This is a genomic window from Streptomyces sp. NPDC040622 (genome assembly GCF_055593965.1).
In genome coordinates this window covers 428,670-470,386 of the sequence record NZ_JBVIXD010000010.1, presented here as the reverse complement: position 1 = coordinate 470,386, position 41,717 = coordinate 428,670, and the positions used below count along the sequence as shown (strand labels likewise).

General features: G+C 72.8%; 35 protein-coding genes. 17 read left to right on the top strand and 18 right to left on the bottom strand.

What is annotated here, in order from left to right; genetic code table 11:
* Positions 1-153 precede the first annotated feature (153 nt).
* The 4 genes from ACZ592_RS30020 to ACZ592_RS30005 all read right to left on the bottom strand — a co-directional run bounded on the left by ACZ592_RS30020 (position 154) and on the right by ACZ592_RS30005 (position 3,334).
* Positions 154-555, bottom strand: coding sequence for a Fur family transcriptional regulator (locus tag ACZ592_RS30020; RefSeq protein WP_471584785.1), 402 nt, complete (start codon positions 553-555; stop codon positions 154-156).
* A 71-nt stretch (positions 556-626) separates the two neighbouring features.
* Entirely contained in the window at positions 627-1,517 is an 891-nt protein-coding gene (locus tag ACZ592_RS30015) for a metal ABC transporter permease (RefSeq protein ID WP_471584784.1), read from the bottom strand.
* 18 nt (positions 1,518-1,535) lie between these two features.
* The gene (locus ACZ592_RS30010) at positions 1,536-2,318 is read right to left on the bottom strand and encodes a metal ABC transporter ATP-binding protein (protein WP_471584783.1); all 783 of its coding nucleotides are present in this window, start codon (positions 2,316-2,318) and stop codon (positions 1,536-1,538) included.
* A 32-nt stretch (positions 2,319-2,350) separates the two neighbouring features.
* Positions 2,351-3,334 carry a metal ABC transporter substrate-binding protein gene (locus ACZ592_RS30005; RefSeq protein ID WP_471584782.1) on the bottom strand — a complete coding sequence of 328 codons (984 nt, stop codon included), beginning with the start codon at positions 3,332-3,334 and terminating at the stop codon, positions 2,351-2,353.
* A 211-nt stretch (positions 3,335-3,545) separates the two neighbouring features.
* Here ACZ592_RS30005 and ACZ592_RS30000 point away from each other — a divergent pair, with 211 nt between their 5' ends.
* Positions 3,546-4,928 (top strand): glycine--tRNA ligase, encoded by a 1,383-nt coding sequence (locus ACZ592_RS30000; protein ID WP_471584781.1) that lies wholly within the window; start codon positions 3,546-3,548, stop codon positions 4,926-4,928.
* 76 nt (positions 4,929-5,004) lie between these two features.
* On the opposite strand, the gene ACZ592_RS29995 is transcribed toward ACZ592_RS30000, so the two are convergent.
* A complete protein-coding gene (locus ACZ592_RS29995) occupies positions 5,005-5,511 on the bottom strand; it encodes a nuclear transport factor 2 family protein (protein ID WP_471584780.1) in 507 nt (168 codons plus the stop codon).
* Positions 5,512-5,702: 191 nt separating this feature from the next.
* Between ACZ592_RS29995 and ACZ592_RS29990 the strand changes: the two genes are divergently transcribed.
* The 5 genes from ACZ592_RS29990 (at position 5,703) to ACZ592_RS29970 (ending at position 12,751) form a co-directional block, all read left to right on the top strand.
* Entirely contained in the window at positions 5,703-6,914 is a 1,212-nt protein-coding gene (locus ACZ592_RS29990; protein WP_471584779.1) for an aspartate aminotransferase family protein, read from the top strand.
* 82 nt (positions 6,915-6,996) lie between these two features.
* Positions 6,997-10,125, top strand: coding sequence for a non-ribosomal peptide synthetase (locus tag ACZ592_RS29985; protein WP_471584778.1), 3,129 nt, complete (start codon positions 6,997-6,999; stop codon positions 10,123-10,125).
* Positions 10,122-10,868 (top strand): thioesterase II family protein, encoded by a 747-nt coding sequence (locus ACZ592_RS29980; protein WP_471584777.1) that lies wholly within the window; start codon positions 10,122-10,124, stop codon positions 10,866-10,868. The genes ACZ592_RS29985 and ACZ592_RS29980 overlap by 4 nt, the downstream gene beginning before the upstream one ends.
* Before the next feature lie 140 nt (positions 10,869-11,008).
* Positions 11,009-12,331 carry a hypothetical protein gene (locus ACZ592_RS29975; RefSeq protein ID WP_471584776.1) on the top strand — a complete coding sequence of 441 codons (1,323 nt, stop codon included), beginning with the start codon at positions 11,009-11,011 and terminating at the stop codon, positions 12,329-12,331.
* 213 nt (positions 12,332-12,544) lie between these two features.
* Complete coding sequence (locus ACZ592_RS29970) at positions 12,545-12,751, top strand: hypothetical protein (RefSeq protein ID WP_471584775.1); 207 nt, start codon at positions 12,545-12,547, stop codon at positions 12,749-12,751.
* Here ACZ592_RS29970 and ACZ592_RS29965 read toward each other — a convergent pair.
* Positions 12,690-13,604 (bottom strand): helix-turn-helix transcriptional regulator, encoded by a 915-nt coding sequence (locus ACZ592_RS29965; protein ID WP_471584774.1) that lies wholly within the window; start codon positions 13,602-13,604, stop codon positions 12,690-12,692. The genes ACZ592_RS29970 and ACZ592_RS29965 overlap by 62 nt on opposite strands.
* A gap of 78 nt (positions 13,605-13,682) precedes the next feature.
* On the opposite strand from ACZ592_RS29965, the gene ACZ592_RS29960 reads away from it, so the two are divergent.
* Together ACZ592_RS29960 and ACZ592_RS29955 are read left to right on the top strand one after the other, a co-directional pair.
* The gene (locus ACZ592_RS29960; RefSeq protein ID WP_471584773.1) at positions 13,683-14,150 is read left to right on the top strand and encodes a VOC family protein; all 468 of its coding nucleotides are present in this window, start codon (positions 13,683-13,685) and stop codon (positions 14,148-14,150) included.
* A gap of 84 nt (positions 14,151-14,234) precedes the next feature.
* Complete coding sequence (locus ACZ592_RS29955; protein ID WP_471584772.1) at positions 14,235-14,873, top strand: class I SAM-dependent DNA methyltransferase; 639 nt, start codon at positions 14,235-14,237, stop codon at positions 14,871-14,873.
* Positions 14,874-14,983: 110 nt separating this feature from the next.
* Here the strand turns inward: ACZ592_RS29955 and ACZ592_RS29950 are convergent, their stop codons facing one another.
* The 5 genes from ACZ592_RS29950 to ACZ592_RS29930 form a co-directional block, all read right to left on the bottom strand.
* Positions 14,984-15,175: a hypothetical protein gene (locus ACZ592_RS29950; RefSeq protein ID WP_471584771.1), complete on the bottom strand. Its 192-nt coding sequence runs from the start codon at positions 15,173-15,175 to the stop codon at positions 14,984-14,986.
* A gap of 170 nt (positions 15,176-15,345) precedes the next feature.
* Positions 15,346-15,930, bottom strand: a complete 585-nt coding sequence (locus ACZ592_RS29945) for a TetR/AcrR family transcriptional regulator (RefSeq protein WP_471584770.1) — start codon at positions 15,928-15,930, stop codon at positions 15,346-15,348.
* Positions 15,931-15,954: 24 nt separating this feature from the next.
* The gene (locus tag ACZ592_RS29940) at positions 15,955-16,971 is read right to left on the bottom strand and encodes an aldo/keto reductase (protein ID WP_471584769.1); all 1,017 of its coding nucleotides are present in this window, start codon (positions 16,969-16,971) and stop codon (positions 15,955-15,957) included.
* Positions 16,972-17,111: 140 nt separating this feature from the next.
* Positions 17,112-18,587 carry an MFS transporter gene (locus ACZ592_RS29935; protein WP_471584768.1) on the bottom strand — a complete coding sequence of 492 codons (1,476 nt, stop codon included), beginning with the start codon at positions 18,585-18,587 and terminating at the stop codon, positions 17,112-17,114.
* Between the two features lie 164 nt (positions 18,588-18,751).
* Entirely contained in the window at positions 18,752-20,245 is a 1,494-nt protein-coding gene (locus ACZ592_RS29930) for an MFS transporter (RefSeq protein WP_471584767.1), read from the bottom strand.
* Positions 20,246-21,237: 992 nt separating this feature from the next.
* Here ACZ592_RS29930 and ACZ592_RS29925 point away from each other — a divergent pair.
* Positions 21,238-22,062: a helix-turn-helix transcriptional regulator gene (locus ACZ592_RS29925; protein ID WP_471584831.1), complete on the top strand. Its 825-nt coding sequence runs from the start codon at positions 21,238-21,240 to the stop codon at positions 22,060-22,062.
* A 165-nt stretch (positions 22,063-22,227) separates the two neighbouring features.
* Complete coding sequence (gene dusB / locus ACZ592_RS29920) at positions 22,228-23,364, top strand: tRNA dihydrouridine synthase DusB (protein WP_471584766.1); 1,137 nt, start codon at positions 22,228-22,230, stop codon at positions 23,362-23,364.
* A 32-nt stretch (positions 23,365-23,396) separates the two neighbouring features.
* Here dusB and ACZ592_RS29915 read toward each other — a convergent pair whose 3' ends face one another.
* A complete protein-coding gene (locus ACZ592_RS29915) occupies positions 23,397-24,665 on the bottom strand; it encodes a cytochrome P450 (RefSeq protein WP_471584765.1) in 1,269 nt (422 codons plus the stop codon).
* Between the two features lie 75 nt (positions 24,666-24,740).
* Positions 24,741-26,072: a glutamine synthetase family protein gene (locus tag ACZ592_RS29910; RefSeq protein WP_471584764.1), complete on the bottom strand. Its 1,332-nt coding sequence runs from the start codon at positions 26,070-26,072 to the stop codon at positions 24,741-24,743.
* A gap of 353 nt (positions 26,073-26,425) precedes the next feature.
* Here ACZ592_RS29910 and ACZ592_RS29905 point away from each other — a divergent pair, with 353 nt between their 5' ends.
* Entirely contained in the window at positions 26,426-27,217 is a 792-nt protein-coding gene (locus tag ACZ592_RS29905) for an acetoacetate decarboxylase family protein (protein ID WP_471584763.1), read from the top strand.
* A gap of 88 nt (positions 27,218-27,305) precedes the next feature.
* On the opposite strand, the gene ACZ592_RS29900 is transcribed toward ACZ592_RS29905, so the two are convergent.
* Positions 27,306-28,775 (bottom strand): APC family permease, encoded by a 1,470-nt coding sequence (locus tag ACZ592_RS29900; protein ID WP_471584762.1) that lies wholly within the window; start codon positions 28,773-28,775, stop codon positions 27,306-27,308.
* Positions 28,776-28,956: 181 nt separating this feature from the next.
* Here ACZ592_RS29900 and ACZ592_RS29895 point away from each other — a divergent pair, with 181 nt between their 5' ends.
* Complete coding sequence (locus tag ACZ592_RS29895) at positions 28,957-29,535, top strand: MarR family winged helix-turn-helix transcriptional regulator (protein WP_471584761.1); 579 nt, start codon at positions 28,957-28,959, stop codon at positions 29,533-29,535.
* A 56-nt stretch (positions 29,536-29,591) separates the two neighbouring features.
* Here ACZ592_RS29895 and ACZ592_RS29890 read toward each other — a convergent pair whose 3' ends face one another.
* Positions 29,592-30,344, bottom strand: coding sequence for a gamma-glutamyl-gamma-aminobutyrate hydrolase family protein (locus tag ACZ592_RS29890; protein ID WP_471584760.1), 753 nt, complete (start codon positions 30,342-30,344; stop codon positions 29,592-29,594).
* On the bottom strand, positions 30,341-31,855 hold the full coding sequence (locus ACZ592_RS29885; protein WP_471584759.1) for an aldehyde dehydrogenase: 1,515 nt from the start codon (positions 31,853-31,855) through the stop codon (positions 30,341-30,343). Before ACZ592_RS29885 ends, ACZ592_RS29890 begins: the two co-directional genes overlap by 4 nt.
* 168 nt (positions 31,856-32,023) lie before the next feature.
* On the opposite strand from ACZ592_RS29885, the gene ACZ592_RS29880 reads away from it, so the two are divergent.
* From ACZ592_RS29880 to ACZ592_RS29860, 5 genes are read left to right on the top strand one after another with little or no spacing between them, the layout of a single operon-like run.
* Complete coding sequence (locus ACZ592_RS29880) at positions 32,024-33,655, top strand: aldehyde dehydrogenase family protein (RefSeq protein ID WP_471584758.1); 1,632 nt, start codon at positions 32,024-32,026, stop codon at positions 33,653-33,655.
* On the top strand, positions 33,648-34,586 hold the full coding sequence (locus ACZ592_RS29875; RefSeq protein WP_471584757.1) for a 3,4-dihydroxyphenylacetate 2,3-dioxygenase: 939 nt from the start codon (positions 33,648-33,650) through the stop codon (positions 34,584-34,586). Before ACZ592_RS29880 ends, ACZ592_RS29875 begins: the two co-directional genes overlap by 8 nt.
* Positions 34,587-34,597: 11 nt before the next feature.
* The gene (locus ACZ592_RS29870) at positions 34,598-35,440 is read left to right on the top strand and encodes a fumarylacetoacetate hydrolase family protein (protein ID WP_471584756.1); all 843 of its coding nucleotides are present in this window, start codon (positions 34,598-34,600) and stop codon (positions 35,438-35,440) included.
* Positions 35,441-35,478: 38 nt separating this feature from the next.
* The gene (locus tag ACZ592_RS29865; protein ID WP_471584755.1) at positions 35,479-35,670 is read left to right on the top strand and encodes a ferredoxin; all 192 of its coding nucleotides are present in this window, start codon (positions 35,479-35,481) and stop codon (positions 35,668-35,670) included.
* Between the two features lie 3 nt (positions 35,671-35,673).
* Positions 35,674-36,876: an NAD(P)/FAD-dependent oxidoreductase gene (locus ACZ592_RS29860; RefSeq protein WP_471584754.1), complete on the top strand. Its 1,203-nt coding sequence runs from the start codon at positions 35,674-35,676 to the stop codon at positions 36,874-36,876.
* Between the two features lie 148 nt (positions 36,877-37,024).
* Here the strand turns inward: ACZ592_RS29860 and ppdK are convergent, their stop codons facing one another.
* Entirely contained in the window at positions 37,025-39,760 is a 2,736-nt protein-coding gene (gene ppdK / locus ACZ592_RS29855) for a pyruvate, phosphate dikinase (RefSeq protein WP_471584753.1), read from the bottom strand.
* Between the two features lie 469 nt (positions 39,761-40,229).
* A complete protein-coding gene (locus tag ACZ592_RS29850) occupies positions 40,230-41,573 on the bottom strand; it encodes an ROK family protein (protein WP_471584830.1) in 1,344 nt (447 codons plus the stop codon).
* Between the last annotated feature and the right edge of the window lie 144 nt (positions 41,574-41,717).

Here is a 41,717-nt window from a genome sequence, read left to right as displayed (position 1 = left end):
TGGGGGGGAAAAACACGAGAAGAGAAGCGCGAAAAAACAGAGGGAGTGGGGGGGAGCAGGCGGGGGGGAACCCCCCCCTTCCTTCCCGGGTTTTCCCCCCCCCTCCGCCGTGCGCAGGGAGTTCCCGCGCGTGGGAAAGACTGTCGCCCGCGGCTACTTGCCGGCGCAGTCCACACACGTGCCGAAGATCTCCACCGTGTGCGCCACGTTCACGAAGCCGTGCTCCGCGGCGATCGCCTCGGCCCACTTCTCCACGGCGGGGCCCTCGACCTCGACCGCCTTGCCGCAGACGCGGCAGACCAGGTGGTGGTGGTGATCACCGGTCGAGCAGCGGCGGTAGACCGTCTCGCCCTCGTTGGTGCGCAGGGCGTCGACCTCGCCGGCGTCGGCGAGGGACTGGAGGGTGCGGTAGACCGTGGTCAGACCCACCGAGTCGCCCTTGTGCTTGAGCATGTCGTGCAGCTCCTGGGCACTGCGGAACTCGTCCACGTCGTCGAGTGCCGCGGCGACCGCCGCGCGCTGGCGGGTCGACCTCCCTCGAACCGGGGCTCCCACGGTTACCTCCTCGCGTCTGCGCTCTGCTCTGGACCTGCCGGGCCATTGTGCCAGGTCGGCCCGTGCGCGGGTCAGGTCTTGGCCACCGGCTGGGCCGGGACCGAGCACTCCGCGGGATCGCCGGCCGCCCCGGCGGCGGCCGCGGCCCGTGCTCTGCGCCTGGCCAGCGGCGTCGCGAGGACCGTGAGGGCGATGAAGACGCCGATGGTGAGCAGCACGATCGTCGCGCCGGGCGGGACGTCCTGGTAGTAGGACGTGACGGTGCCGCCGAGCGTCACGGCGACGCCGATCGCCACCGAGACGGCGAAGGTCACGGCGAAGCTCCGGGTGAGCTGCTGGGCGGCGGCGACCGGCACCACCATCAGCGCGGAGACCAGGAGCAGGCCGACGACGCGCATGGCGACGGTGACCGTGACCGCCGCGGTGACGGCGGTGAGCAGGTTCAGGGCGCGCACCGGAAGGCCCGTCACGCGCGCGAACTCCTCGTCCTGGCTGACCGCGAAGAGCTGGCGGCGCAGCCCGACGGTGACCAGGACCACGAACGCGGCGAGCAGGCAGATCGCGGTGACGTCCTCCTCGGAGACCGTCGAGAGCGAGCCGAAGAGGTACGACTGGAGGTTCGCGTTCGAGCCGCCGGGGGCGAGGTTGATGAACATGACGCCGCCCGCCATGCCGCCGTAGAACAGCATCGCCAGGGCGATGTCGCCGCGGGTCTTGCCGTACCAGCGGATCAGTTCCATGACGACGGCGCCGACGATCGCGACGGCCGTGGCCATCCACACGGCGGACGTGGAGAGCAGGAAGCCGAGGCCCACGCCGGTCATCGCGACGTGCCCGATGCCGTCGCCCATGAGGGCCTGGCGGCGCTGGACGAGGTAGATGCCGACGGCGGGCGCGGTGATGCCGACCAGCACGGCGGCGAGCAGGGCCCGCTGCATGAAGGCGTAGTTGAGGAGTTCCATGGTGCGTCTCGCCCTCGGTCAGGTCAGCAGGCCGGTGCGGACCGGCTCCGCGTCGGCGGTGTGCGGGTGGACGTGGTCGTGGCCGGGCAGCGCGTGCTGGCCGACCGCGTGCGGAGGCGGACCGTCGTGCAGGACGCAGCCGTCGCGCAGGACCACGGCGCGGTCGATCAGCGGCTCCAGGGGCCCGAGTTCGTGCAGGACGAGCAGGACGGAGGCGCCGCCCGCGACCTGTTGGCGCAGGGTGGCCGCGAGGACCTCCTGGCTCGCCAGGTCGACGCCGGCCATCGGCTCGTCCATGATCAGCAGTTCCGGCTCGGAGGCCAGCGCGCGGGCGATGAGGACGCGCTGGTGCTGGCCGCCGGAGAGGGCGTTCACGGAGTCCTTGGCGCGGTCGGTGAGGCCCACCAGGTCGATGGCGCGGGCGACGGCCTCGCGGTCGGCCCTGCGCAGCACGCCGAAGCGGGCCCGGGAGAGCCGCCCGGAGGCGACGACCTCGCTGATCGTGGCGGGCACGCCGCCCGCGGCGGTGGTGCGCTGCGGGACGTACCCGACGCGGGCCCAGTCGCGGAAGCGGCGGCGCGGGGTGCCGAAGATCTCGACCTCGCCGCCGGTGACGGGGACCTGCCCGATGACCGTGCGGACGGCCGTGGACTTGCCCGAGCCGTTGGCGCCGAGCAGGGCGACGACCTCACCGCGGCGCACGGTGAGGTCGATGCCGCGCAGCACGGGGCGCGAGCCGAGCTCCGCCGTCACCTTGCGCAGGGATATGACGGCTTCGCCGGGATCGGCTGAGTTGCTCATGGCGCGTGCCTCCGTAGCCGCGGGGGAGGGGGTCACTTGCTGCCCAGGGCCTTCTGCAGGGCCTTGAGGTTGGCCTCCATGACCTGGACGTAGTCGTCGCCCTTGGAGTGGTCGGTGATGCCCTCGACCGGGTCGAGCACGTCGGTCTTCAGGCCCGCGTCCTTGGCGAGGGTCTTCGCCGTCTTGTCGCTGACGAGCGTCTCGTAGAAGACGGTGGTGACGCCGTCGGCCTTCGCCATCCGCTGGAGGTCCTTGACGCGCTTGGCGCTGGGCTCGGCCTCGGGGTCGAGGCCGCTGATGGCCTCCTCGGTGAGGCCGTAGCGCTCGGCGAGGTAGCCGAAGGCGGCGTGGGTGGTGATGAAGGTCTTCGACGTGGTGTTCTTCAGGCCGTTCTCGAAGGACGTGTCCAGGCCGCCGAGCTTCTTCACGAGCTTCGCGGTGTTCTTCTCGTACGTCGCCGCGTTGTCGGGGTCGGCCTTTTCCAGGGCCTTGCCGACGCCCTCGGCGACCTCGGCGTACTTCACCGGGTCGAGCCAGATGTGCGGATCGGCGCCCTCGTGGGAGTGGCCGTGGTCGTCGTGGCCCTCTTCCTCGTGTTCCTCGTGTTCCTCGTGCTCCTTCGCGTGCCCGCCGACCTCGTTGCCGTGCTTCTCCGTGCTCGTCAGGGAGGCGGCGTCGACCTTCGTCTTGATGCCGGACTGGTCGATCGCGTCGTCGACGGCGGGCTGCAGGCCCTTGAGGTACAGGGCGACGTCGGACTCCTCGAGCTGTCCGCGCTGCTGGGCGGACACGTCGAGGTCGTGCGGCTCCTGGCCGGGCTCGGTGAGGTTGGTGACGGAGACGTGGCCGCCGCCGATCTGCTCCGCGAGGTACTGCATGGGGTAGAACGACGCCACCACGTCGAGCTTGCCGTCCTTGTCGCTCGCGGCCGAGGAGGAGCAGGCGGTCAGCGCCGTGAGGCCGAGGACCGTGGCGGAGGCGAGGGCGGCGGTGGGTATGAGGCGTCGTACGTTCATGACACTCATTTTCAACAAATGTGGAAACGATTGTCAACAAGGCCTCCTCGGGGTCCGCGCGGGCCGTCCTCCGAGGCCGTCGCAGGGGCCCCCTCGTGAGCGCTCACGAGGAACCGATTTGATTAGGGGGGTAAGGCCGCCGGTAACCTGAAGCATTCGCTCCCGAAGCGCCTTACCCTGCTTCGCCCGCCGTCGTCATGAAGAGAGCACCGTGGCCGCCGACAAGATCGACACCATCGTCAGCCTGAGCAAGCGCCGTGGCTTTGTTTTCCCCTGCAGTGAGATCTACGGCGGCCAGCGCGCCGCCTGGGACTACGGTCCGCTCGGCGTCGAGCTGAAGGAGAACCTGAAGCGCCAGTGGTGGCGCTACATGGTCACCTCGCGCGAGGACGTCGTCGGCATCGACTCCTCGGTGATCCTCGCGAGCGAGGTCTGGCAGGCCTCCGGCCACGTCGCGACCTTCTCCGACCCGCTCACCGAGTGCCTCTCCTGTCACAAGCGCCACCGCGCCGACCACCTGGAAGAGGCGTACGAGGCCAAGCACAACCGCCCGCCGGCCAACGGCCTCGCGGACATCAACTGCCCCAACTGCGGTACCAAGGGCCAGTTCACGGAGCCCAAGCAGTTCTCCGGCATGCTCTCCACGCACCTCGGCCCCACGCAGGACAGCGGCGCCGTCGCCTACCTGCGCCCCGAGACCGCGCAGGGCATCTTCACCAACTTCGCCCAGGTCCAGCAGACCTCGCGCCGCAAGCCGCCGTTCGGCATCGCGCAGATGGGCAAGTCCTTCCGCAACGAGATCACGCCCGGCAACTTCATCTTCCGCACCCGCGAGTTCGAGCAGATGGAGATGGAGTTCTTCGTCAAGCCGGGCGAGGACGAGCAGTGGCAGGAATACTGGATGGAGCAGCGCTGGAACTGGTACACCGGCCTGGGCCTGCGCGAGGAGAACATGCGGTGGTACGAGCACCCGAAGGAGAAGCTCTCCCACTACTCCAAGCGCACCGCTGACATCGAGTACCGCTTCCAGTTCGGCGGCAGCGAGTGGGGCGAGCTGGAAGGCGTCGCCAACCGCACGGACTACGACCTGTCGGCGCACTCCAAGGCGTCCGGCCAGGACCTGTCCTACTTCGACCAGGAGGCCGGCGAGCGCTGGACCCCCTACGTCATCGAGCCCGCGGCCGGCCTCGGCCGCACGATGCTGGCGTTCCTCCTCGACTCCTACATCGAGGACGAGGCCCCGAACGCCAAGGGCAAGCTGGAGAAGCGCACGGTCATGCGCTTCGACCACCGCATCGCGCCGGTGAAGGTCGCGGTGCTCCCGCTCTCCCGCAACCCGGAGCTGTCCCCGAAGGCCAAGGGCCTCGCGACCGCCCTGCGGCAGAACTGGAACATCGAGTTCGACGACGCGGGCGCCATCGGCCGCCGCTACCGCCGCCAGGACGAGATCGGCACGCCGTACTGCGTCACCGTCGACTTCGACACCCTCGACGACAACGCGGTCACCGTGCGCGAGCGCGACTCGATGAAGCAGGAGCGCGTCTCCCTCGACCAGATCGAGGGCTACCTCGCGACGCGTCTCGTGGGCTGCTGACCCGGGGGACACTCCCTGGGCGAAGGCCTGCCGAAGCCCCCGGTTCCGGATGACGGAACCGGGGGCTTCCGCGTGCTCACGCCGTGGCGGAACCGACCGGGCCCGGCACCGGCGTGCGCCGCTCCTCCGCCCGCTGGGCGGCGGTGGCCGAGGTCGCCTCCTCGCGCGCGGAGGGCACGCGGCGGATCAGGTCGGTCACGACGTAGGAGTCGACGTACGCCTGTACCTCGACGATCGTGTCCCCCTCGAAACGGCAGACCCATACGTAGAACGGGTCGTAGGCGCGGTCGTCGTGGGCCGTCGCGACTCCCTCCATGACGGCGACGGTCTGCTCGGCGGTCCCGTACAGGGCCTTGAGGTCGAAGCTGAGGCCACCGGAGCGGGCCCGCACCTGTTCCAGCGTGCCGGCGAGGAAGTCGCGCTTGTTCTCGTAGGGGCCCGCCAAGGGGTGGCGCCCGACCATCGTCCACGCGACGTCGTCGGACACGTACTCGCCGAAGAACTCGTCGACCGTGGACAAGTCCCCGAGCAGTTCGAAGATCTCCCGGCGGTCCTCGCAGGTTCCGTCCTTCTGCCCGTGCATGAGGCTCCTTCGCGGTCGGCGGAACAGGAACCTCCAGCCTGCGGTCCCGCACGGCCGACGGGACGCGGCGCTGGGGTCCCGGCCGTGAACGCGTTGAACGCCCGGCGGACTCGGGGCGGTGTTCAACGCGTTCACGACCGCGGGGCCCCGCGCCGCTGTCGGCCGGCGCGCGGCTGTGGCCGCATGGATCCATGGCACGAGGCACCGCTGCGGAACTGTACGGACGCCATCGGCGCGTGATGGCGAGCTGGGCGCCCCTCTTCTACGCGGAGCCGCTGGAGATCGTCTCCGGCCGGGGGCGCGAACTGGTCGGCTCCGACGGCCGCACGTATCTGGACTTCTACGGGGGCGTGGCCGTCAACCTCCTCGGCTACGGGGACGCCGAGCTGGCGCGGGCGGTGGAGGCCCAGACGGCCACCGGGATCGTCCACTGCTCCACCTTCTACCTCCACCGCAGGCAGGTGGAGCTCGCCGAGGAGATCGCCGCCCGCTCAGGGATCCCCGATGCCGCGGTGTTCTTCACCTGCTCGGGCTCGGAGGCCGTCGAGGCGGCGCTGCTCGCGGCCCGTGAGTACCGCGGGGCCGGGCGGGTCATCGCGCTGCAGCACTCCTACCACGGAAGGACGTTGGGAGCGCTGTCCGCGACCGGGCAGCCGACGTGGCGCGGCCGAGTGCCCGACCCGCTGCCGGTCGACTTCCTCGGCGAGGAGGACGACGTACGGGCGCTCGCGGGCGACGACACCGCCGCGCTGATCGCCGAACCGGTGCAGGGCGTCGCCGGGGCCGTGCCCCTGGACAGGGGCCGGCTGAGCGCCTGTCAGGAACCGCTCGCCGCCGCCGGGATCCCCCTGGTCGTCGACGAGGTGCAGACCGGGTGGGGGCGCACGGGCCGCTGGTGGGGGTACCAGTGGCACGACGTACGCCCCGATCTGATCACCTTCGCCAAGGGGCTCGGCGGCGGATTCACGCTCGGTGGCGTCGTCGGCCGCCGCGCGATCCTGGACGCCCTGCCGATGGCGTCGATCTCGACCTTCGGCGGCGGCCCGCTGAGCGCGGCGGCCGGACTGAGCGTGGTGCGGGCGATCGAGTCCCGCGGCCTCGTGGCGCGCGCGGGTCGCCTCGGGTGGTGGATCACCGGTGAACTGCTGCGCCGGCTTGCCGGGCGCGTACGGGTGCAGGGGCAGGGGCTGCTGCTCGGCGTCACGTTCCACGAAGGCGACGGGGCGCCCGACCCGCCGCGCGCCCGAGCGGTGCAGGAGGAGTGCCGCGAGCGCGGGCTCCTGGTGGGTCTGGGCGGGACGCACGGGAACTGCCTGCGCCTGATGCCGCCCCTGACCCTCACCGACGACGAGGCGCGACGCGGCGTCGACCTGCTCGTCTCGGCCGTCGACGCGCACCCGTGAGGATCCGGCGCGCCGCGCACGACCCGACCGACCCGACCGAGCGCCGAGGAGAAGCATGCCGCAGGACAGGACACACACATCCGTGCGAGAGGAGCGCGGCTTCGCGCTCACCCCCGTACAACAGGCCTACCGGCTGGGCCAGGAGGACGCTCCGCTGGGCGGCGTGGCCTGCCACATGTACTTCGAGTTCGACGGCGGGAAACTCGACGCCGAACGCCTGGCCGCGGCCGTCCTGGAGGTCCAGCGGCGCCACCCGCTGCTCCGCACCGTCTTCACCGACCCGGACCGGGCCCGCATCATGCAGGAACCGCTCTCCGAACTGTGCGAGGAACAAAGGCCGTTGGCGGAGGTCCGGGCGGAGATGGCCGTGTGGCACCCCGTGGTGGACGAGCGCGGGGGACTGGACGTACGCCTCTCCTCGCTGCCGGACGGCGGCTCGCGCCTGCATGTCGGCGTGGCGCTGATCGCCGCCGATCCGCCGAGCATCCGTACCGTGCTCGCCGACCTGGCGGCCATGTACCGGGGGGAGGAAGGGGCCGGTGTCCCCGCCCAGTTCGACTTCGCGGCCCACGCCGCCGGGCCGCGTCCCGTGGACACGGCGGGACCGGCTCCGCGGGACCTGCCCCAGCCGCCCGGACTGCCCTGGTCCACGCCCCCGGAGGAGATCACCGGCGCCCGCTTCACCCGCCACCAAGTCCCCCTGGAACCCGAGGTGATGCGCCGTCTGGCGGCCCGCGCCGAGCGGGCGGACGTGGCGGTGGGGGACCTGCTGTTCGCCGCCTTCGCCCACACGGTGGACCGGTGGAGCGAGAGCGACGACTGTGTCATCTGCGTCCCCCGGTTCACGCGGCCCGACGGCGCCGCGGGCGCCGTCGGCGACTTCAGCGTCCTCTCCGCCGTGTCGGCCCCCCTGTCCCGCGCGCGGACCCTCGGCGACCTGGTGGCCGCCGCCTCGCGCTCGCTGCACGAGAAGGCGCCCACGGTCCAGGACCTGCCGGCGCGGGCACGGGAGCGGGGCCTGACCATGCCGCCGCCCGGCACCGTCTACACCGAGGTCGACCGGCCCTGGGCCCCCGATTCCTGTACCGGCACGTTCGGTCCCCTCACATGGATGATCTCGCAGACGCCCCAGGCGTACCTGGACTGCCTCGTCCACCCGTCCGCCGACAGCGGGCACCTGGAGATGGTGTGGGACGCGGTCGAGGACGTACTGGACGCCTCCGTCCTGACGGCGATGGCCGGCCACTGCGCCGCCACGGTCGCCGCACTGGCGGACGGGGACTGGTCGCGGCCCGCCGCGCTGCCCCTGCCCGACGACCAGCGCCGGGCCAGGGACGAGGTCAACGCCACGGCGGCGGAGGTGCCCGACCGGCTGCTGCACGAGGCGGTGTTCGCCCACGCCCGGCAGGACGGCGCCCCGGCGGCCCTGCTCGGCGACGGGGTGGACTGGGACCGCGCCCGGCTGGCCGACGCGGCGCTGCGCACCGCCTCCCTCCTCGCCCGGCGCGGGCTGACGACGGGCGATCCGGTGGGGGTGTGCCTGACCGACGGGGTCGACCAGGTCCAGGCGGTGCTCGGGGTGCTCGCCGCCGGCGGCTGCTACGTGCCGATCAGCCCCGAACACCCGGCGGAACGGCGCCGGGCCGTCCTCCGGCAGGCCGGGGCGCGGTTCATGCTCTGCGACGAGGAACTGCTGGAGGAGAGCGACGGGGAGGACTTCGCCCAGGACGTCAAGGAGGACTCCCCGGCGCCGGACGTGCCCATGGACACTCCGCTGTTCTCCCTCCCGCTGTCGCTCGCCGATGACGCCGAGCCGCTGGAGTGTCCCGTGGACGTCTCCCCGGACTGTCCGGCGTACATCATCTTCACCTCGGGCTCCACCGGCCGCCCCAAGGGAGTGGAGGTCTCCCACCGCTCGGCGCTGAACAGCGTCCTCGACCTCAACCGCCGCTGGGACGTCGGGCCGCGCGACCGCTGCCTTCCGGTCTCCTCGCTCGACTTCGACCTGTCCGTGTACGAGATCTTCGGCCCGCTCGTCGCCGGGGGCGCCATCGTCATCGCGGGCCCGGACGACCGCAGGGACCCGCAGGCCTGGCTCCGCCTGATGAACGAACACGAGGTCACCGTCTGGGACTCGGTGCCCGTCCTGCTCGACGTACTCCTGACCCAGGCGGAGGAGGAGGGGCCGCCCGCGGCGCTGCGCGTGGTGACGACCGGTGGTGACTGGGTGCCCCTGGACCTGCCCGGCCGCCTGCGGGCCCTGCTGCCGGACGCGCGGTTCGTGGCGTGCGGCGGGGCCACGGAGGGCTCCATCTACTCGAACTGTTTCGAGGTCGAGGCCGACGCCGTCGACGAGGACTGGACGTCGATCCCGTACGGCTTCCCGCTGGCCAACCAGCAGTACCGCGTGGTGGATGCGGCCGGCCGGGACTGCCCGGACCTGGTGCCCGGCGAACTCTGGATCGGCGGTACGGGCGTGGCGACCGGCTACCGCAACGACGAGGAACGCACCCGGGAACGCTTCGTGATCGCCGACGGCCGCCGCTGGTACCGCACGGGGGACCTGGGCCGGTACCTCCCCGGCGCGGTCATGGAGTTCCTGGGCCGCATCGACCACCAGGTCAAGGTCAACGGCTACCGCATCGAACTCGGCGAGATCGAGTCCGTCCTCGGTGGCCACGACGACGTCTCCCGTGCCGTCGCCCTGGTGACCGGCGAGGGCGCGGGGCGCCGCATCCTCGCCTACCTCCAGCCGACGGCCGACCGGATCGACACGGAGGCCGTGCGGGAGCACGCCGCCCGGTGGCTGCCCGAGTACGCGGTGCCGGAGAGCTATCTCCTGCTGCCCGAACTGCCCCTGAACCAGAACGGGAAGATCGACCGTAGGAAACTCGCCTCCTGGGCCGCGCCGGAGAGGTCGAGCGAGGCGGAGGAGCCCCTCCGGAACGAAGCGGAGCGTGAAGTGGCCCGCATCTGGTCGGAACTCCTGGGACGCGATGTCACCGCCCGCAACATCGACTTCTACAGCCTGGGCGGCAACAGCCTGCTCTCGATGCGGGTCACCCAGCGCCTCGCCAGGAAGTCGGGAAGGAAAATCACGCTCCGGCAGGTACAGAAAGCGACGACGGTCGCCGAACTCGCCCGGCTCGTCGAAAACCTGGACGAGAAACCGGTCGAAAACGTGGACGAGGAAAAGGAGTGCACGGTATGAGTGTGCTGCCCGAACCCGCGCAGAAATGGCTGCGCTCCCTCAAGGACGGTACCGGCACCACCGTGGTGTGCTTCCCGCACGCGGGTGGCAGCGCCGGGGTGTTCAGCGCCTGGTCGGACCACTGGCCCGCCGGGGTCGCGGTGCTCGGCGTGCAGTACCCCGGCCGGGCCGACCGCGGCGGCGAGCCGTTCCCCGGCAGCCTGCGCGACATGGCGACACAGATCGCCTTCGCCCTCCAGTGGCTGCCGGGCTCCTACGTCATGGTCGGGCACAGCATGGGCGCCGTCGTCGCCTACGAGACCTGTCTCAAGGTCGCCGATCTGGACCTCCCCGGCCCCTCCCGGCTCTTCGTGTCGGCCAGCCCGCCGCCCGACCGGGCCGCCGAGCGCAGCCGCGACGACGTGAGCGGCGACGCGATCGAGCTGCCGGACGCGCTTGCGGGCGGGGCGGCGGGGGAGGCGGAGTCCCGGGAGCTGTTCGACCGGATCGTGACCGAGGACCTGCGGCTCATCCGGTCCTACGAGGCTTCCACCGGGGCCGTCGCGGTGCCGATCACCTGCCTCCACAACAGCGAGGACCCCGACATGGACGAGGCGTCCGCCGAGGGCTGGCAGAAATTCACGGCCGCCGCGTTCCGTCCCGTCCGGCTGCCCGGTGGTCACTTCGCGTGTTTCGACGATCCGGCGGCGACATGGAATGAACTCATCGGGGAGATGGGAAGTTCGGAAAAGGGGAGGGAATAGGGCGGTCCGCCTTCCCCGGCATGACCGTGAACGGTGGGGGCACTCGGAGTGCAGATACCCCCGTCATCGTTGGCTAAGGAAATTACTCTCGGTGCACATATTCCGGGAGGGCCGGCGAGGCAGGCTCACACGGAGCGAAAATGCCGAAGAAAGACCCCAACATTTCCCTGGCCGCCCTGATCCACGAAGCCGGGCTGTCCAACGGCGACCTCGCCCGGGCCGTCAACGCCCTCGGCACCAGGCAGGGACACCGTTTCCGATACGACCGCACCGCCGTGGCCCACTGGCTCACCGGCTCCCGCCCCCGACGCCCCGTACCGGACTTCGTGGCCCAGATCCTCTCGTCCCGCCTCGGCCGGCTCGTCGCCCCCGCCCACACCGGACTCGTACCGGAGACGGCGGGGGACGAAGCGGCCTCGCACACCGCGGACCGGGCCCTGTTCGATCTGGGGGCGGCCGAGAACGACCCGCGGACGCGCGCCTCCCTCCTCCGGCTGCCCTGGGTGTGCTGGAGCTCCCCGGCCACCGCGCACGAGGCTCCCGTGGGGGTCGGGCCCCGCCTCGGCCGCCCCGGGGACACCGACGTCCTTGCCTTCTACCGGCAGCGGTTCGGCCTGCTCTTCGAACAGCACGGCAGTGGCCCCGCCCGCAACGCGCTGCGCGCCTTCGTCACCATGGACGCCGTCCCCTACCTGACCTCGCGGGCTCCGGAGCGTACCCGCCGCGGCGTGCAGAGCGCCACCGCGCAACTCGTCCACCTGCTGGCCGTGGTCACCTTCGACGCGGGCCACCTCGGACTGGCACAGCGCTACCACCGCACGGCCCTGTCCCTGGCACGCGAGGCGCAGGACGCCACGCTGCGGGCCATCATCCTGCGCACCATGTCCCAGCAGGCGCGGACCCTCGGATTCGTCGCGGACGCCCTGCACTTGGCCCAGGCCGCGAGCGAATCGGCGGACCGGCTCGCCCCCGCCACCCGGGCCTTCCTGCTGGCCGGGCAGGCGGGCGCCCTGGCCGCGGGCGCGGCCGAGCGGGACGCCCTGGACTGCCTGGACCGCGCCCACCGGCTCGTGGAGCGCGGTGACGTCGCCCCGGACCCCTACGTCGCCTACGGCCGCGCCGCGTTCGACCACCAGCGCGGCGAGGTCCACGCGCTGCTCGCCCGCGAGCCCCACGCGGTCGAGGCGTTCACGGCCTCCCTCGACCGGCGGCCGCCCGGCCACCACCGGGCCCGCGCCATCAGCCACTGCCTGCTCGCCGCGGCCCAACTGCGCATCGGCCACGTGGAGGCGGCCTGTGCCGGCTGGCGCCGCGCGCTGGACGAGCAGGACCACGTCGACTCGCCCCGCCTGCGCGGTCTGCTGACGTCCCTGCACCAACAGTCCCAGCCGTACCGCCGCCAGCCTCGCGTCGCGGCACTCCAGCGGCACCACCGCGGCCGGAACACCCTGCGGGCGGCGTGACGCGTACCAAGGGCCGTGCGCCGTGCGCCGTCACCCGCCCGGCCCCACCCGGTGGTGCGCCGTCCGTCCCCGCACAACACTCGAACGGCACCCTGTCATCGCGAGAACGAGGTCGCCGTGCAAGACCCCTTCACCACAGCGGACCTGCTCGATCCCCGCACCCGGACGCCCCGCCCCTTCGGCGCGGAGGGTTTTCCGTGCACACTGAGGCCCATGCTTCCCATGACCACGAGCAAGGTCAGCAGATGGGACCAGCACGGGCGTGAGCACGTCGTGCGGGTCCAGAAGGCGGGCATGCAGCGGCAGTTGAGCTGCGTGACCTGCGGATGGCAGCGGAAGGCGCAGTTCCTTCCGTGGCTCAAGGCCGAGGAACACCTGACGGAGGCGCATCAGGCGACGGTCGACCCGTCGGCTCCGTAGCGGGACGGCGCGGCGTCTGGACGAGGACCGCCGTGTCCTGCGGCTGCGGGGTGAGCAGGAGCGTCATGTCGTACGGGAGGGACGGACGGCCGCCGTCCGGTGTACCGCCGCCGTCCGACGTACCGCCGCCGTCGGGCGTGATCTCGACGGTCCGCGAGGCGAAGTCGCCCACCGAACGGCAGGCCCACCAGGCCGCGAGGTCCGGCCGCGCCGCTTCGAGGCGGTCGGTGAGCCGCCGGATGTCCGCCGCTCCGGGGAAGCGGTCCGCGCGCGTGCGAAAGTGCCGGTGCAGATCCATGGCGACCGGCTCCCAGCCGGGCAGCAGCCGCTGGTGCGGCTCGTCGTCCACGAGCAGGAGCAGCAGATTGCGCCGGTCCTCCGGGAGGCCCGCGGGGTCGGGCCACAGGGCGGTGTACGCGCGGTTCCAGGCGAGGATGTCCAGGGCGGGGCCGAGCAGCAGCGCCGGACTGTCCGGCCAACTGTCCAGCATGGCGCGGAGATCGGGGTCGTAGGGGGTGCCCGGCGCCTCGGCGGAGGTGGCAGCAGGGTCTTGGCCTGCGTCCGGGGCCGGGGCGAAGCCGGCCAGGGCCAGTGCGTGCCGGTGGGCGGCGGGGTCCAGGAGCAGGGCGCGGGCGACGGCGTCGAGGACCTGCCGGGAGGTGTCGACGCGGCCCTGCTCCAGCCACGTGTACCAGGCCACGGAGACCCCGGACAGCACCGCCACCTCCTCGCGGCGCAGCCCCGAGGTCCTTCTGCGGGCGGTGTGCGGCAGTCCGACGTCACCCGGGGCGATCTGCTCGCGGTGGGCGCGCAGGAAGCCGCCGAGTTCGTGTCGCAGCGTCGTGGTCGCCATGAGCCCAGCCTATGACCTGGACTCACCCCCACGGACGGCTGTCTGGCAGGGGCGGCCGAGGCGGCGAAAGCTGAGCCCATGACCGACACGACAAGTTCCGCCGCCGTTCCCGCCCCCGCCCCCGTCCCCGCCCCCGCGATGTGGCGCCTGCGCAACGACTCCTCCGACCAGCACGAACCCCGCACGTTCACCCGGGTGTTCACGGGGCCCGGCACGCTCGACTCCGTGACCGCCTTCTACGAGCGGCTGCTCGGCAGGGAACGCGACATGTGGTTCAGCTACCCGGAGAAGAACCTCGCCCTCGCGGCCGTCGGCGGCTTCCTCCTGGTCGAGGGATCGGAGGACAGCCTCGCCCCGTTCCGCACGACGCACGGCACACTGCTGGTCGACTCGGCGCAGGACTATCTGGACCGCCTCGTCGCCGAGGGCGCGGAGATCGTCTACCCCTTGGTCAAGGTCCCCACGGGCTCGGGGTTCACGGCACGGCATCCGGACGGAACGCTGATCGAGTACGTGGAGCACCGCCCGACGGAGGAGGGACTCTAGGGCTAGGGCTAGGGCTAGGGCTAGGGCTGGGGCTGGGGCTGGGGGCTTGGGGGGATGTCAGAGGCAGGCCCTAGGGTCCCGCCTGTGACTGAACTCTCCACCCACCTCACCGAGACCGCGGACGCCTACGACTCGATCGCCACCGTGTACGCGGGGCTGGCCCGCGACGACCTCGAAAGCCCCTCCCTGGACCGTTGGATCATCGCCGCGTTCGCCGACCGGGTACGGGCCGGCGGCGCGGGGACCGTCGCGGAGCTGGGCTGCGGCCCCGGCCCCGTGACGGCCCTGCTGCGGGACCTGGGCCTGGACGTCTTCGGCGTCGACCTGTCTCCCGCGATGATCGACCTCGCCCGCGAGGCCCACCCGGACCTGCGGTTCGAGGTCGGCTCCATGGACGCCCTCGACCTGCCCGACGGCGACCTGGCCGGCGTCGTCTCCTGGTACTCGGTCATCCACGCACCGCCGCGTGACGTGGCCGCGTACGTCGCCGAGTTCCACCGGGTCCTGGCCCCCGGCGGCCACCTCCTGCTCGCCTTCTTCGAATCGGAGGACGCCCCGCTGACCCCCTTCGACCACAAGGTCACCACGGCCTACCGCTGGCCCACCGACACCCTCGCCCACCTGACCCGAGAAGCGGGCTTCACCGAAGTGGGCCGGATGCTGCGGGAGCCGGGGGAGGGGGAGCGGTTCCGCAGGGGGCATTTGCTGCTGCGGAAGGGGTGACGGGCCGCGGGAAGGGGTGACGGGCCGCGGGTGCGGGCAGGCAGCCTTGTGGCGAGCCGCCCCTCGCGGGCCGCGGGGCAGGCACTCCAGCCATCCGCGAGGCCGTTGCGTTACGCGACCATCACGTGCAGGGCACCCGCCACCATGATGAACGCCCCGATGGCGCCGGCCGGTCCGCCCACCGCGGCCGCGGGCACCGACGCGGCGACCGCGACCGCGATGATCACTGCCCAGCGCAGGGGCAGGCGCTCCGGCTGACGCTCCTCTTCGTTCGATCCGCTACGACTGCGTACGCTCGACAAAGGCGTATCTCGTTTCAAGGAGGGGCAGCGGCCCAAGCTCCACCGGTTCCAGCTGATGCCCGCGGGGTTCGACCAGCCGGCGACGGACACGGTGCGCGAAGTGATCGAGCGCAAGCTGACCCACGGTCGGCCGTCACCCGGGTGAGGCGGCGGGCCCGGCGCGGAAGCGGCTAGGCCCGCAGCCCCCGCACCGTCAGGTCCAGCACCGCGGTGAACGCGGGAGCGATCTCGGGGCGGGACCAGTGGGGGGCGTACGACGGGTCGTGGAAGCGGCTCGTCGCGTCGAAGACCGCGCGGGCCGAGACCGCGGGGTCGGGGGCGCTGAAGTCGCCGCTGGACACGCCCTCTTGGATGATCGCGGTCAGCTGGCCCGTGAGCTCGGCGATGTGGGCGTCGACCACGCCGCCGTTCTCCTCGGTCAACACCGTGTACGTGGCGAAGAGTTCGGGATCGTCGCCGGCCTTGTGCTGCTTGGCTTCGAAGAGGCCCGCCAGCCAGTGGCGCAGCTTCGCCTCGGGCGGCTCGGTGCCGGTGACGATCTCGGAGAGCGCGTCGGAGGTACGGTCCAGCCAGCGCCGCGTCACCGCGCCGCGCAGCTCCGCCTTGGTGCGGAAATGGCGGTACACCGTGCCGTGGCTCACCCCGAGGGCGCGCGCCACGTCGACGACCGTGGCCTTGGCCGCGCCGTGCCTGCGCAGCACCTCCTCGGTCGCTTCGAGGATGCGCTCGGGGGTCAGGGGAGCCGCGGTTGCCATGGCTAGACCGTACCGGGGCGCCGGTCAGCGCTCGCTGTCGAGGTGTGCCATCTGGGCCTCGGGGTAACGGGCGCCGGCCGCGGCGTCCGCGGGCACGGCCGCCTCGATCGCCGCGAGGTCCGCGTCGTCGAGCGTCACGTCGAGCGCGCCGAGCGCCTCGTCGAGCCGGGCCCGGGTACGGGCGCCGACCAGCGGCACGATCGCCGCGCCGTGCCGGGGCCCCTGCGCGAGCACCCAGGCGATGGCGGTCTGCGCGACGCTGACGCCCTTCTGGTCGGCGATCTTGCGCAGGGCGTCGACCAGGTCGAGGTTGCGGTCGAGGTTCTCGCCCTGGAAGCGCGGACTCATCGACCGGAAGTCGGTCGCCGCCAGCTTGCGGTCGCGGGTGAAGTGGCCGGAGATCAGGCCGCGGGAGAGCACCCCGTACGCCGTGACGCCGATGCCGAGCTCGGCGACCGTCGGCAGGATCTCCGCCTCGATGCCGCGCGAGATGAGGGAGTACTCGATCTGCAGGTCGGAGATCGGTGCGGTGGCCGCCGCACGGCGGATCGTCTCCGCGCCGACCTCGGAGAGGCCGATGTGCCGGACGTGGCCCTTCTCGACCAGTTCGGCGATGGCGCCGACCGTCTCCTCGATGGGGACGTCGGGGTCGATGCGGGCGATGCGGTAGACGTCGATGTGGTCGACGCCCAGACGCTGGAGCGAGTACGCGGCGAAGTTCCTGACGGCCGCCGGGCGTCCGTCGTACCCCGACCAGCCGCCGTCCGGGTCGCGAAGGGCGCCGAACTTGACGCTGGTCAGCGCCTGTTCGCGGCGCGCGGCCGGGGCGGTGCGCAGGGCCTCGCCGATCAGCATCTCGTTGTGCCCCATGGCGTAGAAGTCGCCGGTGTCCAGGAGGGTGACGCCCGCTTCGAGGGCGGCGTGGACCGTCGCGATGGACTCCGAGCGGTCCGCCTCCCCGTAGAGCGCGGACATGCCCATGCAGCCGAGGCCGAGGGCGGAGGTGTGGGGGCCGGTGGTCCCGAGGGTGAGAGTACGCATGCGTCCACCATGACATGACAGATGACAGATTTCAATATCTGTCATCTGTCACCCGTCATCTGTCACCCGTCATCTGTCACTCGTCATCGGTCGGCCGTCATCGGTCGGCCGACGTTCGCCGTACCGGCCGCGCCGCCCCCTCACCTCTCGCTCGCCGGCCGCCGCGCCTCCGGCACCGGCTCCTCCGCCAGCCGCTCCTCCGCCAGCCGCTCCGCCGCCCCGCGCGCCGACTCCCGCGCCCTGCGCCCCGTGGTCAGCGCCCCGAGCACCAGCACCGCGAGACCGCAGCCCGCGATGATCCACCAGGCGGGGCGGCTCGCCGCCACGAAGTCGTCCGCGTACGAGGACGAGGCGACGCCCGAGGCGAGGACCGCGCCGATCACCGCGACGCCGAGGGTCGTGCCGATCTGCCGGCTCGTCGAGGCGACCGCCGCGGCCACGCCCGCCTGGGCGCGCGGCATCCCGGAGACCGCCGTGTTGGTGATCGGCGCGTTCACGAAGCCGAAGCCGAGGCCGAAGAGCAGGTAGCCCGCCAGGCGCGGCCCGGCCGTCGCCTCCGCCTCGAACGCCCCGAACAGCACGCCGGACGCCGTCATCGCCACCCCCGCGATCAGCAGCGGGATGCGCGGACCCCGGCTGCCCACCAGGCGGCCCGACAGCGGCCCGCAGAGCATCGCCATGGCCGCGATGGGCAGCATCCACAGCCCGGCGTGCAGCGCGTCGAGACCCAGCACGTCCTGGAGGAAGAGCGTCGAGAGGAAGAGGAATCCGCTGAGGGACGCGAAGCCGCAGACCGCGATCGCCGTCGCGCCGCTGAACGGCACCGAACGGAAGAAGCGCAGGTCGATGAGGGGCTCGGCGCGGCGCGGTTCGTAGCGGAGCAGACCGAGGAGGCCGAGTACGGCGGCGCCCGCGAAGGCGAGGATCAGCGGCGACGTCCAGCCGGCCCGCGGCGCCTCGATGATCGCGTACGTCAGCGCGCCGAGCAGCACGATCACGAGCAGCTGCCCCACCGGGTCCGGGCGGCGCGGCTTCGGTGCGCGCGACTCGGGGACGTACCGCAGGGTGAGGAGGAGCGCCGCGAGGCCCACCGGCACGTTGACCAGGAAGATCGAGCGCCAGCCGACCGTGTCCACGAGCACCCCGCCGACCAGCGGGCCCGCCGCCAGGGAGATGCCCGAGACGCCGCCCCAGACGCCGATGGCGCGGGCCCGCTCGCGCGGGCCGGTGAAGGTGTTGGTGATGATCGACATCGCGACCGGGTTGAGCATCGAACCGCCGACGGCCTGCACCGTGCGGAAGGCCACGAGGCATTCGAGGCTGGGCGCGAGCGAGCAGAGCGCCGAGCCGAGGGTGAAGATCACCAGGCCCGCCAGGAAGATCTTGCGGCGGCCGATCCGGTCGGCGGTGGAGCCCGCCAGCATCAGGAGCGAGGCGAGGACGAGCGTGTACGCGTCGACCGCCCACTGCATGCCCGAGACGCTCGCGTCGAACTCCCTCCGCAGGGTGGGCAGCGCCACGTTCAGGACGGTGGTGTCGAGGGTCACGATCAGCAGGCTCATGCAGCAGATCGCGAGGACGAGCATGCGCCGTCGGTGGGTGAGTTCATCGGCCATCGTCCGACGGTAGTTCGCCGGACGGGCCCGGGCCCGGAGGGGGATCTTCCGGGGCCGGGAGACGTGCCGGTCACGGACCGGCCACGTACTCGTCGTACTCGTCGTACTCGTCATGCTCGTCGTGCTCGTCGCCCTGCCCGGCACCAGGTGTCCGTCGCCGGGACTCAGCTCATCGCGCGCGGCAGCCGCAGACTCAGCAGCGCGAGACCCAGGAGCCCGGCCGCCTGCACCCCGAGCGCGCTCACGAACGCGTCCCGCACGCCGATGCCCGGCACCAGCGCCAGGAAGAGCGAGCCGATCGTCGCCACGCCCAGCGCCAGGCACGACTGCTGCACCGTGGCGGCGAGCCCGCTGCCCGCCCCGGCCCGCGCCGCGGGCACGGCCGCGAGGGCGACGCGGTAGTAGAGGGCGAGCTGGACGCCCTGGCCGAGGCCGCACAGGAGAAGGCCGGGGGCCAGGACGAAGGGGTTCAGGGCGGACCACGGCGTCCACAGCACCGTCAGGCCGAGGACGGCGAGGCCCGCCGCGTGCACCAGGGCGGCACGCGTCATCGCGCGGGTGCCCCAGCGGCGCACCAGGCGCGGCACGAGCATCGACGCCGGGATCTGCGTCAGGCCCATCGGGATCACGGTCAGGCCCGCCTTCAACGCCCCGTAGCGCAGCCCCTGTTGGAGGACGATCGCGAACCCGAACATGAAGCCGCTGAACCCGAGGAAGATCGGCAGGCCGAGCGCCAGGCTCTTGCGTACGGCGGGCTCGCGCAGCAGCGACGGCGGCAGCAGGGGACTGCCGCCGGTGCGTTCGGCGCGCAGCTCCACCGCGCCGAACGCCCAGGCCAGCAGCGGCGCCGCGACCAGCAGGAGCACGGACCACAGTGGCCAGTCCGTCGCACGGCCCTCCGTCAGGGGCAGCAGCAGCGCGGTCAGCGCCCCCGCGAACAGGACGGTGCCGAGCACGTCACCCCGCACCGGCCGCTCCGCCCGGCTGTCCGGCACCGCGCGCACGCCGACGAGCAGGGCCGCCGCCGCGATCGGCACGTTGACGAGGAAGACCGCGCGCCAGCCGGTGCCGCCCGGGTCGGCGGCGACCAGGGCGCCGCCGAGCGCCTGCCCGAGCAGGCCCGCGACGCCGCTCACGGCGCCGTACAGGGCGACGGACCGCGCCCGGCGCTCGCCGCGCGTCGTGGCGTGCAGGGTGCCGAGGACCTGCGGCAGCATCAGCGCGGACGCGGCGCCCTGCGCCACGCGCGCGCCGACCAGCCACCACGCGCCGGGCGCCAGCCCGCAGGCCAGCGAGGTCAGGCCGAAGGCGGCCACGCCCCACAGGAAGAGCTTCCTGCGGCCGTAGGTGTCGCCGAGCCGGCCGCCGAGGACGAGCAGCACGGCGTACGCCACGGCGTAGCCCGCGACGACCATCTCCAGCGTGGCGGGGGCGGCGTGCAGGTCACGCCCGATGCTGGGCAGGGCGACGTTGACGATGAAGAAGTCGATGCTGGAGAGGGAGGCGCCGAGCAGGAGGGTGAGCAGGCCGGGGGAGGTCAGGGCGGCGGACGCGGACGGCCCGGCCGCCGGGTGTGCGAGGGACTTGTCGGGGGCGTCAGGGCCAGTGCGGGAGCCCTCGGGGAGGGTGCCGGCGCCGGCGTCGTTTGCAGAGGTCACAGCCACGACGATGTTCCGGCCCTCAAGGGGGTACCAGAGTGTCTTTATCCTGGTACCAGGCGAACCTGGAAACAGGCTGCGGGATGGCGCAGCCTGGAGGCGTGACCTCGACCGCCACCACCCCAGGCCCCTCGTCCGCGAGCCCTCCGCCCACGGCCCCGCTCCCCGCAGACACGTCGCCCGCGGTCACGTCCGCGGAGGACTCCGGCCCGCCTGCCGAGGGCTCCCGCGCGCCTGCGGAGGGTTCTGGCACGCCTGCCGAGGGCCCCCGGCCGGCCGCCGCGAGCTCCGGCGTCCCTGCCGAGGGCTCCCGCCCGTCTGCCCGGGGATCCGGCACGCCCGTCGAGGGCCCCCGCCCGCCTGCCGGGGGCTCTGGCCCTCTTGCCGAGGGCTCTGGTGCGTCCGTCGAGGGCTCCCGCCCGCCCGCCGCGAGCTCCGGTGCCCCTGCCGAGGGCTCCCGCCCGCCTGCCGAGGGTTCTGGCCCGCCCGTCGAGGGCTCTCGGCTGCCTGCCGGGGGCTTCGGTGTCCCTGCGGAGGGCTCTGGCCCGCCCGCCGAGGGCCCCCGCCCGCCCGTCGCGAGCTCCGGTGCCCCTGCCGAGAGCTCCCGCCCGCCTGCCGAGGGCTCCCGGCCGCCTGCCGGGGGCTCTGGCCCTCTTGCCGAGGGCTCTGGTGCGTCCGTCGAGGGCTCCCGCCCGCCCGCCGCGAGCTCCGGCGTCCCTGCCGAGGGCTCCCGCCCGTCTGCCGGGGGTTCTGGCGTCCCTGCCGAGGGCTCCCGCGCGCCTGCCGAGGGTTCTGGCCCGCCCGTCGAGGGCTCTCGGCTGCCTGCCGGGGGCTTCGGCGTTCCTGCGGAGGGCTCTGGCCCGCCCGCCGAAGGCCCCCGCCCGCCCGCCGAGGCCCCCCACCCGCCCGCGGAGGGCTTCGGCACCCCCGCCGAGAGCCCCCGCACCCCCGCCAAGGGCCCCCGAACCCGCCCCGAGGGAGCCGGCGTCGACATCCGGAGGCGGGAACTCGCCGGCTTCCTGCGCAGTCGTCGCGAGCGCGTCTCGCCCGAGCAGGCCGGCCTGCCCCGCGGTGCCCGACGCCGTACGCCGGGGCTGCGCCGCGAGGAGGTCGCGCAGCTCGCCTGCGTGGGGGTCACCTGGTACACGTGGCTGGAGCAGGCGCGGCCCATCAAGGTGTCCGCGCAGGTCGTCGACGCCATCGCGCGGGCGCTGCTGATGGACCCCAGCGAGCGCGCCCACCTCTTCGCGCTGGCCGGAGCCGTCGACCCGCGCCCGGAGGCGGAGTGCACGGCGCTCTCCGCGCCGGTCCGCCGGCTCCTGCACCGCATCGCCCCCTACCCGGCCACCGTGCAGAACGGGCGCTACGACGTCCTCGCGTACAACCGCCCCTGGAGGCACGTCTTCGGCGACTTCGACGTGATGGAGCCGCGCGACCGCAACTGCCTGTGGCTCCTGGCCACCAGCGAGAGCTGGCGCGAGACGTTCCTCGACCGGGACGAGATGCTGCGCGACCTGGTGGCCAAGTTCCGCGGCTCCATGGCCGAGCACGGCGCCGAGCCCGCCTGGAAGGAGCTGCGCGACCGGCTGGTCGGGGCGTCCGCCGAGTTCCGCGCGCTGTGGGAGCGGCACGAGGTGGCGACGATGTCGCCGCACGTCAAGCGCTACCAGCACCCCCGGGTCGGCCTGCTCCGCCTGGAGCACCGCATGCTGTGGATGGCCCCGCTGACGCAGGCGCACCGCCTGATCGCGTACGTCCCCGCCGACGACGAGACGGAGGAACGCCTGGAGCGCCTGGCTGAGCTTTCCGAGGAGTGACGGGGGAGTGAGGGGGGGAGTGAGGGGGAGTGCGGAGGGGAGTGAGGGGCGCCGTCCGGCGGGGGGCGGGGCGCCGGTCGCCGGGGCGGTCCGGGCAGGGCCGGCGAGGCCCGCCGGGAAGTGAGGGAGAATGGAGGGTCCCGTCGTCCGTTCCGGAGATCATCGATGTCTCAGCCGCAGCCCCTGTCGATCGGCCCGCACACCGTGCGGCCGCCCGTCGTGCTCGCCCCCATGGCGGGCATCACGAACGCTCCGTTCCGGACGCTGTGCCGGGAGTTCAGCGGCGGCAAGGGTCTCTTCGTCAGCGAGATGATCACCACGCGTGCCCTGGTCGAGCGCAACGAGAAGACCATGCAGCTGATCCACTTCGACGAGACCGAGAAGCCCCGGTCCATCCAGCTGTACGGCGTCGACCCGGCCACCGTCGGCAAGGCCGTCCGCATGATCGCGGAAGAGGACCTGGCCGACCACATCGACCTGAACTTCGGCTGCCCCGTCCCCAAGGTCACCCGCAAGGGCGGCGGCTCCGCGCTCCCGTACAAGCGGCCCCTGCTGCGGGCGATCCTGCGTGAGGCCGTCAGCGGCGCCGGGGACCTGCCCGTCACGATGAAGATGCGCAAGGGCATCAACGACGAGCACATCACCTTCCTGGACGCGGGCCGCATCGCCGTCGAGGAGGGCGTCACGGCCATCGCCCTGCACGGCCGCACCGCCGCCCAGCACTACGGCGGCACCGCCGACTGGGACGCCATCGCCCGCCTCAAGGAGCACGTCCCCGAGATCCCCGTCCTCGGCAACGGCGACATCTGGTCGGCGGACGACGCGGTCCGCATGATGAACGAGACCGGCTGCGACGGCGTCGTCGTGGGCCGCGGCTGCCTCGGCAGGCCTTGGCTCTTCGGCGACCTGGTCGCCGCCTTCGAGGGCACGGGCGCGCCCAAGGCCCCTGACCTGCGCGAGGTCTCGAAGGTCATGCTCCGCCACGCGACCCTGCTCGGCGAGTGGATCGGCGACGAGGCGCGCGGTGTCATCGACTTCCGCAAGCACGTCGCCTGGTACCTGAAGGGTTTCGCGGTCGGCTCGGAGATGCGCAAGCGCCTGGCGATCACCTCGTCCCTCGCCGAACTGGAGGACGGGCTCGGAGAGCTGGACCTCGACCAGTCGTGGCCGGCCGGCGCGGACGGCCCGCGCGGCCGCACGTCGGGCAACAACCGCGTCGTCCTGCCGGACGGCTGGCTGAAGGACCCCTACGACTGCGCGGGCGTGAGCGAAGAGGCGGAGCTGGACACCTCCGGCGGCTGATCCTGCCCTCGGCGGACGACGCGAGGCAGGCCCTAGGCGAGCGTCACCGTCACGGGCAGCTCCTTGATCCCGTTGACGAAGTTGGACCGCACGCGCCGGATCTCCCCGGCGACCCGGATGTCCGCGAGCCGGGGGAGCAGCTCCTCGAACATGACCCGCATCTCCAGGCGGGCCAGGGAGTTGCCGAGGCAGAAGTGCGGGCTGCCCTTGCCGAAGGTGACGTGGTCGTTGTTCTCGCGGGTGACGTCGAAGCGGTACGGATCGGGGAAGACGTCCTCGTCGCGGTTGCCGGAGGCGAACCAGAGGACGACCTTGTCGCCGGCCCTGACGAGCTTCCCGCCGAGCTCGACGTCCCGGGTCGCCGTCCGCCGGAAGTGGTAGACGGGTGAGGCCCACCGCAGGCACTCCTCGACCGCGCCGGGGATGAGTGAGGGGTCGGCGACCAGCTTGGCGCGCTCCTCGGGGTGCTCGATCAGGGCGAGCGTGGAGTGCGAGATGGCGTGCCGTGTCGTCTCGTTGCCCGCGACGACGAGCAGCAGGAAGTAGTTGTCGAAGTCGGTGGGGGAGAGCGGGACGCCGTCCCTGGGCGAGCTGTTGACCAGCGTACTGACGAGGTCGTCGCCGTCGCCGCCGCGCCGGGCCGCCGCCAGCTTCCTCCCGTAGTCGAAGACTTCGAGCGCGGCGGGTGAGCGGAAGGGAAGATTCCTGTACCGCTCGCTCTCCGTGCTCTCCAGCAGGACGTCCGCGTAGTCGGGGTCGGTGTTGCCGATGATGCGGTTGCCCCAGTCGATGAGCTGCCGCGTGTCCTCCTGCGGCACGTCGAGCATGCGCGCGAGCACGTTGATCGGGAAGTCGGCGGAGACCTCCCGCACGAAGTCGAACGTGCCCTTGGGCAGGGCGGTGTCCAGGGTGCGGGCGGTCAGGCCGCGCAAGAACGTCTCGTACGTCGCCACGGCACGCGGTGTGAACCGTTTCTGCAGGATCAGCCGCATCGCGCGGTGCCGCATGCCGTCGGTCTCCAGGAGGGAGCGGCGCAGCGCGATGTGGTCCTCGTCGACCTCTTCGAGGTTGGTGAACCGCTCCGAGGTGAAGGTGTCCGGGTCGCGGTCCACGCGCACGATGTCCGCGTGCCGGGTGACCGCCCAGAAGCCGGAGTTGGGCGCGGGCTCGGGCTGCCAGTGGACGGGGTCCTCGCGGCGCAGCACGTCGAACATCCGCCAGGGCAGCGACCGGTCGGTGAACCGGTCGTTGTCGGCGAGGTCGACGTCGGCGAGGGGGAGGGGCGAAGCGGCCGTACGCATGGACGCACTCCTTCTCGGACTCTTGTCACTCGTGATCGGGCGGATGAGGAGGCGGACACGGCGCCGGACCGGACGTCAGATGAGGAAGGCGTACTCCGTGAACTCCCAGTCCGTGACGCTCTGCTGACAGCGCTCGACCTCGTTGCGCTTGTACGTGAGGAAGGCGCGGGTGAAGTCCTCGCCGAGGAGTCCGGTGAGCGCCGCGTCGGCCTCCAGGGCGTCGAGCGCGGCGGTGAGCGTGCCGGGCAGGCGGGGTGCGGCGGACTCGTCGTAGCCGTAGCCCTCCAGCGGGGCGGGCGGCTCCGGCTTGTCCCGGAGGCCGAGGAGGAGGGCCGCGACGGTCCCGGCGATCATGAGGTAGGGGTTGGCCGACGCGTCACCCAGGCGCAGTTCGAGGCGGGTGCCCGCGCCCCGCTCGGGCGGTATCCGGATCATCGCGCTGCGGTTGTCCAGGCCCCAGTCGATCAGCCAGGGGGCGAGGGTGTCGGGGCCGAAGCGCTTGTAGGAGTTGACGGTCGGGTTGAGCAGGGCGGTGAGCGCGGGGGCGTGCGCGAGGACGCCGGCGATGGCGTGCCGGGCGGTGGGGGAGAGGCCGTCGGGGGACCCGGGGTCGTCGAAGGCGTTGTGCCCGGCGCCGTCGACCAGCGAGACGTGCAGGTGGAATCCGGAACCCCCGGAACCGTTGAACGGCTTGGCCATGAACGTCGCGAGCCGTCCCTCGCGGCGGGCCGTCTCCTTGACGGCGGCCTTGAAGCGGAAGGCGCGGTCGGCGGCGTCCAGGGCCTCGGAGTGGTCGAGGTTGATCTCGAACTGCCCGCCGTCGAATTCGTGGTTGCCCGCGATGACCCCGATGCCGAGCTCCGCCAACTGGCGCAGGGTGCGCAGCAGATGGCCGTCCGGGTCGCCGCGGCGGCCCGCGCTGTAGACGTTGCCGGTGGCGCCGCCGTACGGCACCCAGCCGGACGGCGCGGCGGCGTCCGCGTCGCACAGGAAGTACTCCAGCTCGGGCCCGACGACCGGCGTGAGCCCGCCGTCCCCGGCGCACTCCGCGGTCCGCCCGAGCACCCGGCGCAGCAGGTCGCGCGGCGACTCGGGGGCGGGTTCGCCGGTGCGGGGGTCGACGGTGTCGCCCAGGCACCAGGAGACGCCTGGCTCCCAGGGCAGCGGCTGGAGGGTCGCCAGGTCCGGGCGTACGCAGATGTCCGGGAGCCCCGCGTCGAGTCCGCCCGCGACGGGGACGACGTCGCCCCGGGGGGTGGTGTGGTAGACGGCGCGGCAGAAGCTCAGACCGTGCTCGCAGGCGCCCGGCAGCTGTCCGAGGAGGATGTCGCGGCCCCGGTCGGCGCCGAGGAGGTCGGGGTAGACGACGCGGACGACGTCGGTTCCCCGCTCCCGCAGGGCCCGCACGACCTCCCGGACCCCCTGCCCTCGTGGTGCACTCGCTTCACTCACCCGTGTCCCGGCCTTTCTGGCGCTCTGAGGGGTGGATCGGGATGGCGTGGGGGCACTGTGTGCGTGCCTGATTTATCGTTTGACTTCAAACGATATGAAGGGGTGGGGGCGGGCGCAAGAGGGCGGGGGCGGATTGGCGCCCAAATCGCCCGTGGGTGGTGGGAGTTCACGTGTGAGCCGCGGGCGCCCGGCTCCATGTCCCGCTCCTCGCGGCTCCGCGCCCCGCTCCCGTGACAACCCCGCCCTGCCGCAATATCGTACGGGGTCAAACGATGCCGTGCGGGGGCGGAAGCCGAAGGGGCCTGCCGATGACCGGAGTTCAAGGATTCTTTCCGCCCAAGAGCGCCACCGGACGGGCCTCGCTCGTGCCCGCGCCGCCCTGGCACTACTCGGGCGACCTGCTCACCGTCGAGTACCGGACCGACCCGGCCCGCGTCCGCGAACTCCTCCCGGAACCCCTGGAGTTGGCGGGCAGTGACCCGGGTGCGGTCGCGCTGATCTGGGCCGACTGGCAGTCCTGCGCAGCGTCGCGGGCCGAGCTGCTCGACCCCGTACGGTCCCAGTACAAGGAGTGCTTCGCGGTCGTGCGCTGCGCGTACCGGGGGCGGACCTACTCGCGGTGCGTCTACATCTGGGTCGACAAGGACTTCGCCATCGCCCGGGGCAACCACCAGGGTTACCCGAAGAAGCTCGGCTCCATCCAGATGACCCGCCCGCACCCGTACGGCCCCGCGCCCCGCATCGAGGCCGGTGCGGCCTTCGGTGCCACGCTCGCCGCCGCCGACCGCAGGATCGCGCAGGCCGTGGTCACCCTGCGCGAACCCTCCGGGACCAACGGCTTCGTCAACGGCCACCCGATGGCCCATCACCGCCAGCTCCCCGCCATCGACGGCAAGGGTCTGGCCCTCGACGAGCTGATCGCCTCGGGCGCCGCCGCCTTCGAGGGCGGCCAGGCGTGGTCGGGAGAGGCCGAGCTCGACCTGTTCGACGCGCCCACGGAGGAGCTGGCCGCGCTCGCGGTCGAGGAGCCGATCGGCGCGTACTACCGCCAGGTGGGCGTCGTCTGGGACGGCGGGACGCTGCTGGAGCGGGGGCTGTAGGACGCGGTGCCCGCCGGGGGCGGGCAGGGTGCCGCGCCCGCCGGGGGCCAGGTGGGGGCGCCGGAGCGGTCGGCGCCCCCGTGCGTTCCTACCCGCCCGCCGCCGAGCCGATTCCCGCGTACACCGCTGGGCGCGTCCTGCGCAGCCACAGCCCCCACGCGACCCCGGCCGCCGCGGCGATCAGGATGAGGCACGGCAGGATCCACCGCAGCGGGTTGTCCGGCGAAACCCCCAGCTGCACGCTGAAGTTGGTGAGCGCGAGCCAGAAGACGACGGCCAGCGCGGCGCCCGAGACGAGCGGCGCGACCATCCTGTGCCACAGCGGCTCGGACGGCTCGGGGTGGCGCACGAAGTAGGCGACGACGGACACGGACGTGGCGAACAGGAGCAGGATCACGCCGAGCGCCCCGAGGTTGGTCAGCCAGGTGAAGACGTCCGCCACCGGGTCGCGCCCCGTGAGCGCGAACACCCCGATGACGGAGGCGGCGACCCCGGTCTGCAGGAGCGAGCCGCGGTGCGGTGAGTCGTGCCGGGGGTGCAGCACGCCGAGGCCGCGCGGCAGGACGCCCTCGCGGCCCAGCGAACGGGCGTACCGGGCAGCGGCGTTGTGGAAGGAGAGCAGCGCCGCGAGCAGGCTGGTGATCAGGAAGAGCTGCGCGACGTCGGAGAAGACCGTGCCGAGGCTCGAGTCGCCGAGGGTGAACATCATCTGCGGCCCCTGCTCGGCCGCGACCCGCGTCGCCCGCCCGGTGCCCGCGCCGCTCACCATCGCCCAGGCCGTGGCCGCGTAGAAGACACCGATGATCCCGACGGCGATGTACGTGGCGCGCGCGACGGTCCTGCGCGGATCACGGCACTCCTCGCTGTACAGCGCGGCCGACTCGAAGCCCATGTACGCGGCGAACACGCAGCACAGCGCGACACCGAGCGAGCCGTCGGTGGCGGCGCCCCAGGTGAGCGGTGCGGCCGAGACGCCCTGCGGGGCGTGCGCGAACTGGGCGATGTCGAAGACGAGTACGGTGCCGAACTCCAGGACGAGCAGCACGGCGAGGACCCGCACTCCCACGTCCACCCGGTGGTAGCCGAGCCACCCGACGACCGCCGTGCACGCGAGCACCAGCGCCCACCAGGGAATCTCCACGCCGGTCCGGGCGTCGACGAACTCCGCGGTGGTGGCGCCGAAGAGGCCCGCGACGCCGATCTGCATGGCGTTGTACGAGAGCAGCGCGACGAAGGCCGCGCCCACGCCCGGCGTGCGGCCGAGGCCCTGCGCGGTGTACGCGTAGAAGGCCCCGGCGCCGGTGATGTGCCGGCTCATCGCCGCGTACCCGGCGCTGAACAGTACGAGCACGACGGCGGTCAGGAGGTAGAGCAGGGGTATCCCGAGGACGCCCGTGACGCCGAGGGACTGCGGGACGCCGCCCGCGGCGACGGTGAGCGGCGCGGACGCGGCCACGACGACGAAGACGATGCCCGCGACGCCGATGCGGCGTTTTGGGACGGCGGTCGCGGGGCGTGGTGGTGCGGGCGGGGCCGGGTCTTCACGGTCGAGGGCCATGCCGGGACTCCGGGGGCAGGAGGGCGCATCCGCCGGGCACGGGACATCGCCTGAGCCCGATATCGTTTGAGCCCGTACGAATTCGAATGGCGCCGATGGTACGGATGCCGGTGTGCCCGGGCAAGAGGTCCCAAGAGGCCTTGGGAGACTGGGACGACCATCGAGGCGAGGAGGCACGGACGTGACGGGCTACCGCTCCATCCGCGAGACCGAGAAGGCGGTCAGGGCCAAGCTCGGCGGCACGCCCGTCAAGTACGAGCAGATGGCCGCCGTCGCCAACATCTACCGCGCGGCGTCGGCCGTGCGGCAGCACTTCGAGAACTCCGTGCTGCGCGGCGCCGAACTGACGTGGACGTCGTTCGTCGTGCTCTACGTCGTCTGGATCTGGGGCGAGATGGAGACCCGTTACGTCGCAGAGGAGGCCGGCATCTCCAAGGGCACGCTCACGGGGGTCGCGCGCACGCTCGCGGGCCGAGGCCTGCTGGAACGCCGCGGCCACCCCGACGACGGCAGGCTCGCCCTGCTCCGGCTCACGGACGAGGGCGAGCGGCTGATGGGCGAGGTCTTCCCGGCGTTCAACGCCGAGGAGGCCTTCGTCACGGAGGGGCTCACGGACCAGGAGTGCGAGACCCTGGCGGACCTGCTGCGCAAGATCGTCGTACGGACGGAGGACAAGGGGGAGGAGCGGAGGCTGGAGCTGCTGAACGGCCAGGATCCGGCGCCGCGCAGGAGTGGCCGCAGGGCGCGGTCGGAAGGCTGAGCGTCCTTGCCGGGCCGCGGGTGCGTCGTGGCGGGCCGCGCGGTTTCCCGCGCGCCTCAGAGGGCTGCCGCCCGGACCAAGGCCGTGAACAGTCCCTGCTGCCCCTCGTCCACCCCTGCCGTGTCCTCGGGGTGCCACTGGACCGCCGCGAACCACCCCGCGGCGCCCGTGAGTTCGAGCGCCTCGACCGTCCCGTCGGCCGCCCACGCGGTCCCGACGAGCCCCCGGCCGGGCCGGTCCACACACTGGTGGTGGTAGCAGGATGCGTCCGTCTTCTCCGCGCCGAGCGCCCGCGCCACCACCGACCCCGCGGCCACCCGCACCGGGTGCACCTTGTGGCGGTGCTCGGAGTCGGGGCCGCCCATGTCCTGGCGCAACGTGCCGCCGAGCGCGACGTTCACCACCTGCAGGCCCCGGCAGACCGCCAGGGTCGGCAGGCCGCGGGCCAGCGCGCGGTGGGCGAGCGCCAGGTCGAAGGCGTCCTGCGCGTCGTCGACGTCGTACACGGAGCGGTGCACGTCGTCCTCGGCCGCGTACCGCCAGGGCGCCACGTCGCCGCCGCCGGGGAGCAGCAGCCCGGTGCAGCGGGCCAGCCGCTCGGCCGCCTCGCCCGGCGGCCCCGGATGCATCATGAACGGCTCGCCGCCCGCCCGGTACACGGCGTCCGCGAGGGCGCGCGCGGTGACGACGGCCGCGTGGCGCAGGGCGGAGGTCGAGGCGGCGTACCGCTGCGGGAGGGCGATGAGGGGGCGGGCGCGGCGCACGGGGCGGGTGTGGAAGTCCCGCCGGCCCCCGGGGAGTCGGCTCACAGCTGGATCCACGTCGTCTTGAGTTCCGTGTACTTGTCCAGGGCGTGCGCCGACTTGTCCCGGCCGTTGCCGGACTGTTTGTAGCCGCCGAAGGGCACCGTCAGGTCGCCCTCCTCGTAGCAGTTGACCCACACCGTGCCCGCCCGCAGCCGTCGCGCCACCGTGTGCGCGGTCGACAGGTCGGAGGTCCACAGGCCTGCCGCGAGCCCGTACTCGGTGTCGTTGGCGAGCGCGACCGCCTCGTCGAGGGTGTCGAAGGGGAGGACGGCGAGGACCGGGCCGAAGATCTCGTCGCGGGCGGGCGCCGTGCCGGGGGTGACCCGGTCCAGGACGGTGGGGTCGAAGTAGGCGCCGCCGGGGACGACTTCGCGGGGCGAGCCGCCCGTCCGCAGCCGCGCGCCCGCCTCGGTGGCCCGGCGCACGTGCTCCTGGACGGCCGTGACCCGCCGCTTCCCCGCGAGCGCCCCCATCTCCGTCGCGGGGTCCAGCGGGTCGCCGACCCGCAGCGCGACCGCCCGCTCGACGACCGCGCCGGTCACCTCGTCGGCGACGGAGGAGTGCACGAGGAGCCGCGAGGGCGCCGTGCACATCTCGCCCTGGTTGAAGAAGATGCCCCAGGCGGCGGTGGCCGCGGCGGCCGCCAGGTCGGGGGCGTCGGGCAGCACGATGTTCGGGGACTTGCCGCCGAGCTCCAGCCAGACCCGTTTGAGGTTGGAGTCGGCCGCGTACCGCAGGAAGCGGCGGCCGACGGCCGTGGATCCGGTGAACGCCAGGACGTCCACGTCCGGGTGCAGGCCCAGCGCGCGGCCCGCCGTGGGACCGCCGCCCGCGACGACGTTCAGGACGCCGGGCGGCAGCCCCGCCTCGTCGGCGATCCTGCCGAGCGACAGCGTGGACAGGGGCGTGAGTTCGGAGGGTTTCAGGACGACGGCGCAGCCCGCGACGAGGGCCGGGGCGATCTTCCAGGCGGCCAGGGTGAGCGGGAAGTTCCACGGCACCACCGCGCCGACCACGCCGGACGGTTCCCGGGTGACGAGCGCGAGCGTGTCGGGTCCCGCGTGCGGGGACTCGTCGGTGAGCTTGTCGGCGAGCTGGCCGTACCAGCGGAACGTGTGCGCGAGGGCGCGCAGCTCGATCGCGTACGACTCCGTGATCGGCTTGCCGTTCTCCAGGGTGACGGTGAGGGCGAGTTCGGCGCGCCGGTCCTCGACGAGGTCGGCGATCCGCAGGAGGGCACGGCCCCGGTCGGCGGGGGACAGGCGCGGCCAGGGCCCGGTGTCGAAGGCGCGGCGGGCGGCGGCGACCGCCAGGTCCACCTCCTTCTCGCCGCCGTCCGCGACGAGCGCGAGGACGCGGCCGTCGCGCGGCGACACGACGGGGAACGAGCTGCCCGAGCCGTCCGCGTCGGCGCCCGCGACGCGGTGCCGGGTGGGCAGCCCGGGGACGAGGGCGTCGGCCTCGCGGAGCCAGTCGTGGTAGCCGCGGGTGGACAGGGCGTCGTCGTGCGGCATGGCTGCCTCCCGGGGATCCGGCACATCGGCCGACGCAGCGCGTGCACGCCGGCGGAGTCATCTCGTTTGAGTTCAAACGGTATCCCAACGGGCCGATGCCGACGAGGGGTTGACCCGCCATGCTGACGCTCCTTATGTTGTTTGGGTTCAAACGAACTGGAGGTCGCGATGGCTCGGCCCGAGCTTCCGGACACGGCACTCCCGGGCGCCACGCCCCCGCGCACGGCGTCCCCTCCCACGGCGTCCCCGCGCGCGGAGTCCCCGCACACGGCGACCGTCGCAGGTGTCCCCGTCGACACCCGGCACTGGATCGGCGGCACCCGCGTCGCCTCCGCCTCCGCCGCCACCTTCACCGACCACTCACCCATCGACGGCAGCGCGCTCGCCGACATCGCACGCGGCGGCCCCGGCGAGGCACGCGCCGCCGTGGCCGCCGCCCGCAACGCGTTTCCCGGCTGGGCCGCGATCCCGCCCGCCGAGCGCGCCCGGCTGCTGCACGCCGTCGCCGACGGGGTCGAGGCCCGCACCGAGGAGCTCGCGCGCGTCGAGACCGCGGACAACGGCGCCCTGCTCCGCTCGCACCGGCGTGGCGTCATGCCCCGCGTCGCCCACAACCTCCGCTACTTCGCCGACCGCCTCCTCGCCCTCGCCCACGACGACTTCGACACCCGGGGGCACACCAACCACGTCAGCTGGGACCCGGCGGGCCCCGCCGTCCTCATCACGCCGTGGAACGCGCCGCTGATGCTGGCCAGCTGGAAGATCGCCCCGGCGCTCGCCGCCGGCTCCACCGTGATCCTCAAGCCCGCCGAGTGGACCCCGCTGACCGCCTCCCTCTTCGCCGACATCGCCCACGAGGCGGGACTGCCGCCCGGCGTTTTCAACGTCGTGCAGGGGTACGGCCCCGAGGTGGGCGCGCCCCTCGTCGCCGACCCCGGCGTGCGCCGCGTCAGCTTCACCGGCTCCGTGCCCACCGCCCGCCGCATCGCCGCGGCCGCCGCCCAGCACCTCGTGCCGTGCAGCTTCGAACTCGGCGGCAAGTCGCCGCTGCTCGTCCTCGCCGACGCCGACCTGGACCTCGCGGCGGACCTCGCCGTCGAGCAGTACGACAACGCGGGCCAGGTCTGCCTCGCCGCCACCCGCATCCTCGTCGAGGAGCCGGTGCGCGACGCCTTCCTCGACCGCTTCCTCGACCGGGTCGCGAAGCTCACCCCCGGGGACCCGCGCGAGGAGGCCACCGCCATCGGCCCCACCATCCACCCCGACCACCTGGCGCGCGTGGACGGATTCGTGCGCCGCGCCCTCGCGGCGGGCGCCCGCGCCGTCGTCGGCGGCGGCCCCGACACCGCGCTCGGCGGCACCCACTACCTGCCCACCCTCCTCACCGACGTCGCCCAGGACTCCGAGATCGTCCAGGAGGAGGTCTTCGGGCCCGTCCTCACCCTGCAGACCTTCCCCGAGGGCGACGAGGACGCGGCCGTGCGCCTGGCCAACGGAACCCGCTTCGGCCTCGCCGCCACCGTCGCCACCGGCGACCGGGCCCGCGCGGACCGCATCACCGCACGGCTCGTCGCCGGCACGGTCTGGGTCAACTGCTTCTTCGTACGCGACCTCTCCGCGCCCTTCGGCGGCTCCCGTCAGTCCGGCGTGGGACGCGAGGGCGGCGACTGGTCCTTCGACTTCTACTGCGACCTGAAGAACACCGTGACCGCGCCGACGGGTTTTCCCCCGCCCGAGCGGGGCCGGGAGCCCGAGCCGGACCGGGAGCCCGACGAAGGGCGGGAGGCCGGTCGTGGGTGAGATCGTCGGGGCGGGCCTCCTCGCCCACGTGCCGACCATCGTGCTGCCCGAGGAGACCCGCAAGGAGCTCAACGAGGGCCGCGAGATCAGCCTCGTCCCCGGCCTGCGCAGGCTGCGCGCCGAGGTCTTCGAGGAACTCGACTACGACACCGTGGTCGTCCTGGACTCGCACTGGGCCACCACCGTCGAGTTCGTGGTCACCTCGCACGCCCGCCGCGCGGGACTCTTCACCTCCGAGGAGCTGCCGCGCGGGATGTGCCGCATGCCGTACGACTATCCCGGCGACCCCGAACTGGCCCGCAGCATCGCCGGCTTCGCCCTGCGGCACGGCACCTGGATCACCCCGATCGAGGATCCCTTCCTGCCCGTGTACTACGCCACCATCAACCTGTGGAAGTACCTGGGCGACGGCCTCCCCGAGAAGAAGTGGATCTCGATCGGGGTCTGTCAGACCGGTGACGTCGAGGACCACCTGCGCCTCGGCCGCGCGCTCGCCGACGGCGTCGCGTCCCTACCGGGCCGCAAGGTGCTCCTCGTCGCCTCCGGCGCCCTCTCGCACACCTTCTGGCCGCTGCGCGAGCTGCGCTCGCACGAATCCAGCGACCCCGCCCACATCCGCACCCCCGAGGCCCGGGCCGCCGACGAGCAGCGCATCGAGTGGTTCGAGCAGGGCGACCACGCCCAAGTCCTGCGCACCATGCCGGAGTTCCTCACCCACAAGCCCGAGGCGCGGTTCAGCCACTACCTGATGATGATCGGCGCGCTGGGGGAGGAGCGCTGCACCGCACAGGGACGGGCCTACAGCGCGTACGAGAACTCCGTCGGCACGGGACAGATGCACCTCTGGTTCGACCGTCCGGCGGCCGGCTGGACCGGGGCGCGCACCCCGGCCACCGGCTCCGGCGCCGACCCGGGCGGGGCAGTCGCATGAGGGAGACGACCATGGAACACCGCCGCGTCCTGCTGGACGGAGCCGTCGTCCAGGTCCGGCGCGAGGGCGACGAACTGGTCGCCGCCGACGGCCGCCGCACCAAGGCCGCCGAGGCGCGCCACCTGCCTCCCGTGCGCCCCTCCAAGGTCATCGCCGTCCACCTCAACCACCGCAGCAGGGTCACGGAGTTCGGCGTCAGTCTGCCGCCCGCCCCCACCTACTTCCACAAGCCGGTCTCGGCCCTCAACGCCCACGGCGGCGCCGTCGTGCGCCCCGAGGGCTGCAAGTACCTCAACTACGAGGGCGAGATCGGCATCGTCATCGGCCGCACCTGCCGCAACGTCGCACGCGCCGACGCGGGCGCGTACATCGCCGGATACACCGTCGCCAACGACTTCGGCCTGCACGACTTCCGTGACACCGACGCCGGTTCGATGCTCCGCGTCAAGGGCTCCGACACGCTCTGCCCGCTCGGCCCCGGCCTCGTCACCGGCTGGGACTTCCGGGGCAAGTACCTGCGCACCTACGTCAACGGCGCTCTCGTGCAAAACGGTTCCACCGACGAGATGCGGTGGGACATGCACTACCTCGTCGCCGACATCGCCCGCACGATCACCCTGGAACCCGGCGACGTACTGCTCTCCGGAACCCCCGCGGGCTCCCGCCCGGTCCGTCCCGGCGACGTCGTCGAGGTCGAGGCGGAGGGTCTCGGCCGCCTCACCAACCACATCGTCACCGGACCGACGGCGATCCGCACCGACGTCGGCGCCCAGCCCACCGACTCCGAGGAAGTCCGCTCCACGGCGCTGGGCGGCGACTGGGAGCTGCGGGGCGTCAGGGCCCCGCGCCGCTAGAGCTGTTGGCACATCCCGCACGCCGCAAGGGAGTTCAGATGGTCAAGGTCACCGTCGACATGGACGTCTGCCAGAACCACGGGCAGTGTGTCTTCGCCGCGCCGGACGTCTTCCGGCTCGACGAGGACGGCCGCCTCGCGTACGCCGCGTCGCCCGACCCCGCGCTGCGCGACGACGTCGAGGACGCCGCCGACGTGTGCCCGCTGCAGGCCATCCAGGTCGAGGGCTGAGGCGTGGCGGGAGCGGGCATCGCCGTCGTCGGGGCCTCGCTCGGCGGTCTGCGCGCGGCGGAACAGCTGCGGGCCGCCGGCTGGGGCGGCACGATCACCGTGTTCGGGGACGAGCCCCATCTCCCTTACAACAGGCCCCCGTTGTCCAAGGAAGTACTCGCGGGCCGGGCGCCCGCAGGCACCACACAGTTGCGCCGCCGCTCCAGCGTCGAGGACGTCACATGGCGTCTGGGCGCGGCGGTCGCGTCCGCCGACCTGGCCGCGCGCACCCTCACGCTGGCCGACGGCTCGGTGCACGCGTACGAGGGTCTCGTGGCCGCGACGGGGGTGCGGCCACGACGACTCCCGCTCACCGGGGGACCGCCCCGGCACGTCGTACGCACGCTGGAGGACTCGGCGGCGCTCCGCGCCCGCCTCGGCCGTGCGGCACGCGTCCTCGTCATCGGCTCGGGCTTCATCGGCTGCGAGGTCGCGGCCACCGCGCGTACGGCGGGCTGCGAGGTCACGGTCGTCGCCCCGGAGGCCGAGCCGATGATCCTCGCGGTCGGCGCGGACCTCGCGCGGGCGCTGCGCCGCCGCCACGAGGCGCGGGGCGTACGGTTCCGGATGGGCCGGCTCGCCACCCAACTCACCGCGCGGGGCGCGGTTCTCGACGACGGCACCGAGCTCGCCGCGGACGTGCTCGTCGAGGCGGTCGGTTCCCTGCCCAACACGGAGTGGCTGGCCGCGACGGCCGGGATCGACCTCACCGACGGCATCCTCTGCGACGCGCACCTGCGCATCGGCGGCCTCCCGCACGCGGTGGCCGTGGGCGACGTCGCCCGCTTTCCGAACCCGCGCTACGGCCCCCTGCCGCGCCGTGTCGAACACTGGTCGGTCCCCGGCGACAGCGCACGCCACGCGGCCCGCGCGCTGGTCGCGGGCCTGACGGGCACCGCCCGCCCGGACGCGGCCCCCTTCGCCCCGCTCCCGTCCTTCTGGAGCGACCAGTTCGCCCTGCGCCTGCAGTCCTTCGGTCAGCCTTCGCTCGCCGACCGCTGCCAACTCCTCCTGGGAGAGCCGGAGTCGACGAACAGCGACCTCCTCTACGGCTACTACCAGGGCGACCGCCTCATCGGCGTGGCGGCACTGGGCGGCCCGGCGTCATCGGCCGCGGCGGCCCGCTACCGCTCGCAACTCCTGCCCCTGCCCGACCCCGTGGTGTGACCCGCCCCGGCCGGTGACCGGGGAGCCTCGCACCGGGACGCCGGAAGGGGCGGCGCCCCCGCACAGGACGTCGCCCCTCCGTCGCGAACCGGAACCGCCGCCGCATCGGTACTGAGGGTCGGGGACACGGCGGCGGTCCCGGGGTCTTCTACCGGTGGTCGCTGCCCGCCGAGTGGGAGGCGGCGCGGCCGGCCTCCAGCCGGGCCACCGGGATCCGGAACGGGGAGCAGGAGACGTAGTCCAGGCCCACCTCGTGGAAGAAGTGCACGGACTCCGGGTCGCCGCCGTGCTCGCCGCAGACGCCGAGCTTCAGGTCGGGACGGGTCTCACGGCCCGCCTTGACCGCGTCCTTGACCAGCTTGCCCACGCCGTCCTTGTCGATCGTCTCGAACGGCGAGACCCCGAAGATGCCCTTCTCCAGGTACGCCGTGAAGAAGCTCGCCTCGACGTCGTCGCGGGAGAAGCCCCAGACGGTCTGCGTCAGGTCGTTCGTGCCGAAGGAGAAGAACTCCGCGGCCTCCGCGATCTGGTCCGCGGTGAGCGCGGCGCGCGGCAGCTCGATCATCGTGCCGAGCGACAGCTTCAGGTCGACACCGGTGGACTCGATGACCTCCGCGATGACCTGCTCGGCCTCGTCGCGGACGATCTCCAGCTCCTGGACCGTACCGACGAGCGGAATCATGATCTCCGCGCGCGGGTCGCCCTTGGCGGTCTTCCGCTCGGCCGCCGCCTCCGCGATGGCCCGCACCTGCATGGTGAACAGGCCGGGGATGACCAGGCCGAGGCGGACGCCGCGCAGGCCCAGCATCGGGTTCTGCTCGTGCAGGCGGTGCACGGCCTGGAGCAGGCGCAGGTCGTTCTCGTTGGCGTCCTTGCGGGACTCGGCGAGCGCCACCCGCACGGAGAGCTCGGTGATGTCGGGGAGGAACTCGTGCAGCGGCGGGTCCAGGAGGCGGACGGTGACCGGAAGGCCGTCCATCGCCTCGAACAGCTCGACGAAGTCGCGCTTCTGGAGCGGCAGGAGCTCCTTGAGGGCCTCCTCGCGCTCGCCGTCCGCGTCGGCGAGGATCAGCCGCTCGACCATCTCGCGGCGCTCGCCGAGGAACATGTGCTCGGTGCGGCACAGGCCGATGCCCTGCGCGCCGAAGCGGCGGGCACGCAGCGCGTCCTCCGCGTTGTCCGCGTTGGCGCGCACCCGCAGGCGCCGCACCCGGTCCGCGTACGCCATGATCCGGTGCACGGCGGCGACCAGCTCGTCGGCGTCGTCGGCACCCGCGTGCATGCGGCCCTCGAAGTACTCGACGACGGGGGAGGGCACGACGGGCACCTCACCGAGGTAGACCTTGCCGGTCGAGCCGTCGATGGAGACGACGTCGCCCTCCTCGACGACCGCGTCGCCCACCGTCATGCGGCGCCGCTTGGTGTCGACCTCCAGGTCCTCGGCACCACACACACAGGTCTTGCCCATGCCGCGCGCCACGACGGCCGCGTGCGAGGTCTTGCCGCCGCGCGAGGTCAGGATGCCCTCGGCGGCGATCATGCCGTCCAGGTCGTCGGGGTTGGTCTCGCGGCGGATCAGGATGACCTTCTCGCCCGAGCGGGACCACTTGATCGCGGTGTACGAGTCGAAGACCGCCTTGCCGACCGCGGCACCGGGAGAGGCGGCGATGCCACGGCCGAGCTGCTCGACCTTCGCGCCCTCGTCGAAGCGGGGAAACATCAGCTGGGCGAGCTGCGCGCCGTTGACGCGCTGCAGCGCCTCGGCCTCGTCGATCAGGCCCTGGTCGACGAGCTGCGTCGCGATGCGGAAGGCGGCACCCGCGGTGCGCTTGCCGACGCGGGTCTGCAGCATCCACAACTGCCCGCGCTCGATGGTGAACTCGATGTCGCACAGGTCCTTGTAGTGCGTCTCGAGGGTCTCCATGATCTGCATGAGCTGGTCGTACGACTTCTTGTCGATCTGCTCCAGATCGGCGAGCGGCACGGTGTTGCGGATGCCCGCCACCACGTCCTCGCCCTGCGCGTTCTGCAGGTAGTCGCCGTACACGCCCTGGTGGCCGCTGGCCGGGTCGCGGGTGAACGCGACGCCCGTGCCGGAGTCGGGGCCGAGGTTGCCGAAGACCATCGAGCAGACGTTGACGGCCGTGCCGAGGTCGCCGGGGATGCGCTCCTGGCGGCGGTAGAGCTTGGCGCGGTCGGTGTTCCACGACTCGAAGACCGAACGGATCGCGAGGTCCATCTGCTCGCGCGGGTCCTGCGGGAAGTCCCGCCCGGCCTCGGTCTTGACGATCTTCTTGAACTTGGTGACCAGCTTCTTCAGGTCGGCCGCCTCGAGGTCGGTGTCGACCGTGACCTTCCTGGTCTCCTTGGCCTTCTCCAGGGCGTCCTCGAAGAGTTCGCCGTCGACGCCGAGGACGGTCTTGCCGAACATCTGGATGAGCCGGCGGTAGGAGTCCCACGCGAAGCGGTCGTCACCGGACTGCTTGGCGAGCCCGGACACGGACTTGTCGGAGAGCCCGATGTTCAGGACGGTGTCCATCATGCCGGGCATCGAGAACTTGGCGCCCGAGCGGACCGAGACGAGCAGCGGGTCGTCGGCCTGGCCGAGCTTCTTGCCCATGTTCTTCTCGAGCGCCTCGAGGTGGGCACTGACCTCGTCCCGCAGCTCCACGGGCTCCTCGCCACTGCCGAGGTACGTCTTGCAGGCCTCGGTGGTGATGGTGAAGCCCGGGGGGACGGGCAGCCCGAGGTTCGTCATCTCGGCGAGGTTCGCGCCCTTCCCGCCGAGAAGGTCCTTGAGGTCCTTGTTGCCCTCGGTGAAGTCGTAAACGAACTTCACGCCCTCACTCGTGTGAGCTACGTGGGGATCTTTGTTTTCCGACACGGGTCTCGACTCCTCGAGGACTCGGTGGCTGCCCTGACGGCGAGGAACATACCCAGATCGAAGGCACCTGGGTACGTCCACTTGCGCGTCATGCGGCCGTAACCACCCGTCCGCCGCTAGATCGAAAGTGACTCAGCGGTAGCCGGATGGACGCGCTTGCGTTCAATACTTGAACTTGCAACCCCCGTGAACCCCGTAAAACGCTCACATGAGCGGAGTGAACTCAGATGTGAGTTCACCTCATGAATGATCGAGCAGTGGCACTGAGTGCCACCCCTTGGAGAAGTGCAGTCGCCGAGAATGCGCTCATCTGAGCGGGAGGGGTATCAGGGGTGGCGAGAATCACGCCGTTTGAAGGGGCCGGATGTCAGTATCCGGACCCCCTCCGTGTGGCCGGGGTCACTCCCGGGAGTGTTCCTCCGGGCACCTCCGGCCGCCTTCCTGCGCCTCCGTGCTCCCGCCGCCGCGGCTACACGCCCAGCGCGACGAGCCGTTCCTCCACCCGCTCAGGGGCGTACAGGTGCTCCACCACCAGCGTTCCCGCCCCGATGAGTGCCGCGCGCTCGCCGAGGCGCGAGGTGACGACCTCCAGGTGGACCGTGGAGCGGGGCAGCGCCCGCTGGTACAGGAGCTCGCGGACGCCGGTGAGGAAGGGTGTTCCGGCCAGATCTCCGGCGATCATGAGAACGCCCGGGTTCAGCAGCGTCACGACGGTCGCGAGAACCTCGCCCACGTGCCGCCCCGCCTCGCGTGCGAATCCCACCGCCGCGGGGTGGCCCGCCTCCAGAAGGGCGCGCACGTCCGAACCGGAGGCCGCGGGGACGCCCGCCTCCGTCAGGCGGCGGGCCACGGCGCGCCCGCTGGCCACGGCGGCCAGACAGCCGTAGGAGCCGCACTTGCACAGGGTGTCGGCGCCCTCGGGCACCCGTATGTGGCCGATGTCGCCGGCGCCGCCGTCGATGCCCCGGTAGACCGCACCGCCCACGACGACCCCGGAGCCGATGCCGGTGGACACCTTGACCAGGGCGAAGGCGGAGCAGTCCGGGTAGTGGGTGCGCTGTTCTCCGTACGCCATGAGGTTGGCGTCGTTGTCGACGAGGACGGGGAGGTCTTGGGCGGGGTGCGCGGGGTGCGCGGGGTGCACGGGGTGCACCGGGTGCGCGGGGCGTGTGGGCTGGACGGGGGGTGTGGGCTGGAGGGGCGGCGGTGCGGGCTGGGCGGATTGCCCCTCCGTCGCCCGCCCCTCCGTACGCCCCTCCGTACGTCCCTCCGGCGTCCGGCCCCCTGCCGCTCGGTCCGGCGTCGTCTGCTCCGCGAACGCGCGGCGGAGGCGGCCCCTTATGTCGTAGTCGTGCCAGCCCGGCATGATCGGCGGCTGCACGACGCGGCCCGTCCCGCTGTCGACCGGACCCGGCACGGCGAGCCCGATCCCGCACACCGAGGCGGCGGAGTGTCCGGTCTCGCGCAGCAGTTCCCCGAAGCGCACGCCCAGTTCGCCGAGGATCACGTCAGGACCGTCCTCGATGGCCAGGGGCGCCGAACGCTCGGCGATGATCTCGCCGCCGAGGGTCAGCAGGGCGGTACGGGCGTGCCGGGTCTCCAGGTCGGCGGCGAGGACGACGGCGTGGGCGTCGTCGAACTCCAGCCGGATCGCGGGCCGCCCGCCGAGCGGCGAGTCCACGGGTCCGCCGGCGCCCTCGCGCAGCCACCCCGCCCGGAAGAGCCGGTCGAGCCGCTGCCCGACGGTGGCCCGGGACAACCCGGTGACCTGCTGCAAGGCTCCCCGCGTGGTGGCCCGCCCACTGCGGACCAGGTGGAGGAGGTCGCCGGGGCCGGTCTGGGGGGTGGGGCGGAGGCGGGGTGCGTCGCGTCGTGCGTTGCGCGGCGCGTCGGCGGGGGCGGGGGCGGGGGCGGTGGTGCGGGCGGGCTGCGCGTTCCCCGGGCTTCCACCGGTCTT

Bases quoted from the DNA above. Each gene is read 5' to 3' on its own strand.
- ACZ592_RS30015 (WP_471584784.1), bottom strand. From the start codon at position 1,517: ATGGAACTCCTCAACTACGCCTTCATGCAGCGGGCCCTGCTCGCCGCC.
- ACZ592_RS29940 (WP_471584769.1), bottom strand. From the start codon at position 16,971: ATGCGTACTCTCACCCTCGGGACCACCGGCCCCCACACCTCCGCCCTC.
- ACZ592_RS29870 (WP_471584756.1), top strand. From the start codon at position 34,598: ATGGAACACCGCCGCGTCCTGCTGGACGGAGCCGTCGTCCAGGTCCGG.
- ACZ592_RS29970 (WP_471584775.1), top strand. From the start codon at position 12,545: ATGCTTCCCATGACCACGAGCAAGGTCAGCAGATGGGACCAGCACGGG.
- ACZ592_RS29885 (WP_471584759.1), bottom strand. From the start codon at position 31,855: ATGCCGCACGACGACGCCCTGTCCACCCGCGGCTACCACGACTGGCTC.
- ACZ592_RS29905 (WP_471584763.1), top strand. From the start codon at position 26,426: ATGACCGGAGTTCAAGGATTCTTTCCGCCCAAGAGCGCCACCGGACGG.
- dusB (WP_471584766.1), top strand. From the start codon at position 22,228: ATGTCTCAGCCGCAGCCCCTGTCGATCGGCCCGCACACCGTGCGGCCG.
- ACZ592_RS29995 (WP_471584780.1), bottom strand. From the start codon at position 5,511: ATGCACGGGCAGAAGGACGGAACCTGCGAGGACCGCCGGGAGATCTTC.
- ACZ592_RS29865 (WP_471584755.1), top strand. From the start codon at position 35,479: ATGGTCAAGGTCACCGTCGACATGGACGTCTGCCAGAACCACGGGCAG.
- ACZ592_RS29900 (WP_471584762.1), bottom strand. From the start codon at position 28,775: ATGGCCCTCGACCGTGAAGACCCGGCCCCGCCCGCACCACCACGCCCC.
- ACZ592_RS29945 (WP_471584770.1), bottom strand. From the start codon at position 15,930: ATGGCAACCGCGGCTCCCCTGACCCCCGAGCGCATCCTCGAAGCGACC.
- ACZ592_RS29990 (WP_471584779.1), top strand. From the start codon at position 5,703: ATGGCACGAGGCACCGCTGCGGAACTGTACGGACGCCATCGGCGCGTG.
- ACZ592_RS29960 (WP_471584773.1), top strand. From the start codon at position 13,683: ATGACCGACACGACAAGTTCCGCCGCCGTTCCCGCCCCCGCCCCCGTC.
- ACZ592_RS29980 (WP_471584777.1), top strand. From the start codon at position 10,122: ATGAGTGTGCTGCCCGAACCCGCGCAGAAATGGCTGCGCTCCCTCAAG.
- ACZ592_RS30010 (WP_471584783.1), bottom strand. From the start codon at position 2,318: ATGAGCAACTCAGCCGATCCCGGCGAAGCCGTCATATCCCTGCGCAAG.
- ACZ592_RS29975 (WP_471584776.1), top strand. From the start codon at position 11,009: ATGCCGAAGAAAGACCCCAACATTTCCCTGGCCGCCCTGATCCACGAA.
- ACZ592_RS30005 (WP_471584782.1), bottom strand. From the start codon at position 3,334: ATGAACGTACGACGCCTCATACCCACCGCCGCCCTCGCCTCCGCCACG.
- ACZ592_RS29965 (WP_471584774.1), bottom strand. From the start codon at position 13,604: ATGGCGACCACGACGCTGCGACACGAACTCGGCGGCTTCCTGCGCGCC.
- ACZ592_RS29915 (WP_471584765.1), bottom strand. From the start codon at position 24,665: ATGCGTACGGCCGCTTCGCCCCTCCCCCTCGCCGACGTCGACCTCGCC.
- ACZ592_RS29935 (WP_471584768.1), bottom strand. From the start codon at position 18,587: ATGGCCGATGAACTCACCCACCGACGGCGCATGCTCGTCCTCGCGATC.
- ACZ592_RS29880 (WP_471584758.1), top strand. From the start codon at position 32,024: ATGGCTCGGCCCGAGCTTCCGGACACGGCACTCCCGGGCGCCACGCCC.